At 69.4% G+C, this 56,538-nt stretch carries 49 protein-coding genes (2 of these 49 only partly in view); 22 read left to right on the forward strand and 27 right to left on the reverse strand.

The window, feature by feature from the left end; all coding sequences use genetic code 11:
- The 3 genes from argH to CBM2588_RS13625 all read left to right on the forward strand — a co-directional run.
- A protein-coding gene (gene argH / locus CBM2588_RS13615; protein ID WP_115680940.1) for an argininosuccinate lyase crosses the window boundary here: on the forward strand, positions 1-432 show its 3' end. The gene continues 987 nt to the left of window position 1, outside the view; only the last 432 of its 1,419 coding nucleotides appear in the window; its start codon lies beyond the left edge, outside the window; the stop codon is at positions 430-432.
- Between the two features lie 297 nt (positions 433-729).
- The gene (locus tag CBM2588_RS13620; protein WP_115680941.1) at positions 730-1,329 is read left to right on the forward strand and encodes a TRAP transporter small permease subunit; all 600 of its coding nucleotides are present in this window, start codon (positions 730-732) and stop codon (positions 1,327-1,329) included.
- 12 nt (positions 1,330-1,341) lie between these two features.
- Positions 1,342-3,060 (forward strand): TRAP transporter large permease, encoded by a 1,719-nt coding sequence (locus CBM2588_RS13625; RefSeq protein ID WP_115680942.1) that lies wholly within the window; start codon positions 1,342-1,344, stop codon positions 3,058-3,060.
- Between the two features lie 60 nt (positions 3,061-3,120).
- Here the strand turns inward: CBM2588_RS13625 and CBM2588_RS13630 are convergent, their stop codons facing one another.
- Entirely contained in the window at positions 3,121-4,035 is a 915-nt protein-coding gene (locus CBM2588_RS13630; RefSeq protein ID WP_115681492.1) for a LysR substrate-binding domain-containing protein, read from the reverse strand.
- A 126-nt stretch (positions 4,036-4,161) separates the two neighbouring features.
- Here CBM2588_RS13630 and CBM2588_RS13635 point away from each other — a divergent pair, with 126 nt between their 5' ends.
- The 3 genes from CBM2588_RS13635 to CBM2588_RS13645 all read left to right on the forward strand — a co-directional run bounded on the left by CBM2588_RS13635 (position 4,162) and on the right by CBM2588_RS13645 (position 5,747).
- Positions 4,162-4,857: a glutathione S-transferase family protein gene (locus tag CBM2588_RS13635; protein WP_115680943.1), complete on the forward strand. Its 696-nt coding sequence runs from the start codon at positions 4,162-4,164 to the stop codon at positions 4,855-4,857.
- A 241-nt stretch (positions 4,858-5,098) separates the two neighbouring features.
- The gene (locus CBM2588_RS13640; RefSeq protein ID WP_115680944.1) at positions 5,099-5,335 is read left to right on the forward strand and encodes a FitA-like ribbon-helix-helix domain-containing protein; all 237 of its coding nucleotides are present in this window, start codon (positions 5,099-5,101) and stop codon (positions 5,333-5,335) included.
- Positions 5,322-5,747, forward strand: a complete 426-nt coding sequence (locus tag CBM2588_RS13645; RefSeq protein ID WP_115680945.1) for a type II toxin-antitoxin system VapC family toxin — start codon at positions 5,322-5,324, stop codon at positions 5,745-5,747. The genes CBM2588_RS13640 and CBM2588_RS13645 overlap by 14 nt, the downstream gene beginning before the upstream one ends.
- A 54-nt stretch (positions 5,748-5,801) precedes the next feature.
- Here the strand turns inward: CBM2588_RS13645 and CBM2588_RS13650 are convergent, their stop codons facing one another.
- From CBM2588_RS13650 to apbC, 14 genes are all read right to left on the reverse strand, one after another.
- On the reverse strand, positions 5,802-8,072 hold the full coding sequence (locus CBM2588_RS13650; RefSeq protein WP_115680946.1) for an arginine/lysine/ornithine decarboxylase: 2,271 nt from the start codon (positions 8,070-8,072) through the stop codon (positions 5,802-5,804).
- Positions 8,073-8,302: 230 nt separating this feature from the next.
- Positions 8,303-8,869: a dCTP deaminase gene (dcd, locus tag CBM2588_RS13655; protein WP_018008077.1), complete on the reverse strand. Its 567-nt coding sequence runs from the start codon at positions 8,867-8,869 to the stop codon at positions 8,303-8,305.
- 94 nt (positions 8,870-8,963) lie between these two features.
- A complete protein-coding gene (locus tag CBM2588_RS13660; protein WP_115680947.1) occupies positions 8,964-9,794 on the reverse strand; it encodes a formate dehydrogenase accessory sulfurtransferase FdhD in 831 nt (276 codons plus the stop codon).
- Positions 9,795-9,849: 55 nt separating this feature from the next.
- Complete coding sequence (locus CBM2588_RS13665) at positions 9,850-10,206, reverse strand: hypothetical protein (protein WP_115680948.1); 357 nt, start codon at positions 10,204-10,206, stop codon at positions 9,850-9,852.
- A 47-nt stretch (positions 10,207-10,253) separates the two neighbouring features.
- Positions 10,254-11,480 (reverse strand): formate dehydrogenase subunit gamma, encoded by a 1,227-nt coding sequence (locus CBM2588_RS13670; RefSeq protein ID WP_115680949.1) that lies wholly within the window; start codon positions 11,478-11,480, stop codon positions 10,254-10,256.
- 49 nt (positions 11,481-11,529) lie between these two features.
- Positions 11,530-11,766, reverse strand: coding sequence for a hypothetical protein (locus tag CBM2588_RS13675; RefSeq protein WP_115680950.1), 237 nt, complete (start codon positions 11,764-11,766; stop codon positions 11,530-11,532).
- Positions 11,763-12,464: a formate dehydrogenase FDH3 subunit beta gene (gene fdh3B, locus CBM2588_RS13680; RefSeq protein WP_115680951.1), complete on the reverse strand. Its 702-nt coding sequence runs from the start codon at positions 12,462-12,464 to the stop codon at positions 11,763-11,765. Before fdh3B ends, CBM2588_RS13675 begins: the two co-directional genes overlap by 4 nt.
- A 15-nt stretch (positions 12,465-12,479) precedes the next feature.
- The gene (locus tag CBM2588_RS13685) at positions 12,480-15,512 is read right to left on the reverse strand and encodes a molybdopterin-dependent oxidoreductase (RefSeq protein ID WP_115680952.1); all 3,033 of its coding nucleotides are present in this window, start codon (positions 15,510-15,512) and stop codon (positions 12,480-12,482) included.
- A 73-nt stretch (positions 15,513-15,585) separates the two neighbouring features.
- Positions 15,586-15,801: a formate dehydrogenase gene (locus CBM2588_RS13690; protein ID WP_062801520.1), complete on the reverse strand. Its 216-nt coding sequence runs from the start codon at positions 15,799-15,801 to the stop codon at positions 15,586-15,588.
- A 167-nt stretch (positions 15,802-15,968) separates the two neighbouring features.
- Positions 15,969-16,607 carry a TorD/DmsD family molecular chaperone gene (locus tag CBM2588_RS13695; RefSeq protein ID WP_115680953.1) on the reverse strand — a complete coding sequence of 213 codons (639 nt, stop codon included), beginning with the start codon at positions 16,605-16,607 and terminating at the stop codon, positions 15,969-15,971.
- 36 nt (positions 16,608-16,643) lie between these two features.
- On the reverse strand, positions 16,644-18,809 hold the full coding sequence (locus CBM2588_RS13700; protein WP_115680954.1) for a 4Fe-4S binding protein: 2,166 nt from the start codon (positions 18,807-18,809) through the stop codon (positions 16,644-16,646).
- Positions 18,810-18,909: 100 nt separating this feature from the next.
- Positions 18,910-19,554 carry a DUF3306 domain-containing protein gene (locus CBM2588_RS13705; protein ID WP_115680955.1) on the reverse strand — a complete coding sequence of 215 codons (645 nt, stop codon included), beginning with the start codon at positions 19,552-19,554 and terminating at the stop codon, positions 18,910-18,912.
- 29 nt (positions 19,555-19,583) lie between these two features.
- A complete protein-coding gene (locus CBM2588_RS13710) occupies positions 19,584-20,123 on the reverse strand; it encodes a DUF3305 domain-containing protein (protein WP_115680956.1) in 540 nt (179 codons plus the stop codon).
- A 14-nt stretch (positions 20,124-20,137) separates the two neighbouring features.
- Entirely contained in the window at positions 20,138-21,226 is a 1,089-nt protein-coding gene (gene apbC, locus CBM2588_RS13715) for an iron-sulfur cluster carrier protein ApbC (RefSeq protein WP_111519324.1), read from the reverse strand.
- 336 nt (positions 21,227-21,562) lie between these two features.
- On the opposite strand from apbC, the gene CBM2588_RS13720 reads away from it, so the two are divergent.
- The 9 genes from CBM2588_RS13720 to CBM2588_RS13765 all read left to right on the forward strand — a co-directional run bounded on the left by CBM2588_RS13720 (position 21,563) and on the right by CBM2588_RS13765 (position 35,813).
- On the forward strand, positions 21,563-22,201 hold the full coding sequence (locus CBM2588_RS13720) for an OmpA family protein (protein WP_115680957.1): 639 nt from the start codon (positions 21,563-21,565) through the stop codon (positions 22,199-22,201).
- Between the two features lie 286 nt (positions 22,202-22,487).
- Entirely contained in the window at positions 22,488-24,554 is a 2,067-nt protein-coding gene (gene metG / locus CBM2588_RS13725) for a methionine--tRNA ligase (protein ID WP_115680958.1), read from the forward strand.
- A 368-nt stretch (positions 24,555-24,922) separates the two neighbouring features.
- Positions 24,923-28,258, forward strand: coding sequence for an acetyl-CoA carboxylase family protein (locus tag CBM2588_RS13730; RefSeq protein ID WP_115680959.1), 3,336 nt, complete (start codon positions 24,923-24,925; stop codon positions 28,256-28,258).
- 48 nt (positions 28,259-28,306) lie between these two features.
- The gene (locus tag CBM2588_RS13735; RefSeq protein ID WP_115680960.1) at positions 28,307-30,040 is read left to right on the forward strand and encodes an AMP-binding protein; all 1,734 of its coding nucleotides are present in this window, start codon (positions 28,307-28,309) and stop codon (positions 30,038-30,040) included.
- Between the two features lie 279 nt (positions 30,041-30,319).
- On the forward strand, positions 30,320-31,924 hold the full coding sequence (locus tag CBM2588_RS13745; protein ID WP_115680961.1) for an ABC transporter substrate-binding protein: 1,605 nt from the start codon (positions 30,320-30,322) through the stop codon (positions 31,922-31,924).
- A 68-nt stretch (positions 31,925-31,992) separates the two neighbouring features.
- Complete coding sequence (locus tag CBM2588_RS31360) at positions 31,993-32,904, forward strand: ABC transporter permease (RefSeq protein ID WP_115680962.1); 912 nt, start codon at positions 31,993-31,995, stop codon at positions 32,902-32,904.
- Positions 32,897-33,787 carry an ABC transporter permease gene (locus CBM2588_RS13755; RefSeq protein WP_115680963.1) on the forward strand — a complete coding sequence of 297 codons (891 nt, stop codon included), beginning with the start codon at positions 32,897-32,899 and terminating at the stop codon, positions 33,785-33,787. Before CBM2588_RS31360 ends, CBM2588_RS13755 begins: the two co-directional genes overlap by 8 nt.
- Complete coding sequence (locus CBM2588_RS13760; RefSeq protein WP_115680964.1) at positions 33,784-34,830, forward strand: ABC transporter ATP-binding protein; 1,047 nt, start codon at positions 33,784-33,786, stop codon at positions 34,828-34,830. The genes CBM2588_RS13755 and CBM2588_RS13760 overlap by 4 nt, the downstream gene beginning before the upstream one ends.
- Before the next feature lie 17 nt (positions 34,831-34,847).
- Positions 34,848-35,813, forward strand: a complete 966-nt coding sequence (locus CBM2588_RS13765) for an ABC transporter ATP-binding protein (RefSeq protein WP_115680965.1) — start codon at positions 34,848-34,850, stop codon at positions 35,811-35,813.
- A gap of 28 nt (positions 35,814-35,841) precedes the next feature.
- Here CBM2588_RS13765 and bamE read toward each other — a convergent pair whose 3' ends face one another.
- The 3 genes from bamE to CBM2588_RS13780 are packed head-to-tail and all read right to left on the reverse strand — an operon-like array spanning position 35,842 to position 42,396.
- Positions 35,842-36,390, reverse strand: coding sequence for an outer membrane protein assembly factor BamE domain-containing protein (gene bamE, locus CBM2588_RS13770; protein WP_115680966.1), 549 nt, complete (start codon positions 36,388-36,390; stop codon positions 35,842-35,844).
- Positions 36,391-36,433: 43 nt separating this feature from the next.
- Positions 36,434-40,585, reverse strand: coding sequence for a translocation/assembly module TamB domain-containing protein (locus tag CBM2588_RS13775; RefSeq protein ID WP_115680967.1), 4,152 nt, complete (start codon positions 40,583-40,585; stop codon positions 36,434-36,436).
- The gene (locus tag CBM2588_RS13780) at positions 40,585-42,396 is read right to left on the reverse strand and encodes an autotransporter assembly complex protein TamA (protein ID WP_115680968.1); all 1,812 of its coding nucleotides are present in this window, start codon (positions 42,394-42,396) and stop codon (positions 40,585-40,587) included. Before CBM2588_RS13780 ends, CBM2588_RS13775 begins: the two co-directional genes overlap by 1 nt.
- A 189-nt stretch (positions 42,397-42,585) precedes the next feature.
- Here CBM2588_RS13780 and CBM2588_RS13785 point away from each other — a divergent pair, with 189 nt between their 5' ends.
- The 3 genes from CBM2588_RS13785 to panC all read left to right on the forward strand — a co-directional run bounded on the left by CBM2588_RS13785 (position 42,586) and on the right by panC (position 44,686).
- Positions 42,586-42,777, forward strand: coding sequence for a DUF3460 family protein (locus tag CBM2588_RS13785; RefSeq protein WP_018008060.1), 192 nt, complete (start codon positions 42,586-42,588; stop codon positions 42,775-42,777).
- Between the two features lie 28 nt (positions 42,778-42,805).
- On the forward strand, positions 42,806-43,699 hold the full coding sequence (locus CBM2588_RS13790; RefSeq protein ID WP_115680969.1) for a segregation and condensation protein A: 894 nt from the start codon (positions 42,806-42,808) through the stop codon (positions 43,697-43,699).
- 138 nt (positions 43,700-43,837) lie between these two features.
- Positions 43,838-44,686 carry a pantoate--beta-alanine ligase gene (panC, locus tag CBM2588_RS13795; protein WP_018008058.1) on the forward strand — a complete coding sequence of 283 codons (849 nt, stop codon included), beginning with the start codon at positions 43,838-43,840 and terminating at the stop codon, positions 44,684-44,686.
- A gap of 54 nt (positions 44,687-44,740) precedes the next feature.
- On the opposite strand, the gene CBM2588_RS13800 is transcribed toward panC, so the two are convergent.
- Complete coding sequence (locus tag CBM2588_RS13800; RefSeq protein ID WP_115680970.1) at positions 44,741-45,934, reverse strand: PepSY-associated TM helix domain-containing protein; 1,194 nt, start codon at positions 45,932-45,934, stop codon at positions 44,741-44,743.
- Between the two features lie 151 nt (positions 45,935-46,085).
- Complete coding sequence (locus CBM2588_RS13805) at positions 46,086-47,603, reverse strand: cobyric acid synthase (protein WP_115680971.1); 1,518 nt, start codon at positions 47,601-47,603, stop codon at positions 46,086-46,088.
- Between the two features lie 38 nt (positions 47,604-47,641).
- Between CBM2588_RS13805 and cobU the strand changes: the two genes are divergently transcribed.
- The 4 genes from cobU to CBM2588_RS13825 are packed head-to-tail and all read left to right on the forward strand — an operon-like array spanning position 47,642 to position 51,246.
- Entirely contained in the window at positions 47,642-48,346 is a 705-nt protein-coding gene (gene cobU, locus CBM2588_RS13810) for a bifunctional adenosylcobinamide kinase/adenosylcobinamide-phosphate guanylyltransferase (RefSeq protein WP_115680972.1), read from the forward strand.
- Positions 48,340-49,314 carry a CobD/CbiB family cobalamin biosynthesis protein gene (locus tag CBM2588_RS13815; protein ID WP_115680973.1) on the forward strand — a complete coding sequence of 325 codons (975 nt, stop codon included), beginning with the start codon at positions 48,340-48,342 and terminating at the stop codon, positions 49,312-49,314. The genes cobU and CBM2588_RS13815 overlap by 7 nt, the downstream gene beginning before the upstream one ends.
- Complete coding sequence (gene cobD, locus CBM2588_RS13820; RefSeq protein ID WP_115680974.1) at positions 49,311-50,327, forward strand: threonine-phosphate decarboxylase CobD; 1,017 nt, start codon at positions 49,311-49,313, stop codon at positions 50,325-50,327. Before CBM2588_RS13815 ends, cobD begins: the two co-directional genes overlap by 4 nt.
- A 13-nt stretch (positions 50,328-50,340) precedes the next feature.
- Entirely contained in the window at positions 50,341-51,246 is a 906-nt protein-coding gene (locus CBM2588_RS13825; protein ID WP_115680975.1) for a cobalamin-binding protein, read from the forward strand.
- Here CBM2588_RS13825 and CBM2588_RS13830 read toward each other — a convergent pair whose 3' ends face one another.
- The 7 genes in view from CBM2588_RS13830 to CBM2588_RS13860 are tightly spaced (at most 32 nt apart) and all read right to left on the reverse strand, a layout consistent with a single transcriptional unit that may run on beyond the window.
- Positions 51,247-51,828 (reverse strand): histidine phosphatase family protein, encoded by a 582-nt coding sequence (locus tag CBM2588_RS13830; protein ID WP_115680976.1) that lies wholly within the window; start codon positions 51,826-51,828, stop codon positions 51,247-51,249.
- Positions 51,813-52,649: an adenosylcobinamide-GDP ribazoletransferase gene (locus CBM2588_RS13835; protein ID WP_115680977.1), complete on the reverse strand. Its 837-nt coding sequence runs from the start codon at positions 52,647-52,649 to the stop codon at positions 51,813-51,815. The genes CBM2588_RS13830 and CBM2588_RS13835 overlap by 16 nt, the downstream gene beginning before the upstream one ends.
- Entirely contained in the window at positions 52,646-53,686 is a 1,041-nt protein-coding gene (gene cobT, locus CBM2588_RS13840) for a nicotinate-nucleotide--dimethylbenzimidazole phosphoribosyltransferase (protein ID WP_115680978.1), read from the reverse strand. Before cobT ends, CBM2588_RS13835 begins: the two co-directional genes overlap by 4 nt.
- A 32-nt stretch (positions 53,687-53,718) precedes the next feature.
- Positions 53,719-54,351 (reverse strand): cob(I)yrinic acid a,c-diamide adenosyltransferase, encoded by a 633-nt coding sequence (cobO, locus tag CBM2588_RS13845; protein ID WP_115680979.1) that lies wholly within the window; start codon positions 54,349-54,351, stop codon positions 53,719-53,721.
- Entirely contained in the window at positions 54,344-55,186 is an 843-nt protein-coding gene (locus tag CBM2588_RS13850) for an ABC transporter ATP-binding protein (RefSeq protein ID WP_115680980.1), read from the reverse strand. The genes cobO and CBM2588_RS13850 overlap by 8 nt, the downstream gene beginning before the upstream one ends.
- The gene (locus CBM2588_RS13855) at positions 55,183-56,190 is read right to left on the reverse strand and encodes a FecCD family ABC transporter permease (protein ID WP_115680981.1); all 1,008 of its coding nucleotides are present in this window, start codon (positions 56,188-56,190) and stop codon (positions 55,183-55,185) included. Before CBM2588_RS13855 ends, CBM2588_RS13850 begins: the two co-directional genes overlap by 4 nt.
- A 15-nt stretch (positions 56,191-56,205) precedes the next feature.
- A protein-coding gene (locus tag CBM2588_RS13860; RefSeq protein ID WP_115680982.1) for a TonB-dependent receptor domain-containing protein crosses the window boundary here: on the reverse strand, positions 56,206-56,538 show its 3' end. It continues 1,560 nt past the right edge of the window; only the last 333 of its 1,893 coding nucleotides appear in the window; its start codon lies off the right edge, out of view; the stop codon is at positions 56,206-56,208.

Genomic DNA, 56,538 nt, shown 5'->3' on the forward strand with positions numbered 1-56,538 from the left:
CAGGAAGACAAGGAGCCGCTGTTCGACACCGTCGATACCGTGGTCGACACGCTGCGCATCTTCGCCGACATGGTGCCGGGCATCAGCGTCAAGCCCGAAGCGATGCGCGCCGCCGCGCTGCAGGGCTATGCCACCGCCACCGACCTGGCCGACTACCTGGTGAAGAAGGGCCTGCCCTTCCGCGATGCGCATGAGGCCGTGGCCCACGCCGTGCGCGCCTGCGACGGCCGCCAGTGCGACCTGGCCGACCTGAGCGTGGCCGAGCTGCGCGAGGTCTCCGGCCTGGGCGACCAGGCCGCGCTGATCGGCGACGACGTGCACGCGGTGCTGACGCTGGAAGGCTCGGTCGCGGCGCGCAACCATGTCGGCGGCACCGCGCCGGACCAGGTGCGCGCGGCCATCGCGGCGGCACGCGCGGCGCTGAACGGCTGATCGTCCTTTCCCGGGTAATCCGGCAAGCCGCAAACGGGAGCGCAAGCTCCCGTTTTTCTTTTCTGTCCGCCGACGCACCGACGACTGTTGCAGATTGCATGAAGCAGACGCGGCCGTGCGCCGATTTCCCATGCGGGAATATCGAATCGGCGTGGCACGACCGGCGAATCTGCACATAACTGGTGCAAATTCGCCGGAAAATGTGATGCACTGGGGATTCACCCTAAAGATGCGGGGCCGTCGACGCCGTAGACTAACGCGCCACCCCCTGTATCCCCCAATCCCTAGGACGATCACATGTCTTCCCTCATGAGGATCTCGCGGCTTATCGACGCCGTGAATGCTTTCATCGGGCAGTGGGCGAAATGGCTGGTCCTGCTGGCCGTGCTGGTCTGCGCAGGCAACGCCATCATTCGCTACACCTTCAGCATCAGTTCCAACGCCTGGCTCGAACTGCAGTGGTATATGTTCGCCGGCGTGTTCCTGCTCGGCGCCCCGTACACCCTGCGCCGCGACGAGCATGTGCGCATCGACGTCGTCGCCGGCCGCTTCTCCGAGCGCACCCAGGTCTGGATCGATGTGTTCGGCATCCTGTTCTTCCTGCTGCCGATCTCCGTCATCATCCTCTGGCTGGCGATTCCCTACTTCTGGCTGTCCTACGCCGGCCACGAGATGTCCGGCAATGCCGGCGGACTGATCCGCTGGCCGGCCAAGTTCCTGATCGTGGCGGGCTTTGCCCTGATGATCCTGCAGGGCCTGTCGGAGCTGATCAAGCGCTTCGCCTACCTGAAGGGGGACCTGCCGTTCTCGGCCTTCCGCAAGCACGCCGTCGACCCGGCGCTGGAGATCGCCGCGATCGCCGAGGCCAACCAGACCGCCGCGTCTGAAAAACGATAAGAGGCGCGCACGATGACGCAATTCCTGATTGCGAACATGGCACCGATCATGTTCGCCTCGCTGGTGGTATTCCTGCTGTCGGGCTTTCCGATCGCCTTTGCGCTGGCCGCCAACGGGCTGCTGTTCGCCTTCATCGGCATCGAGCTGGGGATGCTGCCGCCCGAGCTGCTGCAGGCGCTGCCCAGCCGGCTGTTCGGCATCATCGAGAACGATACGCTGCTGGCGATCCCGTTCTTCACCTTCATGGGCCTGATCCTGGAACGCTCAGGCATGGCCGAGGACCTGCTCGACACCATCGGCCAGCTGTTCGGCCCGATCCGCGGCGGCCTGGCCTACGCGGTGATCTTCGTCGGTGCGCTGCTGGCGGCGACCACCGGCGTGGTGGCGGCCTCGGTGATCTCGATGGGGCTGATCTCGCTGCCGCTGATGCTCAAGTACAAGTACGACAAGCGGCTGGCCTCGGGCGTGATCGCGGCCTCGGGCACGCTGGCGCAGATCATCCCGCCGTCGCTGGTGCTGATCGTGCTGGCCGACCAGCTCGGCCGCTCGGTGGGCGACATGTACAAGGGCGCGTTCGTGCCGGGCCTGGTGCTGACCGGGCTGTACATGGGCTACGTGTTGCTGGTCACGCTGATCAAGCCGGCCGCCGCGCCGGCGCTGCCGCTCGAGGCCCGCACCTTCCGCGAGCCCAGCGGCAAGAGCGGCGCCGCCTCGGTGCTGGTGCTGACCGCGCTGGCGGTGGCGGTGGGCGTGGCGGTGGACAAGCTCTACAAGCCCGAGGCGCCGCTGGACGAGCGCCTGGTGGTCTCGGTGGGCGCGGCGATCCTGTTCGCCTTCGTGCTGGCGGTGATCAACAAGACGCTGAAGCTCGGCCTGCTGTCGCAGATGGCGGAGAAGGTCACCTTCGTGCTGATCCCGCCGCTGGCGCTGATCTTTCTGGTGCTCGGCACCATCTTCGTCGGCGTGGCCACGCCGACCGAAGGCGGCGGCATGGGCGCGCTCGGGGCGCTGATCCTGGCCATGGTCAAGCGCCGTCTCGACCTGGGCCTGACCAGGCAGGCCATGGAAGCCACGCTCAAGCTGTCGGCCTTCGTGATCTTCATCCTGATTGGCGCGCGCGTGTTCTCGCTGACGTTCTACGGCGTCGACGGCCATATCTGGGTCGAGCACCTGCTGACCGCGCTGCCCGGCGGCCAGACCGGCTTCCTGGTGGCGGTGAACGTGCTGTTCTTCCTGCTGGCGTTCTTCCTCGACTTCTTCGAGCTGGCCTTTATCCTGGTGCCGCTGGTGGGACCGGTGGCAGACAAGCTCGGCATCGACCTGATCTGGTTCGGCGTGCTGCTGGCGGTCAACATGCAGACCTCGTTCATGCATCCGCCGTTCGGCTTCTCGCTGTTCTACCTGCGCTCGGTGGCGCCGCGCGAAGTCAAGACCTCCGATATCTACTGGGGCTCGGTGCCGTTCGTGGTGATCCAGCTGGTGATGGTGGCGCTGATCATCGTTTTCCCCGGCCTGGTCAGCACCGGCACGCAGAAGGCGCAGGACCGCAGCATCACGCGCGACCTCAGCATCGACCTGGAAGGCAGCAGCCCCAAACCGGCCGCGCCAGGCTTGTCGATTCCGGGCCCGGGGTCGGTGCCTGCCGAGTCGGGCTCGCTCGAATTGCCGACGCAGCCGCCGGCGGAAAGCGAATCAGCCGTGCCGCAGTTCGAGTTCGAGAAGAAGAAATAAGCCTGCCCCAGCGGCAGTCTCGGGCAAACCCGCCAGGCCCCGCAGCGATGCGGGGCCTTTTTATTGCGGCATGGCCGTGCCGGCGCCGCCCCGCGCCAGGCATTGCGCGAGGAAGTCGACAGTGGCCCGCACCGCAGGCAACTGCCCGCGCCGCGCCGGCAGCAGCAGCGTGGTGGTCACGCTGCCGGCCGTCCACTGCGGCAGCACGCGCGCCAGTTGCCCGGCCGCCAGCGCCGCGCGGCACAGTTCGTGCGGCAGCGGCACGATGCCAAGCCCCGCCACGGCGGCGCCGAGCAGCACGGTGGATTCATTCACGGTCATGCGCGGCACCGGGGTGGCTTCTGCACGCGCGCCCTGGGGCCCCCCCAGCCGCCATGTGCCGGCGGCGGACCCGGTCAGCAGCCCGTCGTGGCCAGACAGCTGCGCGGGCGATGCCGGCGTGCCGCGCGCAGCCAGGTAGCCGGGCGACGCCACCAGCACGATGTCCTCGACGGCAAGCTGCCGTTGCACCAGCCCGGAGTCCGGCAGCGGCGCGAAATGGCTGCGCACCGCGATATCGAAGCCTTCCTGCACCAGGTCGACCATCCGGTCGGACACCTCCAGCTGCACGTGCAGGCGCGGATAGGCGCGCGCCAGCGCCGGCAGGTGCGGCGCCAGGTAGCGCTGCGCGGTGGGCACCGCGGCGGTGATCCGCACCGTGCCGCTGGGCTCGGCCACGCGCCGCTGCACCGCCTCTTGCGCGGCCTCGGCTTCGATCAGCGCGGCCTGCGCGTGATCGTAGAAGTCGCGGCCGGCATCGGTCAGCGTGAAGCTGCGCGAGCTGCGGTAGAGCAGCCGCGCCTGCAGGGCCTGCTCCAGCTCGGCCACGCGCTTGCTGACCGTGGACTTGGGCACTCCCAGCGCCCGCCCCGCGGCGGCAAAACCCCCATGGGTCACGGCGACGACGAAGAAGCGCAGGTCGTTGAGGTTGATCATCGCAGGCAAAGTCTATGTGTGTGGACGATAGGTCGAATTTTTGCCTACTACTCACGCAAAGTCCATGCATCTACAGTCCACCTGTGCCCGATCGGCGGGCCCTAACCGAATCCAGGAGAACTACCCATGACTACCCCCACCCTCTTCTACGGCGTTCCCTCCGGCTGCTCGTTCGGCTCGATCGTGGCGCTGGAATGGCTTGGCCAGCCCTATCGCCTGAGCCGCATCGAAATGCCCGAAGTCGTGACCAGCGATGCCTACCGCCAGATCAACCCGGTCGGCGAAACGCCGACGCTGATGGACGCGCAAGGCAATTTCCTCAGCGAAAGCATGGCGATCCTCAACCACATCGGCGCGCGCGGCATCGAGCGCAAGCTTGGCTTTGCCCAGGGCACGCGCGATTTCGACCGGCTCAACCAGCAGCTGGGCTACCTCAACACCAGCTACTTCGGCGCCTTTGCCCCGCTCTGGCATGCATTGGAAGGCGTGGACGAGACCGACCGGCCTGCACTGGTGCGCTATGGCACGGAGCAGGTCCGCCACGTGCACCAGGAACTCGAAGCCATGCTGGGCGAGCGGCCCTGGCTGCTGGGCGAGCACCGCACCGTGGCCGACGCGTACTTCAGCGGCATCGCGCGCTGGTCGAAATACCACAAGGTGCTGAACGTCGAGGACTTCCCGAACCTGCAGCGCCTCTACAACCAGCTCGAAGCCGATCCGGCGGTGCGCTTTGCCCATGCCATCGAGCGGCAGGCGCCGGCGCAAAGCGCGGGGGCTTTCCAGGGCCACGTGACGCTGGAGGAAGTGCTGGCGCAGCGCTGACGCGACAGGCCTCGGCGTCGCGGCGAGGCACCCGCGCAATTGCGAATCGGCTCATCGACCAGCGGGCCGGCACGGCCCAGACTGGTTCCTGCGTTCAGCCCATACCCAGGAGAACACCATGCCGAGCACCAAATGCGCGGGGCACTTCGCCGCGACCCCGATCTACTGCCTGCCATCGATACGTGACCGCCGTAATGATAACAATGCTATCATCGCACCATCCAACGGTGAGGAGTTCACGATGGCAACCCTACTGGTTCGTGGCGTCGATGAAGCGCTGGTCCAGCGCCTGCGCGAGCAGGCCGTCGCCAATGGCCGCAGCGCCGAGGCAGAACACCGCGCCATCCTGGCGCAGGCGCTGGGCGGCACGGCCCGGCGCACTTTTGCCGAGGTGCTTGCCGGCATGCCGGACGTCGGCCAGGACGCCGACTTCGAGCGCATCCAGGATACGGGCGAGGCGCCGCGTGTATTTGATTGATACCAACGTCATCAGCGAGACCCGCAAGCGGGAGCGCGCCAACCCTGGCGTCCGCGCCTTCTTCCGGCAGGCGGCGCGCGACGGGGCCGCGCTCTACCTGTCGGCGCTGACCGTGGGCGAACTCCAGCGCGGCGTGGCACTGATCCGCCATCGCGGCGACGCGGTGCAGGCGGCGCTGCTGGAACGCTGGCTGGCCCATGTGCTCGAGGACTTCGGACGGCAGGTGCTGCCGGTCGATGCCGAGGTCGCGCAGGTCTGGGGCCAGTTGCGCGCGGCGCGGCCCGAGCACGCGCTGGACAAGTTCATCGCCGCGACCGCGCTGATCCACCGCCTCACCATCGTCACGCGCAATGTCGCGGACTTCCGCGGCACCGGCACGATGGTGATGAATCCGTTCAGACAGGACAAATAGAAAGGGCCCCGCCTTGGCGGGGCCCTTGCTGCATCCACGGATGCCGGCTGGCGCTCAGGCGCCCTGCTTCACGCAGTCGACGAAGTACGCCTTCTTGCCGTCGACCTCGTCCTCCACCAGGCCGTGGATGTCGGTCTCGAAGCCCGGGAACAGCTTGTTGAACTCGCGCGCAAACTTCAGGTACTGCACGATGGTGCGGTTGAAGCGTTCGCCCGGGATCAGCAGCGGAATGCCCGGCGGGTACGGCGTCAGCAGGATCGCGGTGACACGGCCTTCCAGGTCGTCGACCGGCACGCGCTCGATCTCGCGGTGGGCCATCATGGCCCACGCGTCCGACGGCTTCATCGCCGGCTCCATGTCCGACAGGTACATCTCCGTGGTCACGCGCGCCACGTCGTTGGCCTTGTACACGCTGTGGATCGCATCGCACAGGTCACGCAGGCCCATGCGCTCGTACTGCGGATACTTGCCGACGAATTCCGGCAGCACGCGCCACAGCGGCTGGTTCTGGTCGTAGTCGTCCTTGAACTGCTGCAGCTCGGTCACCAGCGAGTTCCAGCGGCCCTTGGTGATGCCGATGGTGAACATGATGAAGAACGAGTACAGCCCGGTCTTCTCGATGATGATGCCGTGCTCGGCCAGGTACTTGGTGACGATCGCCGCCGGGATGCCGCGCTCGCTGAACTCGCCGTCGACGTCCAGGCCCGGGGTGATGATGGTGGCCTTGATCGGGTCGAGCAGGTTGAAGCCGTCGGCGAGGTCGCCGAAGCCGTGCCAGCGCTCGTTGGCCTTCAGCATCCATTCCTCGCGGTCGCCGATGCCGTCTTCGATCAGCGCGTCCGGGCCCCACACCTTGAACCACCAGTCGCCGTTGTTGCCGGCATCGTAGTCGCCCTCGACCTTGCGCATGGCGCGGCGGAAGTCCATCGCTTCCTGGATGCTCTCTTCCACCAGCGCGGTGCCGCCCGGCGCTTCCATCATCGCCGCGGCCACGTCGCACGAGGCGATGATCGAGTACTGCGGGCTGGTCGAGGTATGCATCAGGTACGCTTCATTGAAGCGGTAGCGGTCCAGCTTGCGCGTCTCGGAGTCCTGCACCAGGATCTGAGAGGCCTGCGACAGGCCGGCCAGCAGCTTGTGCGTCGACTGCGTGGCGAACACCAGCGCGTCCTTGCTGCGCGGACGGTCCTTGCCGATCGCGTGCATGTTGCGATAGAAGTCGTGGAACGCCGCGTGCGGCAGCCAGGCTTCGTCGAAGTGCAGCGTGTCGATCTCGGCCGCCAGCATTTCCTTGATCTGCTCGGCGTTGTACAGCACGCCGTCGTAGGTGCCCTGGGTGATGGTCAGGATGCGCGGCTTCTGGTTCTTCGCCTTGCTGGCGAACGGGTGGCTGGCGATCTTCTTCTTGATCGTCTGCGGATCGAACTCGCTCTTCGGGATCGGGCCGATGATGCCGTAGTGGTTACGCGTCGGCATCAGGAACACCGGGATCGCGCCGGTCATCATGATCGCGTGCAGGATCGACTTGTGGCAGTTGCGGTCCACCACCACGATGTCGCCCGGCGCCACGTTGGCATGCCACACCATCTTGTTCGAGGTGGAGGTGCCGTTGGTGACGAAATACATGTGGTCGGAGTTGAAGATGCGCGCGGCATTGCGCTCCGACGCGGCCACCGGACCGGTGTGGTCCAGCAGCTGGCCCAGCTCGTCGACGGCGTTGCAGACGTCGGCGCGCAGCATGTTCTCGCCGAAGAACTGGTGGAACACCTGGCCCACCGGGCTCTTCAGGAAGGCCACGCCGCCCGAGTGCCCCGGGCAGTGCCACGAATACGAGCTGTCCTGCGCGTAGTCGATCAGCGCCTTGAAGAACGGCGGCGCCAGCGTGTCCAGGTAGACCTTGGCTTCGCGGATGATGTGGCGCGCCACGAACTCGGGCGTGTCCTCGAACATGTGGATGAAGCCGTGCAGCTCGCGCAGGATATCGTTGGGGATATGGCGCGAGGTGCGGGTCTCGCCGTACAGGAAGATCGGCAGGTCGGAGTTGCGGCGGCGCACCTCGGCGACGAAGGCGCGCAGCTTCTCGATCGCGGCGGCCTCGAGTTCCTCGCTGTCGCTGGCGAACTCGTCGTCGTCGATCGACACGATAAAGGTCGATGCCCGGCTCGCCTGCTGGGCGAACGAGGTCAGGTCGCCGTAGCTGGTCAGCCCCATGACTTCCATGCCCTCTTTCTCGATCGCCTCGGCCAGCGCGCGGATGCCGGAGCCGGAGATGTTTTCGGAGCGGAAGTCTTCGTCAATGATGATGACGGGGAAGCGGAATTTCATCGGGCATCCTTGATGGAAAGCAGGACATAAAGGACTTGAGCCACATGGCCCGCAGGGGTTCCCTGCGACGGCGGCATGTGGCTCTTGGATCAAATTGCGGCACGTCATTCCCGCGTAGGCGGGAATCCAGCGTCTTTAAAAGTCGCTGGGTCCCCGCCTGCGCGGGGACGACAACCGCCTGGAAATATCAGGCATCGGTTAATGTCCGCGGCGCCCGCATTGTATAGCCATCAGGTCTTCGGCAGTGTGACACCGTGCTGGCCCTGGTACTTGCCGCCCCGGTCGGCGTACGAGGTCTCGCAGATCTCGTCGCTCTCGAAGAACAGTACCTGGGCGCAGCCCTCGCCGGCGTAGATCTTGGCTGGCAGCGGCGTGGTGTTGGAAAACTCCAGCGTCACATAGCCTTCCCATTCCGGCTCGAACGGCGTCACGTTGACGATGATGCCGCAGCGGGCGTAGGTGCTCTTGCCCAGGCAGATGGTTAGCACGCTGCGCGGGATGCGGAAATATTCCATCGTGCGCGCCAGCGCGAACGAATTGGGCGGGATGATGCAGACCTCGCCCTTGAAGTCCACGAACGACTTCTCGTCGAAGTTCTTCGGGTCGACGATGGTGCTGTTGATATTGGTGAAGATCTTGAATTCGTCGGCGCAGCGGATGTCGTAGCCGTAGCTCGAGGTGCCGTACGACACGATCTTGCGGCCGTCGGCCTCCCGGACCTGGCCTGGCTCGAACGGCTCGATCATGCCGTGCTGCTCCGCCATGCGGCGGATCCATTTGTCGGATTTGATGCTCATAGGGTTGGGAGGATAGACGGCTCGGAGTGCGCCGCATTGTACAACCATTCGGCGCGCGCCCCCCAAAGCCTCGAAGCGGCCATGCAAGTGGCCGCTACGCCACTACATCCTCGGGCTGGCGGTGGCGGAAGCGCTCGCGCCCGGTATAGAGCAGGAAGTGCTTGCCGGTGCAGCGCGCGAACAGCGTCAGGTTGACGCGCCGGGCCATCTGGTAGCCCATCTGCGTCACGCCCGAGCGCGACAGCAGGAACGGGATGCCCATCTGCGCGCCCTTGATCACCATTTCGGAAGTGAGGCGCCCGGTGGTGTAGAAGATCTTGTCGCCGCCAGTCATGCCTTCGAGCCACATGCGCCCGGCAATCGCGTCGACGGCATTGTGGCGGCCGACGTCCTCGACGAACATCAGCAGCTCGGTGCCGTGGAACAGCGCGCAGCCATGCACCGAGCCGGCCTGCTTGTACACCGACTGCTGCAGCCGGATGGTGTCGATGATGCCGTACAGGGTGTCCTGGTCGAGCGTCGGGCCCAGCGGTAGGCGGATGCTGTCGACCTCGTCCAGCAGCGAGCCGAACACGGTGCCCTGGCCGCAGCCCGTGGTCACCACGCGGCGCGCGGTGCGCTCCTCGATGCGGTCGACGCCGGTACGGGTGGTCACCGCGGCCGATTCGGTTTCCCAGTCGACCTGCACCGCGGCAATGTCCTCGATCGATTCCACCAGGCGCTGGTTGCGCAGGTAGCCCAGCACCAGGTGCTCTGGTGCGCCGCCCAGCGTCATCAGCGTGACCAGCTCGCGCTTGTCGAGATAGACCGTCAGCGGCCGCTCGCCCGGCAGGTAGGCCGCGCGCACGCGCCCTTGCTCGTCGACGACTTCAACCTCTTCGATCAGGGGAACGGCTGCCTGGGTAAGCTCGGGACGCAAGGTCATGACGAGGGACTCGGGGCTGCGGGTGAAGCCCCGAGCGGCATGCAGGGGGCAGAAGTTATGGCGCCTTTGCGGACGATTGTACCGCGCCTGCCGCGGGGGCACCGGCGGTGCTGGCGATGGCCGGGACCGGCGCCACGAACGGTCCCGGATCGGCGCAGGCGGCGGTCTGCACCGGCTCTCGCGCCTGCTGCCCGTGCGCCTTGCGGTCGGCCAGGTAATGCGCGGCGATCTTGTCCTGGGCACGGCACAGCTGGTACGCCGCGACCTTGTCGGACCAGGCGGCGCGCGCCCGGGTCTCGGCGGCCTTGGCCTGCTGGGCTTCGGTCGGCGCGGGCAGCTTGGCCAGCGCGCCCGGGGCGAAGGCCGTGCAGGCGGCACCGGCAACGGCAATCAGCGTCAGGATGCGTGTCATGGTTCTGGATTCCTGCTGTGTCGTGGGACCCGCTCGCCAGGGCTGCGTCAGGCTTCGCCGGGACTCTGCCGCGCCGGCCGGGCCGCGGCGGCGTCCGGGCTGGCCGAACGCTGGGCCGGGATCTTGCCGGACTTGATGTCGTCGTACCAGAGCTCGTGGTGCTCCTTGGCCCAGGCCTCGTCGACCCAGCCATCGCGCATGGCACGGTACGCGCCTTCCATGCCGATGGTGCCCATATAGATATGGCCGCACGCCATGGCAGTCATCAGCACCGCCGAGATGCCGTGGATCACGTTGGCGATCTGCATGGTGGCGCGGTAGTAGTCCATGCCGGGCACGATCATGTCGAGCACCCAGCCCGAGGCCGACAGCACCAGGCCGAACACGAACACACCCACCCAGAACCACATCTTCTCGCCGGCGTTGAAGCGCCCGCTCGGCACGTGCTTGCCCGAGGCCAGCCCGCCGAGGCTGGTGACCCAGCGGACGTCGTCGCGGCTGGGCAGGTTGTCGCGCAGGAACACCACGAAGGCGACGATCACCGACAGCGTGAAGATCGGCCCCACCACGTTGTGCAGGTTCTTCAGGATGTAGCTGAGCCAGCCGAACAGCATATGGCCCATCAGCGGCAGCAGGAAATGCTTGCCCAGCAGCATCACGATGCCCGACACCGCCAGCACCACGAAGGAAATCGCCATGGTCCAGTGGACGATGCGCTCGAGCGGGGTAAAGCGCTCGATCATGCGGCCGGTCTTGGGCGTGCGCAGCGGGATGGTGCCGCGCCACAGGAAGAAGCCAAGGATCGCCACCGGCACGATCAGCAGCAGCCAGCCGCCCCAGACCGTGATGACGCCGTTGCGGAACAGCCGCCACGACTGGCCGGTGCGCTGGATCAGCACCCCGGCTTCCTTGTCGGGCAGGCTGCTGTAGTGGCGCTGGTCGGAATTGACCTCGCGCCACATCGGCGCGTTGTTGCCGGGCTGCGTGACGCTGCGCTGCTGCTGCGACCTGGCCTCGGCGGCGATGTCGCGCGGCGGGATGTTGAAGATGTTCTCGGACGCAATGCCGGCCAGCGGCTGGGCCGGATGCGTGGCCGGGTTGTTGGCGTCGGCGCTGGCTGATGCGGTCGCCGGTCCGGTCGACGGCCCCGGCGCGGGTGCCGGGGCCTGTGCCACGGCATTGCCGGCCGCGGCCAGCGCCAGCGCGCCGGCAGTCAGCCAAACCCGCCAGCCACGCCAGCCTCCGGCGCGGCATCGATTGTGCGACGGCGTCATAGCCCCTCCTTCAGTTCCCGGCTGGCGGGAAGTCCACACGGCGGCGCGGTCATTGCACCCGGTTGTACTCGTTCTGCAACTGGTTGCGCTGGCGGATCTGGTTGTTCCAGCTGTTGCGGTCGCCCGCGGTCCAGCCCTTGGCCACGAACGGATCGTCCGGTGCGCCCTGGAAGGCCTGGGCGTCGGCCTTGCTGTGCGACGGACCGATGGTCTGCGGCTTCTCGCCGCACGCGGCCAGCAGCACGCCGCACAGCGACACCAGTGCAACGACGCGGATGCGATTCATGACGCTTTCCCTCCTGCAGGTGCCGTGGCGGCCGGCGCGGTCGGGGCGGCGGGCGCGGCTGGTGTGGGCGCGGGCTGCTGCGCCGGTGCCGCGGGCTTCGCGCCGGCCTGGGCATTGCCATAGGCCGTGCCCCAGCCGAACACGTCGCCGCCGGTGCCGCGCTTGATCACGCGGTTGCGCAGGATATCGGCAATCACGTCGCCGTCGCCGCCCAGCAGCGCCTTGGTCGAGCACATCTCGGCGCACAGCGGCAGCTTGCCTTCGGCAAGCCGGTTGCGGCCGTATTTCTCGAACTCCGCTTCCGAGCCGTTTTTCTCCGGGCCGCCGGCGCAGAAGGTGCACTTGTCCATCTTGCCGCGCACGCCGAAGGTGCCGGTCGACGGAAACTGCGGCGCGCCGAACGGGCAAGCGTACGAGCAGTAGCCGCAGCCGATGCAGACGTCCTTGTCGTGCAGCACCACGCCGTCCTCGGTGCGGTAGAAGCAGTCGACCGGGCAGACCGCCATGCAGGGCGCGTCCGAGCAGTGCATGCAGGCCACCGAGATCGATTTCTCGGCGCCGACCATGCCATCGTTGACCGTGACCACGCGGCGCCGGTTCACCCCCCAGGGCACCTCGTGCTCGTTCTTGCAGGCAGTGACGCAGCTGTTGCACTCGATGCAGCGCTCGGCGTCACAGATAAATTTCATGCGTGCCATGGTGTTCCTCTGCGCTTAGGCAAACCGCTCGATCTGGCAAATGGTGGTCTTGGTTTCCTGCATCATCGTCACCGAGTCGTAGCCGTATGTGGTGGCGGTATTGACTGCCTCGCCACGCACCACCGGCATCGCGCCCTCGGGGTAGTAGTCCTTCAGGTCCTTGCCCTGCCACCAGCCCGAGAAGTGGAACGGGATGAAGGCGGTATCGGGCCCGACCCGCTCGGTCACCAGCGCGCGCACCTTCAGCGTGGCGCCGGTCGGGGTCTTGACCCAGCAGTAGTCGCCGTTGCGGATGCCCCGGTCGGACGCGGCGCGCGGGTTGATCTCGACGAAGTTCTCCTGCTGCAGTTCCGCCAGCCACGGGTTGGAACGGGTTTCCTCGCCCCCGCCCTCGTACTCGACCAGGCGCCCGGAAGTCAGGATGATCGGGAATTTCTCGGCCACCTTGTTTTCGAGGTTGCGCTGCTGCACGGACTTGTACAGCGTCGGCAGCCGCCAGAACGCCATCTTGTCGTCGTGGGTCGGATACTTGGCGACCATGTCGGGACGCGTCGAGTACAGCGGCTCGCGGTGCTGCGGGATGGGGTCAGGGAAGTTCCAGACCACCGCGCGTGCCTTGGCGTTGCCGAACGGATGGCAGCCATGGTTCTTCAGCACCACGCGCTGGATGCCGCCGGACAGGTCGGTCTTCCAGTTCTTGCCCTCGGCCTTGGCCTTCTCGGCATCGGTCAGGTCGTCCCACCAGCCCAGCTTCTTCAGCAGCACGTGGTCGAACTCGGGATAGCCGGTGGTGATCTCCGCGCCCAGCGAGTGCGAGCCATCCTCGGCCAGCAGGTTGACGCCGTCGCGCTCCACGCCGAAATTGGCGCGGAAGTTGCCGCCGCCGTCCATCACGTGCTTGGTGGTGTCGTACAGGTTGGGCGAGCCCGGATGCTTCAGCTCCGGCGTGCCATAGCATGGCCACGGCAGCCCGAAGTAGTCGCCGGTCAGGTCATAGCCGGTGACCGGGTCCTTGCCCGACTTGCAGCGCAGCGTCTTGACGTCGAACATCTGCATATTGCGCATGTGCGACTTCAGGCGTTCGGGCGACTGGCCGGTGTAGCCAATGGTCCAGTTGCTGGCGTTTATCTCGCGCAGGATCGATTCCGGCTCCGGTTCCATCCAGGTCCGGCCGGCCCGCTTGACCTCGATCATCTTGTAGTTCTTCGACAGCTCCTTGCCGAAGCCGAGCTTGTCGGCGAACGCCTGCATCAGCGTGTGGTCGGGCATCGATTCGAACAGCGGCTCGATGACCTTCTCGCGCCATTGCAGCGAGCGGTTCGAGGCCGTGCACGAGCCCGAGGTCTCGAACTGCGTCGCGGCGGGCAGCAGGTACACCGCGCGGTTGGGGTTGACCTTGTCGCCTTCGGCCGGCGGCATGTTGGCCATGGCCGCGGTTGCCGACGGGTACGGGTCCACCACCACCAGCAGGTCCAGCTTGTCGAGCGCCTTCTTCATTTCCAGGCCGCGCGTCTGCGAGTTCGGGGCATGGCCCCAGAAGAACACGCCGCGCACGTTGTTGTCCTGGTCGATCAGCTCGTTCTTCTCGGTCACGATATCGATCCAGCGCGACACCGTGGTGCCCGACTTCTCCATCATCGCCTGCGACACGAACTGCTTCTTGATCCATTCGTAGTCCACGCCCCAGACCGCCGCGTAGTGCTTCCACGCGCCGGTGGCCAGGCCGTAGTAGCCCGGCAGCGAATCGGGGTTGGGGCCGACGTCGGTGGCACCCTGCACGTTGTCGTGGCCGCGGAAAATGTTGGCGCCGCCGCCCGCCACGCCGATATTGCCCAGCGCCAGCTGCACGATGCACGAGGCGCGCACGATCGCGTTGCCGATGGTGTGCTGGGTCTGGCCCATGCACCACACCAGCGTGCTGGGCCGGTTCTTGGCCATGGTCTCGGCCACCAGGTAGACCTGCGCCTCGGGCACGCCGGTGACCTCCTCGACCTTGTCGGGGGTCCACTTGGCCAGCACCTCTTCCTTGATCTTGTCCATGCCGTAGACACGGTCGTTCAGGTACTTCTGGTCTTCCCAGCCGTTCTTGAAGATGTGGTACAGCACCCCGAACAGGAATGCGATATCGGTGCCCGAGCGGATCCGCACATAGTGGTGCGCCTTGGCCGCGGTGCGCGTGAAGCGCGGATCGACCACGATCACCTTGCAGCCGTTCTCCTTGGCATGCAGCAGGTGCAGCATCGACACCGGGTGCGCCTCGGCCGCGTTCGAACCGATATACAACGCAGCCTTCGAGTTCTGCATGTCGTTGTACGAGTTCGTCATCGCACCGTAGCCCCAGGTGTTGGCCACGCCCGCCACCGTGGTGGAGTGGCAGATGCGCGCCTGGTGGTCGGTGTTGTTGGTGCCGAAGAACGACACCCACTTGCGCAGCAGGTAGGCCTGCTCGTTGCTGTGCTTGGACGAGCCGACGAAGAACAGCGAGTCCGGGCCGGTCTGCTGGCGGATCTCCTTCATCTTCGCGGTGATCTCGTCGAGCGCCTGGTCCCAGCCGATGCGCTGGTACTTGCCGTTGACCAGCTTCATCGGGTACTTGAGCCGGTATTCGCCGTGGCCGTGTTCGCGCAGGGCGGCGCCCTTGGCGCAGTGCGCGCCCATGTTGAGGGGCGAATCGAACACCGGCTCCTGGCGGATCCACACGCCGTTCTGCACCACCGCGTCGACCGCGCAGCCGACCGAGCAGTGGCCGCACACGGTGCGCCTGACCACGATGCCGGTCTTGCCGTCGCCGGCGGCCTTCTTGTCGTCGGCGGCGTCGGCCTTGCGCAGCAGCGTCAGCTGCCCGGCCGCGAGGCCGGCGCCGACGCCGATGCCGGAGCGCTTGAGGAAGCTGCGGCGGTCCATGGTCGGCATGGCGCCGGCCAGGCTGGCCGCGAGTCTTTGGGAGAGCCGGCCGGAGCTCGCGCCGGCGGAGTCGGGCCGGTTGGCGTGGCCGTCAGCGAGGCGGGCGGATGCGCCCTGCGCCGCGCGTTTGCGGGTCAAGATCATGTCTCACCTCAGAAACGGACGACTGGATTGCGTCCGGTTGCAGGCGGCGCGCCAGACCACGCCGCCGTGGCAGTTACACCAGCGTGGTCCGGTAATACTTGCGGATGTGGTCGGAGACCCGGTAACCCTTGCTGTCCGACGGAGGATCGGTGGGTTCCGGCAGGGCTGCAGCCTGGCCCGGCATGGCGGGCGCGCGCGCGCTCAGCGCTGCCGCACCGGTGGCGGCGGCTACAACTCCGGCGCCCGCGAGAAACGTGCGGCGCGCGACCCTGGTTGGCTTTTCTCTCATGTGGGGGCTCCTCGGTTGTCAAAGCCCGATGGTTGTGCCGTTATGCGTTGTTATGCATATTCTAGAATCAACTGGAAGGAAAGACCATGACAAGCACGGGTTTTTCCTTACCTTCTGCTTCAACTTGAGCTAAGAAACCTGCGCCCTGCGCCGCATCGGTCCCGCGCTCAGGTCATCTCGAGCGCCACCGCCTCGATCCCGGCGAAAGTGCCCAGCAGTCCGGCCACGCTGCGATAGAAGCGCGCCTGCGGGTGCGCCGCCACCGCATCGCACAAGGGCTCGATCCAGGGCTGCATATGCTTCGCATAGAAGCGCTGCTGCTCGCCCAGGTTGGACACCGACAGGTCGTCGCCCGCCACCAGGAAGCGCATCACCTCGCACAGCGTGGCGATGTGGTCCTCGGTCTCGCTGACGCCTTCGTGGCGCTCCAGCCCGTAGCGGGCCAGGTCTTCGCGCAGCGCCACCAGCGGGCGCTCGTTGAGGAAGCCGGTCATATAGAAAGAGCCGTAGAGGAACACGTCCTGGCGTCCCACGCCGACGAACAGTTGCCGGTACTCCTCCTCTGCCTCGGCCGCGGTAGTCTCGGATGCTGCGTCGCACAACGCGTTCCACGCCTTGCCCAGCACGGTCTTCGCGTCTTCGCCCACGGCGCGGTTGGCCGCGATGTGATGCAGCAAGGCCGCGTCCGGGGCGCGATAGAACAGCGTCGCGAGCAGACCGTACAGGTCGGCGCGAGCGGTGTCTTCGCTGTCCGCGGGGTCGGCGGGCGGCGCGGCGGTGAGCTGGATCGGCTGGAAATCTGTCATGTCGTGATGAATTGTGCCCGGTGGGCCGGGCGGGTCTCAGCGCAGGGTGGCGCCGGTGACGGCGCCTGGGTCGCGTTCCATCATGTCAACCACGCGGCAGTCCGGGCACATCCTGAGGCGCTCCGCGGCGGCGCCGGCAAAGGCGGGATGGCCGGCCAGGCGCACCAGCATCGACTCGACCATCTGCGCCGTGCCGAACGGCTTGGCGCAGCGCACGCAATGGAACGGCTGGGCCTCGTTGAGCGTGACCGGCCGCCGGGCCGCGTCGCCGGCCAGCAGGCGCGGCACCAGCGTCACGGCGTCTTCCGGGCAGGTCTTCTGGCACAGCCCGCACTGCACGCAGTTGCGCTCGATAAAGCTGAGCACGGGACGCTCGGGATTGTCGCGCAGCGCCTGCGACGGGCACGCGCCCACGCATGCCAGGCACAAGGTGCACTTGCCGGTATCGACGGCGATGGCGCCGATCGGCGCGCCCGCCGGCAGCGGCACGCTCTGCGCCGGCGACGGCGCATGGCGCACCAGGTGGTCGAACGCGAAGTCGAGCAGTTCGCGCTTGGCCGCGACCGGGCCGAAGGGCGCGGGCGGCAGCGCGTTGCGTGCCGGCCGCAGCGCCGCCAGGCCGGCATCGAGGGTTTCCGTGTCGGCGGCCTCGACCAGCGACAGCGCCTCGCCGTCATAACCCAGGCCCGACAGCAGCGCGCGTCCTACCGCCATCTGCTCGAGCAGCGCGGTGCGATATTGCGGGGCCTCGTCGCCGGTCAGCAGCACCGCGACGCGGCTGGCGCCCCAGCACAGCGCGGCCAGCCACAGCTCCAGCCCCACCGAGGCCGGATGGAACAGCGACAGCGGCATGACCTGCGCGGGCACGCCGCGCGCCTTGCCGCCGCGGGCGGCGCGGCCCAGCGCCAGCAGCGCGGGCGTGCCGGATTCCTCGCCGTGCAGCAGCACCACCGGATCGCGCGCGCCGGCGTGCCGGTAGGCGGACAGCAGCGTGCGCAGCCGCGCGCCGGTCGTCTCCGGGCCGGGGTAACCGTAGCTGATGGCACCGCTGGGGCAGACCGTGGTGCAGGCGCCGCAGCCCATGCACAGGTTGGGCGCGACCTCGATGCGGCCCTTGCCGTCATGCCAGCGGGAGGTGATGGCCTGGGTCGAGCAGATCTCGATGCAGGCGGTGCAGCCGGTGGTCTGGTTGCGGCCGTGCGCGCACAGGCTGTCCTTGTAGCGGAAGAATTTGGGCTTCTCGAACTCGCCCACCAGCCCGGCCAGCGCCAGCGCCTGGGCCTGCTGGCGGGCCGGGTCGGCGCCGGCATGCAGGTAGCCTTGCGGCGGCTGGTGCATGGTGAAGGCGGGCGTATCGGACAGGTCGAAGACCAGGTCGAAGCGGCCCGCGCCGGTGCCCTGCGGACGGTCGAAGTCGATCGCCGCGGCGGCGCCGCAGGCGCGTACGCAATCGCGATGCGCGCGGCAGCGCGACAGGTCGATCTGGTAGTTGAAGTCGATCGCGCCTTCCGGACAGGCATCGATGCAGGCATTGCAGCGCGTGCACAGGTCCAGGTCGATCGGGTTGCTGCGGCCCGCGCCGGTTTCCCAGCTGGCCTCGAAGGCGCCGAGCCAGCCGCTCAGCGCGGCCAGCCGGCCGCTGTGGACCGGATAGGCGCGCGCCGCGGGCTGCGCGGCGGTGCCGTCGCGCGGGTCGCCGCCGGTCAGCAGCACCGTGACTTCGAGCTGCATCGCGGCCAGCCGCTCGGCCCAGGGCAGCGCGCGCGCGGCCGGCCCCAGCACCAGCACCGCGCCGTCGCTGCGGTAGTCCACCACCGGCACCGGCTCGGGCTCGGGCAGCGCCGCCACCGCCAGCAGCGCGGCGATCTTGGCATTGGCGGTCCTGGGGTCGCGCCGGGCGCCCTGCGACCAGCCGCCGGTTTCGCGAATATTGACGAAGCGCACCGGCGCGGTCACCACCGCCTGGCCATCGCGGCCCTGCGCGGCTTGCGCGGCCACCTCGGTAAACAGCTGGCGCTCCTGGGTGCAGGCGACGATCACGTCCTCGGTGCCGTCCAGCGCGGCGGTGAAGTCACCGATTTCGCGACGGCACAGCAGTCGATGGACCTTGAGCGGCCCCTGGCTGGCGTCGCGGGTTGCGTCTGACAATGCCGCCCCGTCCAGCGGCATGGTGTCGTTGCAATTGCAGATCAGCGTCGGCATGGCGAGTGCGGCTGACCGGTCCGGACGTCCCTTCTTGGCGGGGGTCTGCGGGCCGGCGGATTGTGGGGATGCCTATTGTAGGCTGCGCTGCCCGCTGGGGCTACGCGCACTTATGCGGATCTTGCCGCGGCTCTTGCTGGCCCCGTTGTTCGCTTTGACCGGGATCCGGCGGCGGCGTTTCGGCGCCTGCCGGTGCATCGGCCAGCACCAGCGGCGCGTCGGCGTCTTCGCCTGGTGCCGGACCCGCCTGATGCGGTTCCTGCTCCGCCTCCGTTTGCGCTGCCGGCGGTACCTGCTCCGCATCCGACAGCCGGGCCGCGGCTTCGGCCGCGGCGCGTTCCTCGTCGGTCGGCTCGAACAGGCCCAGGGTCTCCGCCTGGCGCAACTGGCGCAGGATCTCGGGCGGGATCGGGTCCGGCTTGCTGTAGTCGTCGATATAGATATCGAGCCCGTCCATCACATTGAAGTGGGGATCGGCAAACAAGGTCTTCAGCGCAGCGCGCTTGACCGATTCGTCCACGCCGCGCGCGACGAAGCGGGCGATCTCGTCACCGGGCCGCAGCACCGCGACATCGGCCAGCGTCGGCGGCGGATCCCGCGGCGCCTCGGGAGCGGCTTCGACGGTCGCAGGGACAGGTTCGCTCTCGTTCCGTAGCGGCTGCGGCGGTTCGGCGGGAACGGCCACGCCCTCGCGCACCGCGGCCTTGCGGCGCGACCAGCGCGACAGGAAGGACGATTCGCTCATGGGCAGGGCCGTTTGTCAGTGGTGTCGGATCAGTAGCGGGCGCGCTCGTCCGGCGCCTTGAAGGATTCGGGCCGGCGCCGCTGCTTGGGCTCGGGCCGGTAATGTTCGTTGACGTAGGCCTGCAGCCAGTCGCGCTGCTCGGGCGCCAGCGGCACGTTCTCGACGGTCTCGCCGGCATCGAGCCAGCGGCCAGCCTCGTTGTACGACAGCGCCACGGTGACCGGCACCGGATGCGCATCATCTGCGTCGCCCGTGCCTTCATCCTCGGGCATGCGCCACAGCACGAACCAGCACGGCGTGGCCGAGGTCAGGTTCAGGTAATAGCCCTCGCCCTGGTCGCGGAACAGCTCGACCTCATAGCCCGGGTACAGCCAGCGCGCGCCGTGGGCATCGTGCTCCAGGCACACCGGCTGCGTGCCGAACTCGCCCAGGTCGGGCAGCACCGCGTCCAGCTGCCATTTCCAGGGCTGCCAGCGGTTCGCCAGCGCCACCTTGCGCATCACCACGGCCATGGTGACGGCAGGGCGGGCGCCGGGCGGCGGCAGGTTGGCGGTGGGCTGGCTGTCCATGGCGGCAGGCGGGCTCAGGTGTTCTGCACGACGATGCTGGGGAACTTGCTGGTCATGTCGCGCGCCTTGTCGGCGACCTTGATCGCCACCTTGCGCGCGATGGCACGGTACATCTCGGCCACCGGGCTGTCGGGCTCGGCCACCACGGTCGGGCGGCCGGAATCGGCCTGCTCGCGGATGCTCAGGTTCAGCGGCAGGCTGCCCAGCAGGTCGACGCCGTAGTCGGCGCACATCTTCTCGCCGCCGCCGTGCCCGAAGATATGCTCGACATGGCCGCAGTTCGGACAGCAATAGACCGCCATGTTCTCGACGATGCCGAGGATGGGAATGCCCACCTTCTCGAACATCTTCAGGCCCTTCTTGGCATCCAGCAGCGCGATGTCCTGCGGCGTGGTCACGATCACCGCGCCGGTGACAGGCACCTTCTGCGACAGCGTCAGCTGCACGTCGCCGGTGCCCGGCGGCATGTCGACGATCAGGTAATCGAGGTCGCGCCAGTTGGTCTGGCGCAGCAGCTGCTCCAGCGCCGAGGTCACCATCGGGCCGCGCCACACCATGGGATTGTCCTGCTCGATCAGGAAGCCGATCGAGTTGGCCTGCAGGCCATGGCCCTCCAGCGGCTCCATGGTCTGGCCGTCGGCGGATTCGGGGCGGCCGTCGATGCCCAGCATCATCGGCAGGCTGGGGCCGTAGATGTCGGCGTCGAGCATGCCCACGCGCGCGCCTTCGGCGGCCAGCGCCAGCGCCAGGTTCACGGCCGTGGTCGACTTGCCCACGCCGCCCTTGCCCGACGCCACCGCGATCACGTTCTTCACGCCCGGCAGCAGCTTGACGCCGCGCTGCACCGCGTGGGCGACGATCTTCATGCTGACGGCCACGCTGACATTGGTCACGCCCGGAAGCTGCCGCACCGCGGCCACCACCAGCTTGCGGATCGGATCGAACTGGCTCTTGGCGGGATAGCCGAGTTCGACCTCGAGCGAAACCTCGCCGCCATCGACGCGGATGTTCCGGGCCGAGCGGGTGGAGACCAGGTCCTTGCCCGTATTGGGGTCGATGACGGTGCGCAGGGCTTCGGTAACCTGCTCAGTGCTGAGGCTCAAGACAAACTCCGCTTGGGTAGTGGGGAATGGGCGCATGATGGCCTGCGCCTAATGTATCAAAGTATGCAGCACCGGCCATGAACGCCGGAAATCCGCGCGCAATCCCCTCTGTTGGGTGGGGGATTACAGACAATTACAACTCTCACAAGCTTGCACTTGTGCGCGCGCCGCCATATCCATATTGTAGTGCGGTTGGACGGCCCGGCATGCCGACACCGCAAGCGGTGCCGCGCCCGGCCGGGCCGACGCGCACAATGGGTTACCTGCCGCTTGCCTTGGCGTTACCATCGCGACGCGGTACCAAGAACATTTACGGGAACATCAGAAGGAGAAAGCATGAAGATCAAGCTCGTTACCGTTTCGCTCGCCGCCGCCACGGTGCTGGCCGCTGGCTGCGCCACCGAACAGCAAACCCACACGGCGGTTGGTACCGGCGTCGGCGCCGCGGTCGGCGCGGGGCTTGGCAACCTGATCGGCGGCAACACCACCGGCACGCTGGTGGGCGCGGCCGTCGGCGGCGCCATCGGCGGCGCGACCGGTTACAACTGGAACGCGATCCGCGGCAAGCTGAACAAGGACACCGCGGGCACGGGCACCCAGATCACCGAGCAGCCGGACGGTTCGCTGAAGGTCAACATCCCGAGCCAGGTCACCTTCGACACCGACAGCGCCTCCATCAAGCCGTCGTTCCGCTCGGTGCTCGACCAGGTCGCGCAGACCCTGGGCCAGCACCAGGACGTCAGCGCCAACGTGGTGGGCCATACCGACAGCACCGGCAACCCCAACTACAACATGCAGCTGTCGCAGCGCCGCGCGCAGAGCGTGGCCGGCTACCTGGGTGATCGCGGGGTCGCACGCAACCGGCTGAGCGCCGAAGGCCGCGGCCAAAGCCAGCCGGTCGCGGACAACGGGACCGAGGCCGGACGGGCACAAAATCGCCGCGTCGAAATTTTTTTGAAACCAATTCAAGGGTGACCCTGTCATAGAAACAGGTGCCGCTTGCCACCGTTGCTGGCTCGCGATGGGTGGCTGACCTCCCGGGCGGTACCTGATTTCTCCTCCTTTTCCGTTGTGGAAAGCTGCGCCGGCACTGACCGGCGCTTTTTTTTGCCCGAACGGGCCGGCGGCCCCTCTATTCCGCGATGCGGAACCGCCGCGCGGTGGCGGGCCAGTTGTTAAAATAGCTCCTTCCCGGCACGCGCCCGCCCGTCCTGGCTGGCGCCGTCCCCTCGATTTCCCCGCTCCTGACCGGCTCCTGTTTATGACCGCACGTCGCATCCTCGTCACATCCGCCCTGCCCTACGCCAACGGCCAGATCCATATCGGCCACCTGGTGGAGTACATCCAGACCGATATCTGGGTGCGGTTCCAGCGCATGATGGGCAACGAGGTCTACTACGTCGGCGCCGACGACACCCATGGCACCCCGGTCATGCTGCGTGCCGAGAAGGAAGGCATCACCCCGAAGCAGCTGATCGACCGCGTCTGGACCGAGCACAAGCGCGATTTCGACAGCTTCCTGGTGTCGTTCGACAACTACTACAGCACCGACGCGGAAGAAAACCGCGAGCTGTGCGAAAAGATCTACCTGTCCCTGAAGGCCGAGGACCTGATCGCCGAGCGCGAGGTCGAGCAGTTCTACGACCCGGTCAAGAACATGTTCCTGCCCGACCGCTTCATCAAGGGCGAGTGCCCGAAGTGCGGCGCCAAGGACCAGTACGGCGATTCGTGCGAGGTATGCGGCACTACCTACGTGCCGACCGACCTGAAGAACCCCTACTCGGTGGTGTCGGGCGCGACGCCGGTGCGCAAGTCGTCGGCCCACTACTTCTTCAAGCTGTCCGATCCGCGCTGCGAGAGCTTCCTGCGCGAGTGGGTGGCCGACCTGGCGCAGCCCGAAGCCGCCAACAAGATGCAGGAATGGCTGGGCGCCGAGGGCGAGGCCTCGACCCTGTCCGACTGGGACATCTCGCGCGATGCGCCCTACTTCGGCTTCGAGATCCCGGGCGCGCCGGGCAAGTACTTCTATGTGTGGCTGGACGCGCCGATCGGCTACTACGCCAGCTTCAAGAACCTGGCGCAGCAGCGCGGCATCGATTTCGACGCCTGGGTCGGCCCGCACTCGACCGCCGAGCAGTACCACTTCATCGGCAAGGACATCCTGTATTTCCACACGCTGTTCTGGCCGGCGATGCTCCGCTTCTCGGGCTACCGCACCCCCACCAATGTCTTTGCCCACGGCTTCCTGACCGTGGACGGCGCCAAGATGAGCAAGTCGCGCGGCACCTTCATCACCGCGCAGAGCTATATCGACACCGGCATGAACCCCGAGTGGCTGCGCTACTACTTCGCCGCCAAGCTCAACGCCAGCATGGAAGACCTCGACCTGAACCTCGACGACTTCATCGCGCGCGTGAACAGCGACCTGATCGGCAAGTACGTCAACATCGCCAGCCGCGCCGCGGGCTTCCTGGTCAAGCGCTTCGACGGCAAGGTCGATGAGGCCGCGCTGGCGCATCCGCTGCTGGAGCAACTGCGCCAGGCCGCGCCGCAGGTGGCGCACCTGTATGAAAGCCGCGAGTACAGCAAGGCGCTGCGCCTGGTGATGGAACTGACCGATGCCGTCAACGCCTTCGTCGACACCGAGAAGCCGTGGGAGCTGGCCAAGGACGACAGCAAGCGCGCCGCGCTGCATGCGGCGTGCTCGGTCTCGCTGGAGGCGTTCCGCCTGCTGACCATCTACCTGAAGCCGGTGGTGCCCAACGTGGCCGCGGGCGTCGAGCGCTTCCTCAACGTCGCGCCGCTGGACTGGCGCGCGATCGACCAGCAGCTGTCGGCCGCCACCCCGGTGCAGCCCTACCAGCACCTGATGACGCGCGTCGATGCCAAGCAGGTCGACGCGCTGCTGGCCGCCAACCGCGAATCGCTGCAGGCGACCGCGGCGCCGGCCGCCAACGCCAACGCAGCCGCGATCGAGCCGATCGCCGACACCATCACCATCGACGACTTCGCCAGGATCGACCTGCGCGTGGCCAGGATCGTCGAATGCCAGAAGGTGGAAGGTTCGAACAAGCTGCTGCAGCTGACGCTGGACCTGGGCGAAGGCCGCACCCGCAATGTGTTCTCGGGCATCCAGTCGGCCTACACGCCGGAGCAGCTGGTCGGCAAGCTGACCGTGGTGGTGGCCAACCTGGCGCCGCGCAAGATGAAGTTCGGCGTCTCCGAAGGCATGGTGCTGGCGGCTTCGGCCGCGGATGAAAAGGCCGCGCCCGGCCTGTACATCCTCGAGCCGCACAGCGGCGCGGTGCCGGGCATGCGCATCGGCTGATCGTCTTTTATCGCTGCACCCTCTCCCGACACGCGGGAGAGGGTTGCATCCCGCGGCACGCCCGTGACGCGGTTTCCCTCGGCGGCAAATCGCCGGTCCATCCCTCGCGGCGCGACATCTCGCCCGCCACAGCCGGCTGAATTCTGCAATGCAGAACAAAACAGCGGCAAATTCCCTCGCTTTCCCCGGCTCTATGCACACGCGGCATGTCATACATGGTTCCGGCGCATCGCGCTTGTGACCCCCTGGCCAGCCGCGTAGATTCCACCTCGCAGAATCACAAACCACAAAAACAAGAAGCTGGCGGCGCAAACCCATTGCGCACTCACGCGCTTGCGTGCCGCCGCTTCGCATGGAAGGGGACATTTGTGAAGAAGCTCCTGATCGCCAATCGCGGCGAGATCGCGTTGCGCGTGCAGCGCGCCGCCCGCGATCTCGGCATCGCCACCGTGGCCGTATACGCCACCGACGACGCCAACAGCCGCCACCGCCTGCTCGCCGACGAAGCCGTCGCACTGCAGGGCGAAGGTGCGGCGGCCTATCTCGACATCGACGCCATCCTCGCCGCGGCGCGGGCCACCGGCTGCGATGCCATCCACCCCGGCTACGGTTTCCTCAGCGAGCGCGCCGATTTCGCCAGCGCCTGCGCGGCGGCGCAGATCGTCTTTGTCGGCCCCGAGCCCGGGCACCTGGCCCTGTTCGGCGACAAGGGCCGCGCGCTGGCGCTGGCCGCCCGCTGCGGCGTGCCGGTGATGCCGGCCACGCCGGGCGGCGCCACGCTCGATGCGGTGACGGCGTTCTTCGACGAACAAGACGGCGCCGGCGTGGTGCTCAAGGCCGTGGGCGGCGGCGGCGGGCGCGGCATGCGCGTGGTGCGCGAACGCGACGCCCTGCCCGAAGCCTATGCGCGCTGCCGCTCGGAGGCGCGCTCGGCGTTCGGCATCGACGCCCTCTACGCCGAGCGGCTGGTGGCGCGCGCGCGCCATATCGAAGTGCAGATCGCCGGCGACGGCGACAGCGTGATCGCGCTGGGCGAGCGCGACTGCACGCTGCAGCGCCGCTTCCAGAAGGTAGTGGAGATCGCGCCCAGCCCAGCGCTCGATGCCGCGCTGCGCCAGCGCATCGTCGACGCCGCCTGCACGCTGGCGCGCGAGGCGCGCTACCGCAGCCTGGGCACGTTCGAGTTCCTGGTCGAAGAGCCCGAGCATGGCGCCGGCCGCGATGGCGCGGACTTGCCCTTCGTCTTTATCGAGGCCAACCCGCGCCTGCAGGTCGAGCACACCGTCACCGAGCAGGTCACCGGAATCGACCTGGTGGCCGTCCAGCTGGGGCTGGCGCAGGGCCGTCGCCTGCCCGAACTGGGACTGGACCCGCACCACCCGCCGCGCACGCGCGGCTATGCGATCCAGGTGCGCGTGAATGCCGAAGCCACCGACGCGCAGGGACTGGCGCGGCCGGCGCAAGGCCGGCTGGAGCGCTTCGATCCGCCCACCGGGCCGGACGTTCGCGTCGACACGCACGGCTATACCGGCTATGCGCCATCCGCCCAATACGACACGCTGCTGGCCAAGCTGATCGTGACCTCGGCCAGCGACCACTTCGCCGACGCGGTGCGGCGCCTGCAGCGCGCGCTGGCCGAGTTCAATATCGCCGGCATTGCCACCAACCTGGACCTGCTGCGCGCGCTGGCCGAGCGCGATGACTTTGCCAGCCAGCACGTGCATACCCGCTATATGGAGACGGCGCTGCCCGCGCTGCTGGAGCGCGCGGCGCAGATCGGCGCGCAGCACGCGGCAAGGCAGGCGCTGGCGGGCGCCCCCGTGGCGCCGGTGGCAGCCCTGTCCAGCACCGCCAGCTTCGAGGAACAACTGGGCGAAGGCCTGTGCGCGGTGCGCGCGCCGATGAACGGCCGCGTGATCGAACTGGCGCGCGAGAACGACGTGGTCAAGGCCGGCCAGACCGTGGCGGTGCTCGATGCGATGAAGATGGAGCACGCCATCGTGGCCGGACAGGCGGGACGCGTCATCGACCTGCGCAGCGCGTCCGGCGAGCAGGTGGCCGAGGGCCAGGTGCTGCTGGTGTTGGAGCCCGCCGACGCCGGCGCGCATGCCGCTGGCGACACCGAATGCGCCGACCCCGCGGCGATCCGCCCCGACCTGCAGCGCGTGCTGGACCGACATGCCTTCCTGTACGACGCGGCCCGCCCGGAGGCGGTGGCACGCCGCCATGCGCGCGGCCAGCGCACCGCGCGCGAGAACGTCGACGACCTGTGCGATGCCGGCAGCTTCCGCGAATACGGCGGCCTGGCGCTGGCGGCGCAGGCCAGCCGGCGCAGCGAGGCCGACCTGATCGCCAACACCCCCGCGGACGGCCTAATCACCGGTACCGGCAGCGTCAACGGCAGCCTGTTCGCGCCGGAACGCGCGCGCTGCGCGGTGCTGGCCTACGACGCCACCGTGCTGGCCGGCACCCAGGGCAAGCGCAACCACACCAAGACCGACCGCATCCTGGAGGTGGCGCTGCGCAACCGCCTGCCCACGGTGATCTTTGCCGAAGGCGGCGGCGGCCGCCCGGGCGATGTCGACTTCCCCACCGTCGCCGGCCTGTACCAGCCGTCGTTCGGCGCCTTCGCCGAGCTGAGCGGCGAGGTGCCGGTGATCGGCATCGCGTCGGGGCGCTGCTTCGCCGGCAATGCCGCGCTGCTGGGCTGCTGCGACCTGATCGTGGCCACGCGCAACGCCAACATCGGCATGGCCGGCCCCGCCATGATCGAAGGCGGCGGCCTGGGCGTGTTCCGGCCCGAGGACATCGGCCCGGCCGCGGTGCAGTACCACAACGGCGTGGCCGACCTGCTGGTCGACGACGAAGCCGCGGCCGTGGCCGCAGCGAAGCACTACCTGTCGATGTTCCAGGGGCGCCTGGAGACATGGCAGTCGCCCGACCCGCTGGCACTGCGCCACGTGGTGCCCGAGAACCGCCTGCGCGTGTACGACACCCGTGCCGCCATCGACGGGCTGGCCGACGTCGGCAGCGTGCTGGAGCTGCGCGCCGGCTTCGGCACCGGCATCCATACCGCGCTGGCGCGAATCGAGGGCCGGCCGGTGGGCATCCTCGCCAACAATCCGCGCCACCTCGGCGGCGCCATCGACGCCGACGCCGCCGACAAGGCCGCGCGCTTCATGCAGCTGTGCAACGCGCACGGGCTGCCGATCGTGTCGCTGATCGACACGCCGGGCTTCATGGTGGGCCCCGAGGTCGAGGCCCGCGCGCAGGTGCGCCACGTGTCGCGCATGTTCGTGACCGGCGCCAAGCTGCGCGTGCCGTTCGTGGCGGTGGTGCTGCGCAAGGGCTACGGCCTGGGCGCGATGGCCATGGCCGCGGGCGGCTTTCGCGCGCCCAGCTTCACGGTGTCGTGGCCGACCGGCGAGTTCGGCGGCATGGGACTCGAGGGCGCGGTGCGGCTGGGTTTTCGCAAGGAACTGGAAGCGTTGCCCGAGGGCCCGCAGCGCGATGCGCTGTACCAGCAGCTGGTCGCCCAGATGTACGAACGCGGCCATGCCATCAACGCGGCGGCGGCGCTGGAGCTCGATGCGGTGATCGATCCCGCCGCCACGCGCCAGTGGCTGGTCAGCGGCCTCGACGCGGGCGCCGCCGACCCCCACCGCGCCCAGCGACCGATACGCGCCTTCGTCGACGCCTGGTAGGCGCGGCGGCAGACAACACCCCAGAGCGACAGCAAGAGGAGACAGCAGATGAACGAACAGGCGTTCTTCGCGGACCTGGAAGCCCGGCATCGCAAGATCTGGCCCGCCGGCCTGCCCGACGCACCGGTCTACCCGCATGGCGAAGTTCCGCTGGGCGACTACCTGCGCGCCTGGGCGCGCAAGCGCCCGGACCATGCGGCGCTGGTCTGGTACGGCACCACCGTCACCTATGCCGAACTCGACGACCTGTCCGAGCGCTGCGCCGCGCTGCTCAGCGGGCGCGGCGTGGGCGCGGGCGACCGCGTCGCGGTGATGATGGGCAATTGCCCGCAGTTCCACATCGTGTTCTACGCCATCCTGAAGCTGGGCGCGGTGTACGTGCCGGTCAACCCGCTCTTCAAGGAGCAGGAGCTGGAGTATGAGCTGAACGATGCCGGCGCCACCACCATCATCGTGCAGGACCAGCTGGCGCCGCTGCTGATGTCGGTGCGCGCGCGCACGCCGCTGCAGGCAATCTACACCACCAGCGCGGGCGCGATGCTGCCGGCCCAGCCCGAGCTGCCGCTGCCGGCCGGACTCGATGCGCCCGCGCTCGCCGTCGACGGCGCCATCGACCTGCTGCGGGCACTGCGCGAGACCGCGCCGGTGGCGCTGCCGCCGGTCGACCTGGACGCGCTGGCCGCGCTGAACTACACCGGCGGCACCACCGGCCTGCCCAAGGGCTGCATGCACACGCAGCGCGACATGCTGTACACCGCTGCGGCCTCGTATGCGCTCACCGGCGGCGTCGATGCGGCGCGGCTGGCCGAGGGCGCCGATGACGTGATGCTGAACTTCCTGCCGATGTTCTGGATCGCGGGCGAGAACCTCGGCCTGATCTACCCCATCTTCAGCGGCGCGACCGTGGTGCTGCTGGCGCGCTGGGACCCGGTCGCGGTGATGGCCGCAATCGAGCGCTACCGCGTCAACCGCACCTTCGTCGTGGTCGACAACGCGGTCGAGCTGATGAACCACCCCGAGTGCGGCCGCTACGACCTGCGCTCGCTGCAGCATACGCGCGCGGCCTCGTTCATCCGCAAGATCACGCCCGACATCCGCCAGCGCTGGCACGCGCTGACCGGCAGCATCATTGCCGAAGGCGCATGGGGCATGACCGAGACCCACACCAGCGACACCTTCACCACCGGCATGCAGGACGACGACATGGACCTGCGCGGCCGCCCGGTCTTCGTCGGCCTGCCGGTGCCGGGCACGCGCATCAAGATCTGCGACTTCGACACCGGCGCGGTGCTGCCGGTCGGCGCCGAAGGCGAGATCGTGGTCAGCACGCCGTCGCTGTTCAAGGGCTACTGGGGCCGCCCCGACGTCGACGCCGAGGTGTTCCGCGACGGCTGGTTCCGCACCGGCGATATCGGCGCCTATGACGAGGCCGGCTACCTGCATTTCCTGGGCCGGCGCAAAGAGATGCTGAAGGTGCGCGGCATGAGCGTGTTCCCGTCCGAGCTGGAGGTGCTGCTGTCGCGCCACCCGGCGGTGCTGGGCTCGGCCGTGGTGGGCCGTCCGGACCCCGACAAGGGCCAGGTGCCGGTGGCCTTTATCCGCCTGCGTCCCGAGCATGCCGACGGCACCACCGCCGATGCGCTGCATGCCTGGTGCCGCGAGCAGATGGCGGTCTACAAGGTGCCCGAGATCCGCATCCTGCCCGAGTTCCCGCTGACCGCCACCGGGAAGGTGCGCAAGGTGGAACTGCAGGCGCTGCTGGACACCGAGGCCGGCGGCTGAGCGCGAGCGCGACCCGCCCGCACCGAAGCACCGGCGACCAGCCACGCGCCTTGTGCGCGCCTGGGCACCACCACGGAGTCACCACGGCCCGGGCATGGCGCCCATGGCGATCAACGTGGGCGGTCCGTCGTTCCGGCTGTCGCCGTCGTTCCTGCTGCAGGAAGTGCGGCCGCGGCTGCTGGAGGTGGTGCGCCAGCTCGAGAGCAGCTTCCCGCGCTGAGCGCATCCCTGGTTCACACCCACAGCGCCGCCACGAGACGGCGCAACAGGAGGAGCACCATGCAAGTGAAGACACTGTCCGGCGCCACCCGCCACCGGTTGCTGGCCGGCATCGTCGCCGCGGCCATCGCGCCGCTCGCCCCCGGCGCCGCGCCAGCGCCCGCCACCGGCAGCCTTACGGTGGCCTTCGGCGCGGAATCCACCACGCTGGATCCGGTCAAGATCTCGGCCGGCGTCGACCATTATTTTGTCGGCCAGATCTTCGAGATGCTGGTGCGCCGCAACGCCGCGCTCAAGGACGAGAACTGGCTGGCGCAGAGCTGGAAGCTGGAGACCGGCAAGGATGGCAAACCGGTGCTGGACGTGCAGCTGCGCAAGGGCGTGCGCTTCCACAACGGCGACCCGCTGACGTCCGAGGACATGGAGTTCTCGTGGCAGCGCCAGCGTGATCCCAAGAGCAGCTTCTTCTCGCACTATGTCTCGTCGGTCGAGCGCTTCGAGATCGTCGACGCGCACCGCTTCAAGCTGCATTTCAAGGAGCCGGACGCGCAGTTCCTGGTCGGCAACATGCAGCTGTGGGCCATGCCCAAGAAGTACATCCAGACGGTGGGCGAGGAAGCCTTCGCCAGGAAACCGGTCGGCACCGGACCGTGGAAGTTCGTCTCGCGCACGGTCAAGGACGAACTGAAGCTGGAAGCCTTCGACGGCTACTGGAACCAGGACAAGCGCCCGGGCGTCAAGGAACTGACCATCAAGGTGATTCCCGAAGATCTGACGCGGGTGGCCGCCTTCAAGACCGGCAAGGTCGATTTCATCGACAACGTGCCGCCGTCGATGGTGGAAGAGTTCAAGAAGATGCCGGGCGTGAAGACCGTCACGCTGGTCAGCGGCAACAACCTCTTCCTGAACTTCAACACGCAGATGCCGAAGTCGCCGTTCAACGACGTGCGCGTGCGCCAGGCGGCCGCGCATGCCATCGATGTCGACGCCATCATCAAGCGCGTGCTGTTCGGCCAGGGCGAGCGCTATGCGCAGGTCGGCAAGGAGTCCAACGGCTACGACCCCGCGCTCAAGCCTTATGCCTTTGACCAGAAGCGGGCGCGCGAGCTGCTGAAGCAGGCGGGCTACCCCAATGGCTTCGACACGCCCTGCTACAACCTGACCACGCCGCGCGAGCCGGGCGTGAAGGAAGTCGGCGAAGCCATGTACGCCTACCTGAGCGCGGTGGGCATCCGCTGCCAGGTACGCAACCTGGAGTACGGCGCGTGGATCAGCCTGGGCAAGCGGGGGCGCACCGGCCCGCCGGAGATGGATGGGGTGTTGAGCTGGATGTGGTCGCAGGGGCTGCCCGGCGACCCCGGGCTGGCCTGGTCCGGCCACCTGCACAGCTACCAGAGCGGCGGCGGCTGGGGCACCTACTCCTACACCAGCGACCCCGAGGTCGATGCGCTGCTGGAAAAGCAGCGCCAGACCATGGACCCGGCGGCACGCACCGCGCTGCTGCAGCAGATCGCGCGGCTCAAGCAGGAGCGCGTCCTGGGCGGCCTGCCTACCTACCGGCCGCTGGTCACCTTTGCCTGGCGCGACAACAAGATCCACTACGTGCCCTGGCCCATCCGCGACTACTGGCGCTCATTCCAGGAAGTCAGCTGGAAGCAGCGCTGACCCGCCGCCGCGTCCGGCGCCCGTGCCGGACGCGGTTCCCCGCCGACGAATCCCCGACGGAGCCTGTCATGCCTATTGCCAAACGCCTGCTGCACGGCCTGATCAGCATCCTTGGCGCGAGCGTGATCATCTTCCTGATCTCGCGCCTGTCCGGCGACCCGCTGGCCTTGCTGCTGCCGGCCGACGCGCCGCCCGAGGTCATCGAACAGACCCGCCAGCACCTCGGCCTGGACCAGCCGCTGGCGGCGCAGTACCTGGTATTCCTGCGCAACGCCGTCACCGGCGACTTCGGCAACTCCTACCGCTGGCAGGAGCCGGCGCTCGGCCTGATCCTGGAGCGGCTGCCGGCGACGGTGGAACTGGCGCTGGCCGCGCTGGCGTTCTCGATCGCGATGGCGGTGCCGTTCGGGGTGCTGTCGGCGGTCTACCGCGGCTCGTGGTTCGACCGCTTCGCCAAGGTCTTCGCCATGGCGGGCCAGGCCATGCCCAACTTCTGGGTCGGCCTGCTGCTGATCCTGTTGTTCGCGGTGCAGCTCAACTGGCTGCCGGCCTTCGGGCGCGAATCGTGGCACAGCCTGGTGCTGCCCGCGATGGCGCTGGGCTGGTATCCGGTGGCGGCGCAGACCCGCGTGGTGCGCTCGGCCATGCTCGACGTGCTCGACAGCGACTACATCCGCATGGGCCGCGCCATGGGCCTGCCCGAGCGCGTGCTGATCTGGAAGTACGCGCTGCGCAACGCGGCGATTCCGCTGGTGACGATCCTCGGCGTCTACTTCGCGGCGATGCTGGGCGGCGCCTTCGTGGTCGAGGTCATCTTCGCCTGGCCCGGCGTCGGCCGCACCGTGGTCGAGGCCGTGTTCGCGCGCGATTTTCCCGTGGTGCAGGCGGGCGTGATGCTCACCTCCGTGCTGTTCGTGCTGTCCAACCTGCTGGTCGACCTGAGTTACGGCCTGATCGACCCGAGGATCCGCCATGCCTGAGATCGCCATGCCTCCTGCCCGCGCCACCGCGCCGGTGCGCCAGCGCCCGCGGCACAACCTGCGCGGCCTGCCGTGGTTTGCGCTGGCGGTGCTGCCGCTGCTGCTGGCCTGCGCCATCGGCGGCGAGGCGCTGCTGCCGCACGACCCCAACGGCCTCGACCTCGGGCTCGCGTTCCAGCCGCCGGCATGGCTGGCCGGCGGCAGCTGGGCCTATCCGCTCGGCACCGACAACATGGGGCGCGACCTGCTCACGCGCATCATGGCCGGCACGCGCATCTCGCTGGTGGTCGCGCTGTACGCCATCCTCATCTCCGGCGGCATCGGCACCGCCGCGGGCATGCTGGCCGGCTACTTCGGCGGCCGCCTGGATGCGCTCATCATGCGGCTGGTCGACATCCAGATGTCGATCCCCGCGCTGGCGCTGGCGCTGGTGCTGGCCGCGGTGCTGGGCCCGGGCTTCGAGACCGTGGTGCTGGTGATCGTGGTCACCTACTGGACCTGGTACGCGCGCATCGTGCGCGGCGAGGTGATGTCGCTCAAGCAGCGCGACTACGTGGCGCTGGCGCGCGTGGCGGGCTGCGGCACGCTCACCATCTTCCGCCGCCACCTGCTGCCCAACCTGCTCAACACCCTGCTGGTGCTGGCCACGCTGCAGGTGGGGCAGGTGATCATCTTCGAGGCCTCGCTGAGCTTCCTCGGCCTGGGCATCCAGCAGCCCGACGTGTCGTGGGGGCTGATGCTGGCCGATGCGCGCAACTACATCACCAACGCGTGGTGGGCCATCACCATGCCCGGGCTTGCGATCATGGCCACCTGCCTGGCGTCCAACCTGCTGGGCGACTGGCTGCGCGACCACTTCGACCCGAAACGGAGGCAGCTATGACCGGCCCGGACCCGCACGTGACCCAACGCCCGTTGCCAGCGGCCGCCCCCGACACGTCCTCGCACGGCGCGCCGATGCTGTCGGTGCAGGGCCTGACCACCCACCTCGAACTGCGCCGCGGCCTGGTGCGCGCCGTCGACGGCGTCGACCTGCATGTGAACCAGGGCGAGACCCTGGGCGTGGTGGGCGAGTCGGGCTCCGGCAAGTCCATGACCATCCTCTCGATCCTGCGCCTGCTGCCGCGCCAGGGCGGCGTGCGCCTGGGCGGCAAGGTGCTGCTCGATGGCGTGGACCTGCTGCAGTTGCCGGAAAAGACCATGAGCGCGCAGTACCGCGGCCGCAAGATCGCCATGATCTCGCAGGATCCGCTGACCTCGCTCAATCCGGTGTTCACCGTCGGTGACCAGGTCGGCGCGCCGCTGCACTACCACGGCCTTGCCGACAGCCGCGCAGCGCGCCGGCGCCAGGTGGTGCAGGTGCTGGAAAGCGTGCGCATCCCGTCGCCCGAGACGCGGCTGGACGACTATCCGCACCAGTTCAGCGGCGGCATGCGCCAGCGCGTGGTGACCGGCATGGCCATCGCCAGCGCGCCGCGGCTGCTGGTGGCCGACGAGCCCACCTCGGCACTGGACGTGACCATCCAGGTGCAGATCATGGCGCTGTTCCGCAGGATCCAGGCCCAGACCGGCGTCGGCATCATCCTGATCACGCACGACCTGGGCGTGGCGGCCAGCATCTGCCACCGGGTCGCGGTGATGTACGCCGGGCGCATCGTCGAGACCGGCGACGTGCGCACGCTGTACCAGCGCGCCGCCCATCCCTATACGCAGGCGCTGCTGCAGGCCATCCCGCATTTCGGCGACCGGCGCGAGCGGCTGTACGCCATCCCGGGCAGCCCGCCCAGCCTGGTCGACCCGCCGCACGGCTGCCGCTTCGCGGCGCGCTGTCCGCACCGCAAGCCGCTGTGCGACGACGCCTATCCCCCCGAGATCGAACTCGAATCCGGCCACCAGGTCAGCTGCTGGCTGGCCTCGGCCGGCTAAGAACCCAGGAGGCAGCCATGCTGCTCGAAGTCGAAAACCTGAAGAAGCATTTCCCCGCGCGCGGCGGCGGCACGGTGCGCGCCGTCGACGGCGTCTGCTTTGCCGTGGATGCCGGCCAGACCTATGCGCTGGTGGGCGAGTCCGGCTGCGGCAAGACCACCATCGCCAGGCAGCTGCTGCTGCTTGAGCGCCCCAGCGCCGGCACCATCCGCTTCGACGGCCAGGACGTGCTGGCGCTGGACCGCAAGGGCGTGCTGGGCTACCGGCGCCAGGTGCAGGCGGTGTTCCAGGACCCGTCCTCGTCGCTCAATCCGCGCCTGAAGGTAGGCATGCTGCTGGCCGAGCCGCTGCTTGCGCACGGCCAGGGCGGCGACCGCGCCGCGCTGCGCCGGCGGCTGCTGGAGCTGCTGGAGATCGTCGGCCTGCCGCCCGGCGCGCTGGACCTGTACCCGCACGAGTTCAGCGGCGGCCAGCGCCAGCGCATTGCCGTGGCGCGCGCGCTGGCGCTGCAGCCGCGTCTGATCGTGCTGGACGAGCCCACCTCGGCACTGGATGTCTCGATCCGGGCGCAGATCGTCAACCTGCTGTCCGATATCCAGCGCAGCTTCGGCCTGGCCTATGTGGTGATCGCCCATGACCTGGCACTGGTGGAGCACTTCAGCTCGGCCGTGGGCGTGATGTACCTGGGCAATATGGCCGAAAGCGGGCCCAGCGCCGCGGTGTTCAGCGCCCCGCGCCACCCCTACACGCAGGCACTGCTGGGCTCGGCGCCGCGGCCCGATCCCGACCACCAGCCGGCCGAGGGCCTGATCCTGGGCGATATCGGCTCGGCGCTGAACCCGCCAGCTGGGTGCAAGTTCCATCCGCGCTGCCCACGGGCGGTGCCGGCCTGCGCCACCGAGATCCCCCGCATGTTGCGGCTGGACCCGGCCGCCGGTTCAGCCGCGCCGGCGCACGTGGCCGCCTGCCATCTCCTTCACTGAGGGTCGGGGCGCGATGCAGGGGCGCGCGTCAGCCGCCCTGCATCCGCGACGGATCGTCGCTGCGCGAGGTGGTGGTGACGGTGCCGTCGCTGTTGAAATGCACGTTGAAGAAGGCCTTGTCGGTCGAGGTTTCCATCCAGCGGTAGCCCCACACCTCTTCCTTCTTCAGCGCGAACGCTTCCACCTTGGTGGGCTTGCCCAGCAGGCGGCGGATATCGTCCTTGCTCATGCCGGCGCGCACGCGCGCGAAATTCTCGGCCGACAGCACCTGCTCGATCTTAGCGACCTTGCCGTCGGCGCCGATGGTGACCATCCACGTGGTGGTGCCCTCGGGGCCGCGCGGGTATTCCAGGCGGCGCCCGCCGTCGGCCTCTTCCCAGACGATCTCGGGCTTGCCGGCCTGGCGGCGCAGGTCTTCCTCGGTCGACTGGCCCGGCACGATGCCCTTGAACAGCTCGCTGTCGGGCTTGATCGCGTTCCAGGTGTTGCGCGCGGTCTCGCCCGCCTTCTTCATGGCTTCATCGACCTTCTGCTGGTCGCAGCCGAACAGCGCAAGCATCGAGGCAATCAGTCCCATGGCGGCAAGGCGTCGCGGCGACGCGGCAAAGGTCGAAGGGAAGTCATCGGCGCACCGGCTCGGCGATGACGGCCGAGGCCGCCTGTGCGGCGCCCTGGGGGTCGAGTGGCTGGCTTTCATCCTGCTGGCTCCTCCTGGTGCCGCGATTCGGGGCCCCGCTGAACAGGTTGGCCCAGGTATCGAAGCGGCGGTTGAACAAGACCGACAAACCGTTGATGGAACCGCCCTTGGCAATCAGCGACCAGCGCCGCGAAAACTGCCAGCTCAGCTTCACCACGTTCGAGGCCGAGGTCAGGCTCTGCTCGTAGCCGACCGACATGCGGTCGGTGATGGCCTTGCCCATGCTGACCACCTGCTGGTCGTTCAGGCCCGCGGTGCTGGGCCCGATCGAGAATTCGTCGATGCCGAAATGCGAGACGATGCCCTTGCCGGCCTTGCCGCCGATCAGCCCCAGCGCGGCGCCGCCCAGTGCCGAGCCGCTCAGCTGGCGCTGCTGGCCGGCGCCCGCGCTTTCCGCGCCGTAGCCAAACATCAGCCACGACAGCTTGTCCTCGTCGGGCACGTTGGGCTCCGACACCAGCCGCACGCGCGGCAGTCGCACCGTGCCGGTGACTTCGACGCCGGCCTCGACCTCCTGGTTGCGGCGCATGGCGCGGATGTTCATGTTCGGGTTGTCGATCGGGCCGTTGAAATTGATGATGCCGCGTTCGATGTCCAGCTTGCGCCCGAAGGCCTCGTAGGTGCCGTCGGTGACGCGCACCGTGCCGGTGGCCTTGATCGGTGCCAGCGGTTCGCTCTTCACGCCCATCTGCCCGGCCAGCAGCAGGTCGGCGCCGGCACCGCGGAAGCGGAAGTTGTTGCCCAGGTCGACGCTCAGGTCGATCACCGGGCTGAAGCGGCTGGCGGGCTTGCTTTCCGGCACCGGCGTGGCCGCGGTCTTGACCGCGCGCTGGTCCTTGCGCCGGATCACCACGACATCGTCGCCCAGCACCGGCGCGCCGGCCTTGGGCAGGTCGAACAGCCCCCGGTCGACGCGGAACTTGCCGCGGATCACCACCTGCTTGTTCTCGTTGGCGATGCTGGCATCGCCCGACACCACGAGGGTGCGTTCCGGGCTGGCGAACAGCTGCAGCTTGTCGGCGACGATGCGGCCGGTCAGGTTGGGATCGGCCTCGCCCAGCTTGATATTGCCGGTGGCGGTGAGCTTGCCCTCGCCGCCATGGAACTCCACCTGCCTGAGCTCGACCGTGTTCTGGTCCAGCACCACGCGCACGGTGCCGTCGGTCAGGCGCAACCCCTGGTCGTACAGCGTGACCGCGAGGTCGTCGCCATTGATGGTGCCGGTCAGCAGCGGCGCCGCCACCGTGCCGGCCAGCCGCATCGCCGCGGCCAGGCGGCCGTCGAAGGCGTACTGCGGGCCGGTCAGCGCTTCCAGCGACTTCAGCCGCGGCACGTCGACGGTGACGGTTCCGCCCAGCGTCGAGGCCGGGCCCACGGTCTGCAGCCCCTGCTCCTGCACCAGCCCGGCCGAGGCATCGACCACCACCTTGCCGATGCGCCCCGACACCATGCCGCCGCGCAGCGCGATGCGGTTGCCGCCGGCGTCGGCGCGCAGGCTGGTCTCGCCCAGGCCGAGCGTGGTGAAGCCCCGGCCCGCGTTGACCGACAGGTCGCCGCTGCGCCGGCGCACTTCCGCAAAGCCGGTGGCGGTCTCGGCCAGCGCCAGGTTCCAGCGGCCGTCGATGACCAGGTCGGAACGCACCGGCGGGCGCTCGCCGGTGATGGTTTCCATCAGCTCCAGCACGCGCGCCACCTGCAGGCCGTCGAGGCTGCCGGCGCTGCGGATGCGGCCGTGATCCCAGTCCAGGCTGTCGATCGCCAGCGTGGCGCGGTCCAGCAGCAGGCGTGTCGCGCCCAGGCGCACGCGCTGGTCGGCCACCAGCAGCTGCGTCGGGGCGGCCAGGCGCAGGTTGACGGTGCCGCGCTCTTCCAGCGTGCGGATGGTGCCGTTCCAGCCGTCCTTGCCCCGCCACGCGCCCTGACCCGCCAGCGCCAGCTGCAGGGGCCGCTGGTTCATACTGCCGGCCGCCTTGACGTCGAAGCCGTGGTTGGCCTGGGTGCCGTTGAGGGTGGCGTCGAGCGTGGCGAGGCTGGCGTGCGGGCCGCGGTAGCCGCGCGCCGCCAGCTGCACCGACAGCGGGCCGTCCAGCCCGCCGCGGATCTCGGCGCGGCCGCTGGCGCTGGCCACCTTGTGCGGGCCCACTTCCAGCGTTTGCGCGTTGTAGTCGGCCACCACCTCGGGCTTCTTCAGCGTGCCGGTGATGGTGGCGTCGAGCTTGAGCTGGCCGGCCACGCCGAACTTCAGGCGCTCCAGTTGCGGCGCATCGACCGCCAGTTTCAGCGCATCGCCGCGCGCGCCGAAGCTGCCGCGCAGGCTGGCCTGGTTGCCGGCCATGCTGAGCGCGGCCTCGCTCGGCAACAGCCGCTCGCCCGCCAGGCGCAGCTTGCCGCCGCCGGTCATCGGCAGGCCCGCGTATTCGCTTTCATGCACGGCGAAGTCCAGCGCCACGCCCAGTTGCGGCGCGAGCTCGCCGGTCGCAGTGAAATCCGCATTGATCCGGCCCGCGGCCACCTTGGCCAGGCGCGACGGATCGAACGCCGACAGCTTGCCCTTGAAGCTGTACGGCTGCTTGTCCTTCAGCCCCAGCTTGCCCTCGGCGGTCAGCAGGCCGGTGCCGACCACGGCGCGCAGCGCGGCCAGGGTCACGGTCTCGGCGTCCATGCTGGCGTCGGCAAATAGCTTGAGCTGGCCGCCGGACAGGTCCAGCGCCACGCTCTGGCGGCCCGGCTCGAGGCGGACCACCACCGGGCCTGACAGGCTGGCGCTGGTCAGCGAGCCATGCAGCGCCGCCGGGTCCAGCCGGCGCACGTCCAGGTCGAAGCCGCCGCGGCCGCCGCGCAGCGAGCCGCTGCCGGCGATCTCGGCCTTGCCGGGCAGCGCCACGCGCAGGTCCGACACCGTCTGCGCCGCCTCGCTCAGTTCGACCCGGGCGCGCACCGACTGCACCGGCAGCCGCTCGCGGTCGAGCGGGCCGGCCTCCAGGTTGCGGATCTCGATCTCGCCGGCGACCGCCAGCGGCGCCGGCGCGGGCGCGGGCGCGGGCGCGGCCGCGGGGGCAGAGGCCGCCGATGCCGGCGATGGCGCGGAGGCCGCAGGCGCCGAAGCCCCCGCCGCGTTGCTGCCGGCCGCCACGCCATCCACCGGCCGCAGCTCGGCATGCACGGTCAGGTTGGCGTGCGGCGCCGACGGGCTGAACAGGCGCGGGTTGATGCGGTCGCCGTCGACCAGCAGGTGCGTGAACGGCACCTTGCCGAAGGGCGTCAGGTCGGCGCCGGCACGCAGCCGGATGCGCTCGCCGCTGGCCTGCACCTCGGCGCGCAAGGCGTCGAGGTTGCCGTTGGCGGTGGCATTGACGGCAAAGGCCTCGTCTTGCCAGCTGCTTTCCAGCAAGGCTTCGGCGCTGAGCGCGAACGGCGCGGCGGCGCCCAGCTGCGCGTTGGCGGCGAGCTTGCCGTAGGGCGTTTCCAGCTTGTCGACGCTGACGCGGTGGCGCTGGCCGTCGCTGTGCAGCGCGCCTGACAGGTTGCCGAACACCATCGGCTCGGCGGTGGGCGCCGGGCCCTGCACCAGCGCCAGGCGCTCGAGCGTCAGCGCATCGACATCGACGGCCAGCGGCAGTTCGAGCGAAGCGGGTTTGCGCATCGGCTCCGTGCTGGGCTCGGACGGCCCGAGCCGCACTTCGGCCTTGCCGATGCGAAGCCACTGCACATGCAGCCGCCGCGGCTGCCAGCTCAGCTTCCAGCTGCCGTCGACGCGGTCGACCGTCACGCGCGTCTGGCCGCTCACGAACACCACGTCGCGCAGGCGCAGGCCGTGCGCCACGGTGCCGCCTTCCAGGCGGCCGCCGAGCATGCCGGCCGACAGCCGCGTGGCCAGCGTCCACAGGTGGCGCGTGCCGGTTTCGGTGCGCAGCGCCGCCACGCCGGCGGCCGCCAGCACCACCACCAGCAACAGCAGGATGCCGGCCAGCCAGCCCAGCGCGCGCCACAGCCGCCGGCGCTTGCGCGGTGCCGGACCGGATGGCGGCGCGGCGTCGCCGCCGCCGGGCACGGAAGGCAGGTCGTGCACGTTCATCAGAACGCCACCCCCAGCGAGATATGCGGCCGGAACTGCTGCTCCTGGATGCCATAGCCAACGTCCAGCTGCAGCGGGCCCACCGGCGTGCGCCAGCGCACGCCGACGCCCACGCCGTTGTAGATGGTCACGCCGCGCAGGTCGTTGGCGGCGGTGCCGGCATCCCAGAACACGGCCACGCCCCAGTCCGGCTTGAACCAGTACTGGTACTCCAGGCTGCCGGTGGCCAGGTACTTGGCCGGCAGGATGCTGGCGCCGCTGGGCGTGCCGATCGACTGGTAGCTGTAGCCGCGGATCGAGTCGGTGCCGCCGGCGCGGAAGCGCAGCGTCGCCGGGATCTGGCTGGCGCTGTCGCCGGTCAGGTCGGCGCCCAGCTCCAGCCGCGCCACCACCAGGTCGCGCTTGCCCACCGGCACGTACTGGCGGATCCGGCCGTACAGCCGCAGGAAGGTGGCATCGCTGAGCAGGTTCTTGGCGGCCACCCCGATCTGGGTGTTGATCACGTTGCCGCGGCGCGGAAATACCGGGTTGTCGACATCGCGCCGGGTCCATGCAAAGGCCGGCACCAGCGCCTTGCTGATCTGGCTGGCCTGGCCCACCGGCAGCAGCTTGTCGTAGTAGAAATCCAGCGACGTGGTCACGTCGTACTTCTCGCGCGAGCGCGAGCGCTTCAGGCCCGCGCGCAGGCTGGTGGTGTCGGTGTTCTCGATGTCGATGGTGCGCTCGTAGCTGCTGTAGACGCTGTTTCGGTAGGCACCGCGCGACGGCGGCATCGCCGCCTCGGCGAACAGGTAGGAGCGCTTCTGTTCGATGCGCGCCTGCGAATCGAAGGTCCAGGCGCGGTTGAACAGGTTGTAGTAGGAATAGCGCCCTTCGACCTGGGCCCCGGTATCGGTGGTAAAGCCGACGCCGCTGTTGAGCCGGTGCACCGGATATTCGCGCACGCGCACCGACACTGGCGCGGTGACCACCCCGTCCGGCGCCTGCTCGGCATCCGGCGGCGGCTCCAGGTCGACCTGCACGTTGGAGAAATACGGCTGGTTCTGGATCGCGCGCTGCAGCTCCAGCAGCCGCTCGACCCGGTACGGCTCGCCCTCGTTGAGCGGGTTGACGTTGACGATGATCTGTTCCGGGTAGCGGCGCGTGCCCGTGACCTTGAGCGGGCCCAGGCGGTAGGCCGGGCCGCTGACGTAGTGCGCCGACAGGTCCGCGCGCAGCTCGTCCGGCTCGACCCGCGCCTGCGACGCGGCCAGCCGCGCGCCGTAGTAGGTATGGCTCTGCAGCGTCACCAGCGCGTCTTCCTTGGCCTTGTCCCAGTCGTCCTGGCGAAACGGCTCGCCCGCGGGCAGGCCCCACTTGGCCTTCATCTCCGCCACCTGTTCGGGCGACTGGGTCGCCGCCGGGCCGGTCACCTGCAGGTCGACGTTGCGGATCAGCGTGCGCGCGCCGGGGTCGACCATCACATGCACCACGCGCTGGTCGCCCTCGCCCTCGACGCGGGTGGTGGTGGTGGGATCGAAATAGCCTTCGGTGGAGGTGAAGGCCCGCACCTGCTCGCCGACGGTCTCGACCATGTAGTCGAACTGGTCTTGCGACAGGTCGGTGCGATCCTTGTAGCGGGCCAGGTCGAGGTGCTCCTCGAGCATCTCGCGGATCGGCTTGGGCGCTTCGACCTCGACCTTGTAGGCGGCCTGGACCGCACCCGCGGCAAGTGCCAGCACCAGCGCCGCGAGCACGCCCGGTGCGCGCGCGGCCAGGCTCCTGGCGGCACGGCCAGCCGAGTCAGCGGTGTTAGCGGTGTCTTGCGGCATCGCCCCATTGTCCACACATACAAAGTCGGTATTTGACCACACCCGGCCGCGCGCCCGGAACTTTCCCACGCGTTGCGGTGCCGTCGCGGCCCCCGGCTACGGTCTGGCGTGCATCCCGGGGAGCCGATACTGTAAAATCATGGCCCACTGTACCTATCTGGCGCCCGCACGGGTGCATCCCGGTTGAACATGGCCCTCTACGAATCCGATATCACCCAGTTCCTGAAGCAGCTCAAGCAAGAGCGCCCGACGCTGGAGGCCGAGCAGCGCGACGGCCGCGCCCTGCTGTGGGACAAGGCACCGATCGACCTCGAAGAGCGCGCCCGCGCCCAGGCTTCGCGCGTGGCGCAGAAGCCCTACGTCTACTCGCAGGACAACTGATCCCCGCCGCCCCCGAGCCGAGCGCACCATGAGCGCAGCCGACCAGGACAAGCTGCCGCTGCCCGTGGAGCTGCCCGCCGTGGCGCCCGCTGCCGCCGCCGGCCCGGCCGGCCCCGCCGACATGGTCGACGGGATGGCGTTCGCGCGCCTGTACGGCGAGCCGCTGTTCAAGCTGCCGCAGGACCTCTACATCCCGCCGGACGCGCTCGAGATCTTCCTTGAAGCCTTCGAAGGCCCGCTGGACCTGCTGCTGTACCTGATCCGCAAGCAGAACTTCAATGTCCTCGACATCCCGATGTCGCAGGTCACGCGGCAGTACCTGTCGTATATCGAGCAGATCCGCAAGACCAACCTTGAGCTGGCGGCGGAATACCTGCTGATGGCGGCGATGCTGATCGAGATCAAGTCGCGCATGCTGCTGCCGGTCAAGAAGGCCGACAGCGACGAGGAAGCCGAAGACCCGCGCGCCGAGCTGGTGCGCCGCCTGCTGGAATACGAGCAGATGAAGCTGGCCGCGCAGCGCCTGGATACGGTGCCGCAGCTGGGCCGCGACTTCCTGCGCTCGCAGGTGTATATCGAACAGAGCCTGGCGCCGCGCTTTCCCGACGTCGAAACCGTCGACCTGCAGGCGGCCTGGGCCGACGTGCTCAAGCGCGCCAAGCTCAACCAGCACCACAAGATCTCGCGCGAGGAGCTGTCGGTGCGCGAGCACATGAGCCAGATCCTGCGCCGGCTGCAGCATGCGCGCTTCATGGAGTTCTCGGAGCTGTTCGAGGACGCGGTGCGCTCCGGCAAGGGCGTGCCGGTGGTGGTGGTGAACTTCATCGCCATGCTCGAGCTGTCGCGCGAAGCGCTGGTGGAGATCACCCAGGCCGAGCCGTTCGCGCCGATTTATGTGCGATTGGCGTACAGCCCCAGCTGACCCGTCCGAACCGCCGAGGCTAGCCCCGCCCCAGTTGATCTACAATCCGCCGACAGCCGGCCCAGACCGGCACGGCAGCCGCCGCGCGCCGCGGACCGGCGTCCGGGTCACCCCTACACGACCAGCACACCAAGGCAGATGAAAGTCATTTCCTCCATCCAAGAGCTGCGGGACCAGTTGCGCGGCCAGAACCGCGCGGCCTTCGTCCCCACCATGGGCAACCTGCACGAAGGCCACCTGTCGCTGATGCGCCTGGCGCGCCAGCACGGCGACCCGGTGGTGGCATCCATCTTCGTCAACCGCCTGCAGTTCGGCCCGAACGAGGATTTCGACAAGTACCCGCGCACGCTGCAGGACGACATCGAAAAACTGCAGAGCGAAGGCGTCTACGTGCTGTTCGCGCCCTCCGAGCGCGACATGTACCCGGTGCCGCAGGAATACCGCGTCGAGCCGCCGCACGACCTGGGCGACATCCTCGAAGGCGAGTTCCGCCCCGGCTTCTTCAAGGGCGTGTGCACGGTGGTGATGAAGCTGTTCTCGTGCGCGCAGCCGCGCGTGGCGGTGTTCGGCAAGAAGGACTACCAGCAGCTGATGATCGTGCGCCAGATGGTGCAGCAGTTCGCGCTGCCGATCGACATCATTCCCGCCGAGACCGTGCGCGCCGAAGACGGCCTGGCGCTGTCGTCGCGCAACCGCTACCTGAGCCCGGACGAGCGCGCCGAGGCGCCGGTGCTGTACCGCACCCTGCACGACGTGCGCGACACCGTGCTCGGCGGCGACCGCGCCTCGGCCGACCTGCTGGCGGTGGAGGCCAGCGCCCGCGCGTCGCTGGAACAGCGCGGCTGGAAGCCGGACTATGTGTCGATCCGCAAGCGCGTCAACCTGCAGGCACCGACGCGCGAGGAATTCCTCGCCGGCGAGCCGCTGGTAATCCTGACCGCGGCCCGGCTGGGCGCGACCCGGCTGATCGACAACCTGGAAATCTGAGCGGCGCAGCCGCGTCCGCCAAAGAAAAAGGCAGGCCCGCAGGCCTGCCTTTTTTTATGCCCGGTGCATGCCGGCGCGCTGCGCGCTCTTCACCACATGGCGCTGGTGGCCGCGCCGCCGCTTCCACCAGATCAGCGTGCCGGTCACGGCAAATGCCAGCGGCGCCAGCCCGAACAGCGTGATGAAGATCCGCCCCGGCAGGCCGAAGGCCTCGCCGGTATGCAGCGGAAACTGCCAGTTCAGCAGCGTGTCGCCGGCGGGCGCCTGGTGCGGGTCGCGCACGCCCAGGGGCGCGCCGGTCCAGGCATCGAGCCAGAGCCGCGTGGCGCCGGTGTGCTGGCGCACCTCGCCGGGCTGGCACAGCCGGATCTCGAAGGCGTCGCCGGGCTTGCGCGGGAAGCCGATGCGGGTGACCTGCGCCTGCGGGAACTGCGCCTGCGCCGCGGCCATGATCTCGCCCGCCTCCAGCGGCCGCGCCCCCGCCGGCGCCGGCGCCGAGACGTGCTTGGCTGGTGGCGTCACCGTCATCACGCCCGCCACGATCGGCGTGACCCACTTGGGCAGGTTCAGGTACCAGCCGGAAAACGCGATCACGGCCAGCACCGGCGCGGCCAGGATGCCGCCGGCGCGGTGCAGCGAATAGTTGAAGCGCGACCATGAGCCGCCATGCGTAATGCGGAACGCCTGCACCACCGAGCGCAGCTTCATCTTGGGCCACCATGCCGCCACCCCCACCAGCGTGGTCAGCAACAGCAGCATGCCGGCGACGCCGGTGATGGTCTTGCCGGTATCGCCCGACAGCAGGTAGCGGTGCAGGTGGAACAGCGTGGGCAGCAGCAGCTGGCGCGACAGCCCCGGCTCGCCCCAGACGCGTTCGCCCTTCACCGCCAGCGTGACCGGGTCGACCATCACCTGGCGCGAGCGCCCCGCCACCACGCCGCCGGGTCCCTTGACCGGATACCAGGCGATAAAGACCCCGTCGGCATGGGTCGGCAGCATCAGCAGGTTGGGCTTGCCGTAGGGCGGCGCCGCAAGCCGCTCGGTCACGGCCTGGAGCGTGTCCGGAGTCACCGGCGCGGTCATCGGCGCGGACGCCACCAGCAGGTCGGGATTGAGCCAGGCGTCGAGTTCATCGCGCCAGGCGATGGTCATGCCGGTCAGCCCCATCAGGACGAACAGCAGGCCGAGACTCAGGCCGATATAACGATGCAGCTTGACGAGGACGACGCGCAGGCGGCCGGTAACCATGACGGGGTGAAGTACGTTGAGCGGACGCTGCAAGGCGCGGAATATGGCGGAAAAGCCATCTCCATGCCACGATGCGAATGCGAAGGATTCGCGATTCTAGCAGGGCCGCTGCTTGCCGCCGCCTGCCCGTCGCAACCTCAGCGCCACGACCTCAGCGCCGCAACGGCGCCAGCAGTGCCGCCAGGTCCAGGTGCGCGGCCAGGGTGTCGGCCAGGCGCTCAATCGACGCTTCACGCAGCGCGTCGAGATCGACCGCCTGGGCGTGTTCCAGCCCGGCCCAGCGCAGCAGCGCCTGGCAGCCGGCGGGATCGTCGAACAGGCCGTGCACATAGGTGGCCAGCACCTGGCCATCGGCCGAGCGCGCCCCGTCCGGCCGCAGGGTGCCGTCGCCGCGGTCAAGCCACAGCGCCGGCTGCTCCAGCCCCTTGCCGGTGGTGACGCCGAGGTGGATCTCGTAGCCGCGCACCGGCGCGTCGGCCGGGTCCAGCGCAAGCCGGCCGCGCACCTGGCGCAACTGCTTGTCGGCGGCCAGCGTGGTTTCAAAATCGAGCCAGCCCAGCCCCGCGCTGCTGCCGGCGGGGCCTTCGCGGCCATCGGGGTCGTGCACCTGCCGCCCCAGCATCTGCATGCCGCCGCAGATGCCGACCAGCTTGCCGCCGTAGCGCAGGTGCCGCGCCAGCGCCGCGTCCCAGCCCTGGGCGCGCAGGAAGTCGAGGTCGCCGCGCACGTTCTTGCTGCCTGGCAGCACCACCAGGTCGGCGGGCGGGATGGGCCGGCCGGGGCCGACAAACTGCAGGTCCACCTGCGGATGCGCGCGCAGTGCGTCGAAATCGGTATGGTTGGCGATGCGCGGCAGCACCGGCACGATCACGCGCAGGCGCCGCGCGGCCTGGCCAACATCGGCCTGCGCGCCGATGATGGCGTCCTCGGCATCGAGGTGCAGGCCGTGCAGGTACGGCAGCACGCCGAACACCGGCTTGCCGGTGCGCGCCACCAGCCAGTCCAGTCCCGGCTCCAGCAGCCCGATATCGCCGCGGAAACGGTTGATGATGAAGCCGGTCACGCGCGCGCGCTCGCTCTCGGACAGGCAGTCGAGCGTGCCCACCAGGTGCGCGAACACGCCGCCGCGGTCGATGTCCGCGACCAGCACCACCGGGCATTCGACCTGCTCGGCAAACCCCATGTTGGCGATGTCGCGCTCGCGCAGGTTGACCTCGGCCGGGCTGCCGGCGCCCTCGACCAGCACCACCTCATGGGCCTGCGCCAGGCGCGCGTGCGAGGCCAGCACCGCCTGCATCGCCTGCGGCTTGTAGGCGTGGTAGGCACGCGCGTCCAGGTCCAGCCGCGCGCGGCCGTGGATGATGACCTGGGCGCCGGTGTCGCTGCTGGGCTTGAGCAGCACCGGGTTCATGTCGGTATGCGGCGCCAGCCGCGCGGCCTGCGCCTGCAGCGCCTGGGCCCGGCCGATCTCGCCGCCGTCGGCGGTGACGGCGCTGTTGAGCGCCATGTTCTGCGGCTTGAACGGCACCACGCGCGTGCCGGCGCGCGCCAGCACCCGGCACAGGCCGGCGACAATGGTGCTCTTGCCGGCATCGGAGGTGGTGCCCTGGACCATCAACGTGCCGCGCAGGGCACCCGGCGGCAGGAATTGCGGAGAGTCGGGTTGCATCGGCGGATTATCGCACCGCCCCGCACGCGGGCCGTGCCATGCCCGGATGCGGCGGCTACAATACGCGGATGGAAACCCCGGCCCTCGCACCCGCCACCGCGTCCGGCACCGCCCCTGCCGCGCAGCCGCGCGCCGCCGCCAGCGGAACCGGCGGCCGCCAACTCACCCTGGTGCTCGGCGGCGCCCGTTCCGGCAAGAGCCACTTCGCCGAACAGCTTGCCAGCGACCACGCCACCATCACCGGCGGGCCGGTCACCTACATCGCCACCGCGCACCAGGACCCGGCCCATGCCGACCAGGAACTGGAAGTCCGCATCGCGCTGCACCGCGCGCGCCGCCCCGCCGACTGGCGCCTGGTCGAAGAGCCGGTGCACCTGGCCGATGCGCTCTATGCCAACGCGCGCCACGACGGCTGCATCCTGGTCGATTGCATGACGCTGTGGATCAACAACCTGCTGTTTCCCAATGGCCGCAGCTATCCCGAGCATGGCGTGATCACGCCACCGGCGGCGTTCACCGAAGAAATCGAGGCGCTGCTCAACGCGCTGCCGACGCTGCCCGGCCACGTGATCCTGGTCTCGAACGAGATCGGCTTCGGCGTGATCCCGATGGGCGCCATCACCCGTTTCTATGTCGATGAACTGGGCCGCCTGAACCAGAAGCTGGCCGCCGCGGCCGACTGCGTGCGGCTGCTGGTGGCGGGCATCCCGGTGGCGGTAAAGGGGCCCGATCCCGCATGCTGATGCTGGCCTGGCCGGCATGCGTGGCAGCGGCATGGATCGGGACACTGCTGGACCGCTGGCTCGGCGAGCCGCGCCGCTGGCATCCGCTGGTGGGCTTCGGCCGCATCGCGGCCGCATTGGAACGACGCCTCAACCCTCCCTCGCAACGCAATGCGCCATGGCGCCAGCGCCTTGCCGGGCTTGCCGGCTGGTGCGCGCTGGTGCTGGGCCCGGCCGCGCTGGCATGGTGGCTGGTGGCCGCCGCGGCCCGCTGGCATCCACTCGCCGCGCTGGCGCTGCATGCGCTGGCGCTGTACGCGGCGCTGGGCGCGCGCAGCCTGCACCAGCATATCGCCCCGATCGCCGACGCGCTGGGCGCGGCCGACCTGCCCGCCGCGCGCGCGCTGACCGCGCGCATCGTCTCGCGCGACACCGCCGATGCCGACGCCGAGGCGCTGGCCCGCGCCGCCTGCGAATCGGCGCTGGAAAACGGCAACGACGCGGTGTTCGGCGCGCTGTTCTGGTTCCTGGCCGGCGGCGCGCCGGCCGTGGTCGTGTTCCGGCTGGCGAATACGCTCGATGCGATGTGGGGCTACCGCACGCCCCGGCTGCTGCATTTCGGCTGGGCCGCGGCGCGCCTCGACGATGCGCTCAACCTGGTACCGGCGCGGCTTACCGCGCTGTCGTATGCGCTGCTCGGCGCCACCGCGCAGGCGCTGCGCTGCTGGCGCACGCAGGCGCCGGCGTGGTCGAGCCCCAATGCCGGCCCGGTGATGGCCGCGGGAGCCGGCGCCGTCGGCGTGCGGCTTGGCGGCCCGGCGCGCTATCACGGTGAAATCGAGCAACGCCCGCCGCTGGGCACCGGCACCGCGCCGCAGGCGGCGCATGTGATGGCCTGCCTGCGGCTGGTCGAACGCACGCTATGGCTGTGGCTGGCACTGGCAGCCGCCAGCGCGCTTGCCGCACTGATGGTGTCCGCACCGGCATGAGCACCGCCCTGCCCCCGATCCGCCATGGCGGCGACCTGCTTGCCGCGGTGCGCCGCTACGGCCGCGCGGCCGACGACTGGCTCGACCTGTCCACCGGCATCAACCCCGACGGCTATGCGGTGCCGGCGCTGCCGCCGCAGGTGTGGCAACGATTGCCGCAGGACGACGACGGCCTGGCCGAACTGGCCGCGGCGGCATGCGGCGCGCCCCATGCGCTACCGGTGGCCGGCTCGCAGGCCGCGATCCGCACGCTGCCGGCGCTGCTGCGCCCGGGGCGGGTCGGCATCGCCGCGCTGGGGTACAGCGAATACGCGCCGGCGTTCGCCGCCGCGGGGCACACCGTGGTGCTGCTGGACGAAGCCGACTTCACCCGGCCTGATCTGGCCGACGCGCTCGATCATCTGGTCGTCGTCAACCCCAACAACCCGACCGCGCGCGTGCTGCCCGCCGCCACGCTGCTGCGCTGGCATGCCGCGCTGGCGGCGCGCGGCGGCACGCTGCTGGTCGACGAGGCCTTTATCGATTGCCTGCCCGGCGGCTCCGTCGCCGCGCACAGCGAAAGCCCCGGGCTGGTGGTGCTGCGCTCGATCGGCAAGTTCTACGGGCTGGCAGGCATCCGCTGCGGCTTCGTGCTGGCACAGCCGGCGCTGCTGGACGCGCTGCGCGCGCGCCTGGGCCACTGGACCGTCGCCGGCCCCGCGCGCGAGGTGGCGCGCCGCGCGCTGGCCGACCAGCCGTGGCAGCACGCCACGCGGGCACGGCTGCAAGCGTGCGGGGCGCGACTGGCCGCCGTGCTGGAACACCACGGCCTGCCGCCGGTGATGCATCCCTTGTTCTGCTGGGTCCCGCATCGCGACGCGGCGCAGCTGCAACACGTGCTGGCGCAGCACGGCGTCTGGACCCGTTATTTCGATGCCGCCGGCGGCTGCGCGCCGAGCCTGCGCCTTGGCCTGCCACCGGACCAGCCGCTGGCCTGGCAGCGGCTGGACGCGGCGCTAGCGGCCGCTGCCTGACCTTGACCATGCCATGCCGAATCGCCTGACTCCTGTCCTCGCCTGCGCGCTGCTGCTCGCGGCGCTGCCCGCCAGCGCCACTGTCTCCGCCATCGACGACGCCGGCCAGACCGTGACCCTGGCGCAGCCGGCGCGCCGCGTGGTCTCGCTGGCGCCGCACGTCACCGAGATGCTGTTCGCCGCTGGTGCGGGCGACCGCATCGTCGGCACCGTCAGCTACAGCGACTACCCGCCGCAGGCGCGCGAGATCGCGCGCGTGGGCGACAACAAGGCGCTGGACCTGGAGCGCATTGCCGCACTCAAGCCCGACCTGATCGTGGTGTGGCGCCACGGCAATGCGCAGAAGCAGGCCGACCGGCTGCGCGCGCTCGGCATCCCGCTGTTCTACAGCGAGCCGCGCAGGCTGGCGGCAATCCCGGACAATATCGAGAAGCTCGGCACGCTGCTGGGCACCGAAGCCACCGCGCGGCGCGCCGCCGACGGCTTCCGCCAGCAAGTGGAAACGCTGCGCAAGACCTATGCGGCACGCCCGCCGGTGACGGTGTTCTACCAGGTCTGGCAGCAGCCGCTGATGACGCTCAACGGCCAGCACCTGGTCAGCGACATGCTGGCGCTGTGCGGCGGCCGCAACCTGTTCGCGGCCGAGACGCCGCTGGTGCCGACGGTGTCGGTCGAAGCGGTGATCGCGGGCAATCCCGAAGCGATGGTGACGGCGGGCATGGGCGCCACGCGCTCGGACCAGCCGTTGCCGGATTTCGAGATGTGGCGGCGCTGGAAACAGGTCACGGCGGTGGCGCGCAACAACATGTTCGTGATCGACGGCGACCTGCTCAACCGGGCCGGCCCGCGCGTGGTGCAAGGCGCGGCGCAGCTGTGCAAGGACCTCGACACCGCGCGCGGCCGCCGGCCGGCACGCTGATCAGCCGGCGCGGTTCCACCAGCCCAGCCGCGCCCCGCCCTGGCCCAGCCTGAAGCCGCAGCTGGCGCCGAAACCCAGCTCCCAGCTGAGCGTGGCCGCCAGCGGCACGCCCAGCCAGTGCGCCGCCAGCATGCGCATCGGCCCGGCATGGCCGACCACCCACAGACATTGCGCGCGAGCTTCGGCCAGCGTCGCGGCCCAGCCAACCACCCGCGCCATCGCCTGCGCCGGCGATTCGCCGCCGTGCGGGCGCGCATGCAGCAGGTCGGCCGCCCACTGGTCGAGCGCGCCGCGGTCGATCGCATCCCAGGCCACGCCCTCCCAGCTGCCGAAGTCGATTTCGCGCAGCGCAGGTTCGGTGTCGATGTACGGCACGCCGCCAGGCCACGCCTGCGCCAGTGCCTGTGCCGTGCCTAGCGCGCGCGCCAGCGGGCTGGCCACGATGCGATCCGGTGCCGGCAGGCCGCTAACGATACGCGCCGCGGGCGGCGTCAGCGGCGCCAGCAGCGGCAGGTCGAGGCAGCCATAGCAGGTGCCTGCCGGCACCTGCGGCTGCGCATGCCGGATCAGGACCACGTCCATGCGGCGGCCACCAGGTAGAGTCCGATCTCGGCGCATTGCTGGGCCATGCCGAGGCAATCCCCGGTATAGCCGCCGATGCGGCGCACGAAGTAGCGGCCGAGCAGCAGGCGCAGCACCAGCAGCATCCCGACCGCCACCGCGCAGAAACCTGGCGACATCAGCCACAGCGGCACCAGCCCGCACAGCAGCGCGAACACCAGGCCCGCGCCGGCCAGCTTCTGCGCCACCGGCTTGGCCTTGCCCTCGGGGCGCACGTAGGCCAGCGTGGCGAGGTAGCTGACCGCCATCGCGCGGCTGGCGGCATGCGCGACGACCAGCACGGCAAGCAGCACCGCGATGCCACCGTGCCCGGCGATCGCCACCAGCAGTTGCCACTTCAGCAGCAGCGCCAGCACCAGCGCGATCGCGCCGAACGCGCCGATGCGCGAATCGTGCATGATGCGCAGCACGTCCTCGCGCTGCCACGCACCGCCGAAGGCATCGACGCAATCGGCCAGCCCGTCTTCATGGAAGGCGCCGGTCAGCAGCAGCGTCGCGGCCATGCCCAGCAGCACGGCCACGCCGGGCGGCCACCACAGCGCCGCGCCCCAGGTGGCCAGCGCGCCCGCGCCGCCCACCAGCAGCCCGACCAGCGGGAAATAGCGTGCGGCGGCATGCAGGTAATGGGGTTCGAAGCCGACCCAGCGCGCCAGCCAGCCCGGCAGCGGCACGCGCGTAAAGTAGCCCAGCGCCGTCAGGAAATAGCGCAGTTCGCCGGCCACGCCCGCGGGGCTGCGGGGTCCGGGTTCGGGCACGGGCGCCGGGTCGGTCGGCACGCTCATGGCGATGCGGTGCTGACGCCGGCGCCGCTGAAGGTGGCCATCTCGTTCAGGAACGCCGCGGCCGAGGCCAGCAGCGGCCACGCCAGCGCACAGCCGGTGCCTTCGCCCAGGCGCAGGTCCAGCGCCAGCAGCGGCGCGGCCTCGAACTGCGCCAGCAGCGCGCGGTGGCCGCGCTCGTGCGAGCAGTGCGTGAACACGCAGTACGGCAGCACGTTGGGGTCCAGCCGCTGCGCCACCAGCAGCGCGGCCGTGGCGATAAAGCCGTCGACCAGGATCACCATGCGGCTGGCCGCGGCGGCGAGGAAGGCGCCGGCCATCATCGCGATCTCGAAGCCGCCGAAGGTGGCCAGCACGTCCAGCGGTGCCTGCGCATCGGCGTGCCGCGCCAGCGCGCCGGCCAGCACCTCGCGCTTGCGCGCCAGGCCGGCGTCGTCCAGCCCGGTGCCGCGCCCGATGCAGTCCTCCAGCGGCAGGCCGGTCAGCCGCTGCATCAGGCACGCCGCCGCCGAGGTATTGGCGATGCCCATCTCGCCGAAGCCGATCACGTTGCAGCCCTGCTGCGCATGGCGCAGCACGCGCGCCATGCCGGCGGTCATCGCCGCGGCCGCCTGTGCCGGCGTCATCGCGGGCTCGTTCGCAAAGTTGCGGGTGCCATCGGCAATGCGGCAGTTGACCAGGCCCGGCGCCGCCGGCAGCGGCACGCGCACGCCCGCGTCGACGATTTCCAGCGCAATGCCGTGCTGGCGCGAGAACACGTTGATGGCCGCGCCGCCGGCCAGGAAGTTCTGCACCATCTGCGCCGTGACCTCGGCCGGATAGGCGCTGACACCGGCGTCGGCCACGCCATGGTCGGCGGCGAACACGATCACCGTGGGCCGGCGCAGCACCGGCCGCGCGGTGCCCTGGATCAGGCCCAGCTGCAGGGCCAGCGCTTCGAGCCGGCCGAGCGCGCCGAGCGGCTTGGTCTTGTCATCGGTGGCGGCCTGCAGCACGGGGCGCAGCGCTTCGTCGAGCGGAGGGATTTCGGGAAACTGCATGATGCCTGGATCGGGTACTCGGAAAAAAAGGGCTACATTTCCACGCCGCGCTGGGCCTTGATGCCCTGCTGGAACGCGTGCTTGACCGGGGTCATGTCGGTGACGGTGTCGGCCGCCTCCACCAGCGCCGGCGGCGCGCCGCGGCCGGTGATGACCACGTGCTGCATCGGCGGGCGCGCGCGCAGGTCGGCGATGACCTGCTCCACATCAAGATAGTGCAGCTTGAGCGCGATGTTGAGTTCGTCGAGCAGCACCAGGCCGATGCCGGGATCGCGCAGCATGGCGCGCGCCACCTCCCACGCGGCCTGCGCCTTGGCCACGTCGCGGGCGCGGTCCTGGGTTTCCCAGGTATAGCCTTCGCCCATCACGTGGAAGGCGCATTGGTCGGGAAAGCGGCGCAGGAACATTTCTTCGCCGGTGGGCTGCGCGCCCTTGATGAACTGGACTACGCCGGCGCGCATGCCATGGCCGAGCGCGCGCACCACCATGCCGAAGCCGGAGCTGGACTTGCCCTTGCCGTTGCCGGTGGTAATGACGACCACGCCGCGCTCGTCCTGCGCGGCGGCAATCTTGGCGTCGACGACTTCCTTCTTGCGCACCATGCGCGCCTTGTGGCGGGCATCGCGGTCGGGGTCCTGCTCGGCGGGGTTGTGGTTTTCAGTCATGGTGTGAGTGTGGTGTGGTCGGGCGCGCGCCGTCGGGAATCAGCGCGGTATGGGCGCCGTCGCTGACGCTGACGATCGCGGTGCGCAGCGCGCGCGAGCAGTGTTCGGGGGTCAGCACCTGCGCGGCGGGGCCGTGCAGCGCGGTGCCGTCTTCAGCCATCAGCAGGGCATGGGTGGCGTAGCGCAGCGCCAGCGTCAGGTCGTGCAGGATCACCACGATGGCGTGGCGCCCGGCCCTGGCCAGCGCGGCCAGCTGCTCCAGCACCAGGATCTGGTGGCGCAGGTCCAGGTGCGAGACCGGCTCGTCCAGCAACAGCAGCGGCGCCTGCTGCGCCAGTGCCGCGGCCAGCGAGACACGCTGGCGCTCGCCGCCGGACAGCGTCAGCACATCGCGCGCGGCCAGCGCCTCGATATCCATGGCGCGGATCACGTCGTGCACGATGCGGTCGTCCTCGCGCCCGGTCCAGCCCCAACCCGAGAGGTGCGGATGGCGGCCCACGCGCACGGCGTCGAGCACCGGCATCGGGAAGGTGTCGTGCACGGCTTGCGGCAGGTAGGCGCGCTGGCGCGCCAGCAGCGCGGGGTCGACCAGCGCCGGCGCGTTGCCGTCGATCTCGACGCTGCCGCCGTCGGCGTGACGCAACCCGGCCAGCACGGTCATCAGCGTGGACTTGCCGGCACCATTGGGGCCGGCGATGCACCACAGCTCGCCGGGGCCGATGGCCAGGCTCAGCCGGTCCACCAGCACGCGCTGGCTGGTGCGCAGCCGCAGCTCGCGCAGCGTCAGCCGCGGGCAAGCCGCGAGCGGCAAGGACCAGTGCGTGGCGGCGCTCATCGCGGCCTCCGCAATAGCAGGTACAGGAAGGTCGGCACGCCCAGCAGCCCGGTGATCACCCCCACCGGCAACTGCGCCGGCGCCACCACGGTGCGCGCGATCAGGTCGGCCGCCATCAGCAGCGCGCCGCCCAACAGCGTCGCGGCCGGCAGCAGCATGCGCTGGTCGTTGCCCCAGGCCAGCCGCACCAGGTGCGGCACCACCAGCCCGACAAAGCCGATCGAGCCGGCGGTGGTGATGGCCGCGGCAATGCACAGCGATGCCAGCATGAAGGTCGCCAGCCGCACGCGCCCGACGCGCACGCCCAGCGCCTGCGCCACGGTCTCGCCCAGCAGCATCACGTTGAGCGCGCGCGCCATCGGCATGGCCAGCAGCAGCGCCGCCACCAGCATGGCCAGCGCGCCGCCGTAGCTGGCGGTGCCGCCCAGATCGCCGGTGAGCCAGAACAGCATGCCGCGCAGGCGCGACTCCGGCGCGACCGACAGGATCAGCGTAATCACCGCGCCCCAGCCGGCAGCCAGGATCACGCCGGTCAGCAGCAGCCGCGCGCCGGCTTCGCGATGGCCGCCCTGCACCTGCGGATGCAGCAGGTCGCGCCGCGCCAGCGATGCCACCAGCACCATCGCCAGCAGGGCGCCGAGCGCGGCGGCGGCCTGCACGCCCCACCACGGCGCCAGCGCCAGCATTGCCAGCAGCGCGGCGGTGGAGGCCCCGCCCGATACGCCCAGCACGTAAGGCTCGGCCAGCGGGTTGCGCAGCAGCACCTGCATCAGCGCCCCGGACAGGGCCAGCAGCCCGCCGCAGGCAAAGGCCGCGGCCGCGCGCGGCAGGCGCAGCTCATGCACGATGGCGCCGGCGGTGCCGCTGTCGGCGCCGCTCAGCGCGAGCCACAGCGCCCGCGCATCGAGCGCTACGCTGCCCAGCGCCAGCGACAAGGCGAACGCCAGCAGCGCCGCGAGCGCCAGCACCAGCCAGATCGCCAGGGCGCGCCGGAACTCAGACATGGCGCGCCCGCGCGCTCATCGCTGGCGCCAGCCCAGCGTGATGAAGCCCGCGCGCCCCTGCGTGTTGTAGGGGTAGGCGAGCTGGTAGTCCTTGTCGAACAGGTTTTCGACGCGGGCGGCGATGAACCATTGCTTGTCGATGTTGTAGCGGGCGGTGAGGTTGACGATACCGTATCCGCCCAGCCGGCGCGAGCCGGCATCCATGCGCGACGACGACAGCAGCCATTCGCCGCCGAAGCGCCAGTTGCCGATATCGCGGCCGACGTCCAGCGCGGCATGGCGGCGCGCGCGGCGCAGCAGCTGGGTGTTGGTCTGCTCGTCGACCGGGTTCTGGAAGGTCACGCTGGC

The sequence above is a fragment of the Cupriavidus taiwanensis genome (assembly GCF_900250075.1).
GTDB classification, from domain to species: domain Bacteria; phylum Pseudomonadota; class Gammaproteobacteria; order Burkholderiales; family Burkholderiaceae; genus Cupriavidus; species Cupriavidus taiwanensis_C.

What these genes read in the sequence shown, in the direction of transcription:
- CBM2588_RS13660 (WP_115680947.1), bottom strand. Translation starts at nt 9,794, where the DNA reads ATGACCTTGCGTCCCGAGCTTACCCAGGCAGCCGTTCCCCTGATCGAA.
- cobU (WP_115680972.1), top strand. Translation starts at nt 47,642, where the DNA reads ATGCCCGGATGCGGCGGCTACAATACGCGGATGGAAACCCCGGCCCTC.
- CBM2588_RS13670 (WP_115680949.1), bottom strand. Translation starts at nt 11,480, where the DNA reads ATGACGCCGTCGCACAATCGATGCCGCGCCGGAGGCTGGCGTGGCTGG.
- CBM2588_RS13695 (WP_115680953.1), bottom strand. Translation starts at nt 16,607, where the DNA reads ATGACAGATTTCCAGCCGATCCAGCTCACCGCCGCGCCGCCCGCCGAC.
- CBM2588_RS13640 (WP_115680944.1), top strand. Translation starts at nt 5,099, where the DNA reads ATGGCAACCCTACTGGTTCGTGGCGTCGATGAAGCGCTGGTCCAGCGC.
- CBM2588_RS13710 (WP_115680956.1), bottom strand. Translation starts at nt 20,123, where the DNA reads ATGGACAGCCAGCCCACCGCCAACCTGCCGCCGCCCGGCGCCCGCCCT.
- CBM2588_RS13635 (WP_115680943.1), top strand. Translation starts at nt 4,162, where the DNA reads ATGACTACCCCCACCCTCTTCTACGGCGTTCCCTCCGGCTGCTCGTTC.
- CBM2588_RS13800 (WP_115680970.1), bottom strand. Translation starts at nt 45,934, where the DNA reads ATGGTTACCGGCCGCCTGCGCGTCGTCCTCGTCAAGCTGCATCGTTAT.
- CBM2588_RS13815 (WP_115680973.1), top strand. Translation starts at nt 48,340, where the DNA reads ATGCTGATGCTGGCCTGGCCGGCATGCGTGGCAGCGGCATGGATCGGG.
- metG (WP_115680958.1), top strand. Translation starts at nt 22,488, where the DNA reads ATGACCGCACGTCGCATCCTCGTCACATCCGCCCTGCCCTACGCCAAC.
- CBM2588_RS13835 (WP_115680977.1), bottom strand. Translation starts at nt 52,649, where the DNA reads ATGAGCGTGCCGACCGACCCGGCGCCCGTGCCCGAACCCGGACCCCGC.
- cobT (WP_115680978.1), bottom strand. Translation starts at nt 53,686, where the DNA reads ATGCAGTTTCCCGAAATCCCTCCGCTCGACGAAGCGCTGCGCCCCGTG.
- CBM2588_RS13765 (WP_115680965.1), top strand. Translation starts at nt 34,848, where the DNA reads ATGCTGCTCGAAGTCGAAAACCTGAAGAAGCATTTCCCCGCGCGCGGC.
- CBM2588_RS13825 (WP_115680975.1), top strand. Translation starts at nt 50,341, where the DNA reads ATGCCGAATCGCCTGACTCCTGTCCTCGCCTGCGCGCTGCTGCTCGCG.
- CBM2588_RS13780 (WP_115680968.1), bottom strand. Translation starts at nt 42,396, where the DNA reads ATGCCGCAAGACACCGCTAACACCGCTGACTCGGCTGGCCGTGCCGCC.
- CBM2588_RS13785 (WP_018008060.1), top strand. Translation starts at nt 42,586, where the DNA reads ATGGCCCTCTACGAATCCGATATCACCCAGTTCCTGAAGCAGCTCAAG.
- CBM2588_RS13790 (WP_115680969.1), top strand. Translation starts at nt 42,806, where the DNA reads ATGAGCGCAGCCGACCAGGACAAGCTGCCGCTGCCCGTGGAGCTGCCC.
- CBM2588_RS13760 (WP_115680964.1), top strand. Translation starts at nt 33,784, where the DNA reads ATGACCGGCCCGGACCCGCACGTGACCCAACGCCCGTTGCCAGCGGCC.
- cobD (WP_115680974.1), top strand. Translation starts at nt 49,311, where the DNA reads ATGAGCACCGCCCTGCCCCCGATCCGCCATGGCGGCGACCTGCTTGCC.
- CBM2588_RS13620 (WP_115680941.1), top strand. Translation starts at nt 730, where the DNA reads ATGTCTTCCCTCATGAGGATCTCGCGGCTTATCGACGCCGTGAATGCT.
- CBM2588_RS13625 (WP_115680942.1), top strand. Translation starts at nt 1,342, where the DNA reads ATGACGCAATTCCTGATTGCGAACATGGCACCGATCATGTTCGCCTCG.
- CBM2588_RS13735 (WP_115680960.1), top strand. Translation starts at nt 28,307, where the DNA reads ATGAACGAACAGGCGTTCTTCGCGGACCTGGAAGCCCGGCATCGCAAG.
- panC (WP_018008058.1), top strand. Translation starts at nt 43,838, where the DNA reads ATGAAAGTCATTTCCTCCATCCAAGAGCTGCGGGACCAGTTGCGCGGC.
- CBM2588_RS13630 (WP_115681492.1), bottom strand. Translation starts at nt 4,035, where the DNA reads ATGATCAACCTCAACGACCTGCGCTTCTTCGTCGTCGCCGTGACCCAT.
- bamE (WP_115680966.1), bottom strand. Translation starts at nt 36,390, where the DNA reads ATGGGACTGATTGCCTCGATGCTTGCGCTGTTCGGCTGCGACCAGCAG.
- CBM2588_RS13675 (WP_115680950.1), bottom strand. Translation starts at nt 11,766, where the DNA reads ATGAATCGCATCCGCGTCGTTGCACTGGTGTCGCTGTGCGGCGTGCTG.
- CBM2588_RS13805 (WP_115680971.1), bottom strand. Translation starts at nt 47,603, where the DNA reads ATGCAACCCGACTCTCCGCAATTCCTGCCGCCGGGTGCCCTGCGCGGC.
- CBM2588_RS13855 (WP_115680981.1), bottom strand. Translation starts at nt 56,190, where the DNA reads ATGTCTGAGTTCCGGCGCGCCCTGGCGATCTGGCTGGTGCTGGCGCTC.
- CBM2588_RS13690 (WP_062801520.1), bottom strand. Translation starts at nt 15,801, where the DNA reads ATGAGAGAAAAGCCAACCAGGGTCGCGCGCCGCACGTTTCTCGCGGGC.
- CBM2588_RS31360 (WP_115680962.1), top strand. Translation starts at nt 31,993, where the DNA reads ATGCCTATTGCCAAACGCCTGCTGCACGGCCTGATCAGCATCCTTGGC.
- dcd (WP_018008077.1), bottom strand. Translation starts at nt 8,869, where the DNA reads ATGAGCATCAAATCCGACAAATGGATCCGCCGCATGGCGGAGCAGCAC.
- CBM2588_RS13830 (WP_115680976.1), bottom strand. Translation starts at nt 51,828, where the DNA reads ATGGACGTGGTCCTGATCCGGCATGCGCAGCCGCAGGTGCCGGCAGGC.
- CBM2588_RS13745 (WP_115680961.1), top strand. Translation starts at nt 30,320, where the DNA reads ATGCAAGTGAAGACACTGTCCGGCGCCACCCGCCACCGGTTGCTGGCC.
- fdh3B (WP_115680951.1), bottom strand. Translation starts at nt 12,464, where the DNA reads ATGGCACGCATGAAATTTATCTGTGACGCCGAGCGCTGCATCGAGTGC.
- CBM2588_RS13720 (WP_115680957.1), top strand. Translation starts at nt 21,563, where the DNA reads ATGAAGATCAAGCTCGTTACCGTTTCGCTCGCCGCCGCCACGGTGCTG.
- CBM2588_RS13700 (WP_115680954.1), bottom strand. Translation starts at nt 18,809, where the DNA reads ATGCCGACGCTGATCTGCAATTGCAACGACACCATGCCGCTGGACGGG.
- CBM2588_RS13755 (WP_115680963.1), top strand. Translation starts at nt 32,897, where the DNA reads ATGCCTGAGATCGCCATGCCTCCTGCCCGCGCCACCGCGCCGGTGCGC.
- CBM2588_RS13665 (WP_115680948.1), bottom strand. Translation starts at nt 10,206, where the DNA reads ATGACACGCATCCTGACGCTGATTGCCGTTGCCGGTGCCGCCTGCACG.
- CBM2588_RS13850 (WP_115680980.1), bottom strand. Translation starts at nt 55,186, where the DNA reads ATGAGCGCCGCCACGCACTGGTCCTTGCCGCTCGCGGCTTGCCCGCGG.
- CBM2588_RS13685 (WP_115680952.1), bottom strand. Translation starts at nt 15,512, where the DNA reads ATGATCTTGACCCGCAAACGCGCGGCGCAGGGCGCATCCGCCCGCCTC.
- CBM2588_RS13650 (WP_115680946.1), bottom strand. Translation starts at nt 8,072, where the DNA reads ATGAAATTCCGCTTCCCCGTCATCATCATTGACGAAGACTTCCGCTCC.
- CBM2588_RS13705 (WP_115680955.1), bottom strand. Translation starts at nt 19,554, where the DNA reads ATGAGCGAATCGTCCTTCCTGTCGCGCTGGTCGCGCCGCAAGGCCGCG.
- CBM2588_RS13775 (WP_115680967.1), bottom strand. Translation starts at nt 40,585, where the DNA reads ATGAACGTGCACGACCTGCCTTCCGTGCCCGGCGGCGGCGACGCCGCG.
- cobO (WP_115680979.1), bottom strand. Translation starts at nt 54,351, where the DNA reads ATGACTGAAAACCACAACCCCGCCGAGCAGGACCCCGACCGCGATGCC.